The organism is Catenuloplanes sp. NPDC051500, from assembly GCF_044454585.1.
Classification (GTDB): Bacteria; Actinomycetota; Actinomycetes; order Mycobacteriales; family Micromonosporaceae; genus Catenuloplanes.
On record NZ_JBITDX010000001.1, the window covers coordinates 464,749 to 522,138 of the forward strand.

48 protein-coding genes (1 of these 48 only partly in view) are annotated in these 57,390 nt (G+C 71.4%); 29 read left to right on the forward strand and 19 right to left on the reverse strand.

The genetic code is table 11. The features are described from left to right. Positions 1 to 65: 65 nt before the first annotated feature. Together ACIA8K_RS01900 and ACIA8K_RS01905 are read right to left on the reverse strand one after the other, a co-directional pair. The gene (locus tag ACIA8K_RS01900; RefSeq protein WP_396053875.1) at positions 66 to 518 is read right to left on the reverse strand and encodes an SAV_6107 family HEPN domain-containing protein; all 453 of its coding nucleotides are present in this window, start codon (positions 516 to 518) and stop codon (positions 66 to 68) included. Positions 519 to 888: 370 nt separating this feature from the next. Next, positions 889 to 1,236 (reverse strand): ArsR/SmtB family transcription factor, encoded by a 348-nt coding sequence (locus ACIA8K_RS01905; RefSeq protein WP_396053877.1) that lies wholly within the window; start codon positions 1,234 to 1,236, stop codon positions 889 to 891. A 133-nt stretch (positions 1,237 to 1,369) separates the two neighbouring features. Here ACIA8K_RS01905 and ppgK point away from each other — a divergent pair, with 133 nt between their 5' ends. The 11 genes from ppgK to ACIA8K_RS01960 all read left to right on the forward strand — a co-directional run bounded on the left by ppgK (position 1,370) and on the right by ACIA8K_RS01960 (position 12,542). Continuing rightward, positions 1,370 to 2,104, forward strand: a complete 735-nt coding sequence (ppgK, locus tag ACIA8K_RS01910) for a polyphosphate--glucose phosphotransferase (protein WP_396053879.1) — start codon at positions 1,370 to 1,372, stop codon at positions 2,102 to 2,104. 7 nt (positions 2,105 to 2,111) lie between these two features. Then, a complete protein-coding gene (locus ACIA8K_RS01915) occupies positions 2,112 to 3,158 on the forward strand; it encodes a zinc-dependent alcohol dehydrogenase family protein (protein WP_396053881.1) in 1,047 nt (348 codons plus the stop codon). 70 nt (positions 3,159 to 3,228) lie between these two features. Continuing rightward, positions 3,229 to 4,293, forward strand: coding sequence for a S1C family serine protease (locus ACIA8K_RS01920; RefSeq protein ID WP_396053883.1), 1,065 nt, complete (start codon positions 3,229 to 3,231; stop codon positions 4,291 to 4,293). A 77-nt stretch (positions 4,294 to 4,370) separates the two neighbouring features. After that, positions 4,371 to 5,198 (forward strand): FAD:protein FMN transferase, encoded by an 828-nt coding sequence (locus tag ACIA8K_RS01925; RefSeq protein WP_396053885.1) that lies wholly within the window; start codon positions 4,371 to 4,373, stop codon positions 5,196 to 5,198. Between the two features lie 61 nt (positions 5,199 to 5,259). Beyond that, positions 5,260 to 5,883, forward strand: coding sequence for a monooxygenase (locus tag ACIA8K_RS01930; RefSeq protein WP_396054480.1), 624 nt, complete (start codon positions 5,260 to 5,262; stop codon positions 5,881 to 5,883). A gap of 22 nt (positions 5,884 to 5,905) precedes the next feature. After that, on the forward strand, positions 5,906 to 6,460 hold the full coding sequence (locus ACIA8K_RS01935; protein ID WP_396053887.1) for a GNAT family N-acetyltransferase: 555 nt from the start codon (positions 5,906 to 5,908) through the stop codon (positions 6,458 to 6,460). Next, complete coding sequence (locus tag ACIA8K_RS01940; protein WP_396053889.1) at positions 6,460 to 7,314, forward strand: carotenoid biosynthesis protein; 855 nt, start codon at positions 6,460 to 6,462, stop codon at positions 7,312 to 7,314. Before ACIA8K_RS01935 ends, ACIA8K_RS01940 begins: the two co-directional genes overlap by 1 nt. Before the next feature lie 2 nt (positions 7,315 to 7,316). Continuing rightward, complete coding sequence (locus ACIA8K_RS01945; protein WP_396053891.1) at positions 7,317 to 8,450, forward strand: glycosyltransferase; 1,134 nt, start codon at positions 7,317 to 7,319, stop codon at positions 8,448 to 8,450. Positions 8,451 to 8,698: 248 nt separating this feature from the next. Continuing rightward, positions 8,699 to 9,898 (forward strand): hypothetical protein, encoded by a 1,200-nt coding sequence (locus ACIA8K_RS01950; protein WP_396053893.1) that lies wholly within the window; start codon positions 8,699 to 8,701, stop codon positions 9,896 to 9,898. A gap of 83 nt (positions 9,899 to 9,981) precedes the next feature. Further along, positions 9,982 to 11,253, forward strand: a complete 1,272-nt coding sequence (locus ACIA8K_RS01955) for a DUF1800 family protein (RefSeq protein WP_396053895.1) — start codon at positions 9,982 to 9,984, stop codon at positions 11,251 to 11,253. Continuing rightward, on the forward strand, positions 11,253 to 12,542 hold the full coding sequence (locus tag ACIA8K_RS01960; RefSeq protein WP_396053897.1) for a DUF1501 domain-containing protein: 1,290 nt from the start codon (positions 11,253 to 11,255) through the stop codon (positions 12,540 to 12,542). The genes ACIA8K_RS01955 and ACIA8K_RS01960 overlap by 1 nt, the downstream gene beginning before the upstream one ends. A gap of 1 nt (position 12,543) precedes the next feature. Here the strand turns inward: ACIA8K_RS01960 and ACIA8K_RS01965 are convergent, their stop codons facing one another. Then, positions 12,544 to 14,547 carry an FAD-dependent oxidoreductase gene (locus tag ACIA8K_RS01965; protein ID WP_396053899.1) on the reverse strand — a complete coding sequence of 668 codons (2,004 nt, stop codon included), beginning with the start codon at positions 14,545 to 14,547 and terminating at the stop codon, positions 12,544 to 12,546. A 203-nt stretch (positions 14,548 to 14,750) separates the two neighbouring features. On the opposite strand from ACIA8K_RS01965, the gene ACIA8K_RS01970 reads away from it, so the two are divergent. The 3 genes from ACIA8K_RS01970 (at position 14,751) to ACIA8K_RS01980 (ending at position 20,799) form a co-directional block, all read left to right on the forward strand. Next, positions 14,751 to 16,244, forward strand: a complete 1,494-nt coding sequence (locus tag ACIA8K_RS01970) for a phytoene desaturase family protein (RefSeq protein ID WP_396053901.1) — start codon at positions 14,751 to 14,753, stop codon at positions 16,242 to 16,244. 161 nt (positions 16,245 to 16,405) lie between these two features. Further along, positions 16,406 to 18,865: a glycosyltransferase family 2 protein gene (locus ACIA8K_RS01975; protein WP_396053903.1), complete on the forward strand. Its 2,460-nt coding sequence runs from the start codon at positions 16,406 to 16,408 to the stop codon at positions 18,863 to 18,865. Beyond that, entirely contained in the window at positions 18,862 to 20,799 is a 1,938-nt protein-coding gene (locus tag ACIA8K_RS01980; RefSeq protein ID WP_396053905.1) for a galactose oxidase-like domain-containing protein, read from the forward strand. The genes ACIA8K_RS01975 and ACIA8K_RS01980 overlap by 4 nt, the downstream gene beginning before the upstream one ends. Here the strand turns inward: ACIA8K_RS01980 and ACIA8K_RS01985 are convergent. The 4 genes from ACIA8K_RS01985 to ACIA8K_RS02000 are packed head-to-tail and all read right to left on the reverse strand — an operon-like array spanning position 20,796 to position 24,332. After that, on the reverse strand, positions 20,796 to 21,785 hold the full coding sequence (locus ACIA8K_RS01985) for a glycoside hydrolase family 6 protein (protein WP_396053907.1): 990 nt from the start codon (positions 21,783 to 21,785) through the stop codon (positions 20,796 to 20,798). The two genes, ACIA8K_RS01980 and ACIA8K_RS01985, sit on opposite strands and share 4 nt — an antisense overlap. A gap of 26 nt (positions 21,786 to 21,811) precedes the next feature. Beyond that, positions 21,812 to 22,480 (reverse strand): CDP-alcohol phosphatidyltransferase family protein, encoded by a 669-nt coding sequence (locus tag ACIA8K_RS01990; protein ID WP_396053909.1) that lies wholly within the window; start codon positions 22,478 to 22,480, stop codon positions 21,812 to 21,814. Continuing rightward, the gene (gene metF / locus ACIA8K_RS01995) at positions 22,477 to 23,349 is read right to left on the reverse strand and encodes a methylenetetrahydrofolate reductase [NAD(P)H] (protein ID WP_396053911.1); all 873 of its coding nucleotides are present in this window, start codon (positions 23,347 to 23,349) and stop codon (positions 22,477 to 22,479) included. Before metF ends, ACIA8K_RS01990 begins: the two co-directional genes overlap by 4 nt. Positions 23,350 to 23,387: 38 nt before the next feature. Next, a complete protein-coding gene (locus ACIA8K_RS02000) occupies positions 23,388 to 24,332 on the reverse strand; it encodes a DNA adenine methylase (RefSeq protein ID WP_396053913.1) in 945 nt (314 codons plus the stop codon). A gap of 175 nt (positions 24,333 to 24,507) precedes the next feature. Here ACIA8K_RS02000 and ACIA8K_RS02005 point away from each other — a divergent pair, with 175 nt between their 5' ends. Next, positions 24,508 to 25,863 (forward strand): transcriptional regulator, encoded by a 1,356-nt coding sequence (locus ACIA8K_RS02005; protein ID WP_396053915.1) that lies wholly within the window; start codon positions 24,508 to 24,510, stop codon positions 25,861 to 25,863. A gap of 77 nt (positions 25,864 to 25,940) precedes the next feature. After that, positions 25,941 to 27,023 carry a polyprenyl synthetase family protein gene (locus ACIA8K_RS02010; RefSeq protein WP_396053917.1) on the forward strand — a complete coding sequence of 361 codons (1,083 nt, stop codon included), beginning with the start codon at positions 25,941 to 25,943 and terminating at the stop codon, positions 27,021 to 27,023. 465 nt (positions 27,024 to 27,488) lie between these two features. On the opposite strand, the gene ACIA8K_RS02015 is transcribed toward ACIA8K_RS02010, so the two are convergent. After that, positions 27,489 to 27,854, reverse strand: a complete 366-nt coding sequence (locus tag ACIA8K_RS02015) for an Rv2175c family DNA-binding protein (RefSeq protein WP_396053919.1) — start codon at positions 27,852 to 27,854, stop codon at positions 27,489 to 27,491. A gap of 99 nt (positions 27,855 to 27,953) precedes the next feature. Here ACIA8K_RS02015 and ACIA8K_RS02020 point away from each other — a divergent pair, with 99 nt between their 5' ends. From ACIA8K_RS02020 to bfr, 5 genes are all read left to right on the forward strand, one after another. Then, complete coding sequence (locus ACIA8K_RS02020) at positions 27,954 to 28,826, forward strand: hypothetical protein (protein ID WP_396053921.1); 873 nt, start codon at positions 27,954 to 27,956, stop codon at positions 28,824 to 28,826. 112 nt (positions 28,827 to 28,938) lie between these two features. After that, positions 28,939 to 31,098, forward strand: coding sequence for a PASTA domain-containing protein (locus ACIA8K_RS02025; RefSeq protein ID WP_396053923.1), 2,160 nt, complete (start codon positions 28,939 to 28,941; stop codon positions 31,096 to 31,098). Then, a complete protein-coding gene (locus ACIA8K_RS02030) occupies positions 31,089 to 31,958 on the forward strand; it encodes a deoxyribonuclease IV (RefSeq protein ID WP_396053925.1) in 870 nt (289 codons plus the stop codon). The genes ACIA8K_RS02025 and ACIA8K_RS02030 overlap by 10 nt, the downstream gene beginning before the upstream one ends. Before the next feature lie 96 nt (positions 31,959 to 32,054). Then, positions 32,055 to 32,243 carry a bacterioferritin-associated ferredoxin gene (locus ACIA8K_RS02035; RefSeq protein WP_396053927.1) on the forward strand — a complete coding sequence of 63 codons (189 nt, stop codon included), beginning with the start codon at positions 32,055 to 32,057 and terminating at the stop codon, positions 32,241 to 32,243. Positions 32,244 to 32,337: 94 nt separating this feature from the next. Then, positions 32,338 to 32,820: a bacterioferritin gene (gene bfr, locus ACIA8K_RS02040; protein ID WP_396053929.1), complete on the forward strand. Its 483-nt coding sequence runs from the start codon at positions 32,338 to 32,340 to the stop codon at positions 32,818 to 32,820. Between the two features lie 69 nt (positions 32,821 to 32,889). On the opposite strand, the gene ACIA8K_RS02045 is transcribed toward bfr, so the two are convergent. Further along, complete coding sequence (locus ACIA8K_RS02045) at positions 32,890 to 33,750, reverse strand: FKBP-type peptidyl-prolyl cis-trans isomerase (protein WP_396053931.1); 861 nt, start codon at positions 33,748 to 33,750, stop codon at positions 32,890 to 32,892. A 135-nt stretch (positions 33,751 to 33,885) separates the two neighbouring features. Between ACIA8K_RS02045 and ACIA8K_RS02050 the strand changes: the two genes are divergently transcribed. Then, complete coding sequence (locus ACIA8K_RS02050; RefSeq protein WP_396053933.1) at positions 33,886 to 34,473, forward strand: hypothetical protein; 588 nt, start codon at positions 33,886 to 33,888, stop codon at positions 34,471 to 34,473. A gap of 456 nt (positions 34,474 to 34,929) precedes the next feature. Here ACIA8K_RS02050 and ACIA8K_RS02055 read toward each other — a convergent pair whose 3' ends face one another. From ACIA8K_RS02055 to ACIA8K_RS02070, 4 genes are all read right to left on the reverse strand, one after another. Beyond that, on the reverse strand, positions 34,930 to 35,952 hold the full coding sequence (locus ACIA8K_RS02055; protein ID WP_396053935.1) for a threonine aldolase family protein: 1,023 nt from the start codon (positions 35,950 to 35,952) through the stop codon (positions 34,930 to 34,932). Next, the gene (locus tag ACIA8K_RS02060) at positions 35,945 to 37,351 is read right to left on the reverse strand and encodes a class II 3-deoxy-7-phosphoheptulonate synthase (protein WP_396053937.1); all 1,407 of its coding nucleotides are present in this window, start codon (positions 37,349 to 37,351) and stop codon (positions 35,945 to 35,947) included. The genes ACIA8K_RS02055 and ACIA8K_RS02060 overlap by 8 nt, the downstream gene beginning before the upstream one ends. Before the next feature lie 84 nt (positions 37,352 to 37,435). Then, a complete protein-coding gene (gene tuf / locus ACIA8K_RS02065) occupies positions 37,436 to 38,623 on the reverse strand; it encodes an elongation factor Tu (RefSeq protein WP_396053939.1) in 1,188 nt (395 codons plus the stop codon). 381 nt (positions 38,624 to 39,004) lie between these two features. Next, positions 39,005 to 40,642 carry a glycosyl hydrolase family 18 protein gene (locus ACIA8K_RS02070; protein ID WP_396053941.1) on the reverse strand — a complete coding sequence of 546 codons (1,638 nt, stop codon included), beginning with the start codon at positions 40,640 to 40,642 and terminating at the stop codon, positions 39,005 to 39,007. A gap of 140 nt (positions 40,643 to 40,782) precedes the next feature. On the opposite strand from ACIA8K_RS02070, the gene ACIA8K_RS02075 reads away from it, so the two are divergent. Then, positions 40,783 to 41,271: a glutathione peroxidase gene (locus ACIA8K_RS02075; RefSeq protein ID WP_396053943.1), complete on the forward strand. Its 489-nt coding sequence runs from the start codon at positions 40,783 to 40,785 to the stop codon at positions 41,269 to 41,271. Between the two features lie 235 nt (positions 41,272 to 41,506). Here ACIA8K_RS02075 and ACIA8K_RS02080 read toward each other — a convergent pair whose 3' ends face one another. Continuing rightward, positions 41,507 to 41,857 (reverse strand): DUF2203 domain-containing protein, encoded by a 351-nt coding sequence (locus ACIA8K_RS02080; RefSeq protein WP_396053945.1) that lies wholly within the window; start codon positions 41,855 to 41,857, stop codon positions 41,507 to 41,509. A gap of 33 nt (positions 41,858 to 41,890) precedes the next feature. Between ACIA8K_RS02080 and ACIA8K_RS02085 the strand changes: the two genes are divergently transcribed. After that, entirely contained in the window at positions 41,891 to 42,313 is a 423-nt protein-coding gene (locus ACIA8K_RS02085) for a hypothetical protein (RefSeq protein ID WP_396053947.1), read from the forward strand. 80 nt (positions 42,314 to 42,393) lie between these two features. Here the strand turns inward: ACIA8K_RS02085 and ACIA8K_RS02090 are convergent, their stop codons facing one another. From ACIA8K_RS02090 to ACIA8K_RS02105, 4 genes are all read right to left on the reverse strand, one after another. Further along, the gene (locus ACIA8K_RS02090) at positions 42,394 to 42,741 is read right to left on the reverse strand and encodes a hypothetical protein (protein ID WP_396053949.1); all 348 of its coding nucleotides are present in this window, start codon (positions 42,739 to 42,741) and stop codon (positions 42,394 to 42,396) included. 201 nt (positions 42,742 to 42,942) lie between these two features. Further along, a complete protein-coding gene (gene proC, locus ACIA8K_RS02095) occupies positions 42,943 to 43,755 on the reverse strand; it encodes a pyrroline-5-carboxylate reductase (protein WP_396053951.1) in 813 nt (270 codons plus the stop codon). A gap of 74 nt (positions 43,756 to 43,829) precedes the next feature. Continuing rightward, positions 43,830 to 44,858: a 6-phosphofructokinase gene (locus tag ACIA8K_RS02100; RefSeq protein WP_396053953.1), complete on the reverse strand. Its 1,029-nt coding sequence runs from the start codon at positions 44,856 to 44,858 to the stop codon at positions 43,830 to 43,832. Between the two features lie 363 nt (positions 44,859 to 45,221). Further along, positions 45,222 to 45,719 carry a polyadenylate-specific 3'-exoribonuclease AS gene (locus ACIA8K_RS02105; RefSeq protein WP_396053955.1) on the reverse strand — a complete coding sequence of 166 codons (498 nt, stop codon included), beginning with the start codon at positions 45,717 to 45,719 and terminating at the stop codon, positions 45,222 to 45,224. 174 nt (positions 45,720 to 45,893) lie between these two features. Here ACIA8K_RS02105 and ACIA8K_RS02110 point away from each other — a divergent pair, with 174 nt between their 5' ends. From ACIA8K_RS02110 to ACIA8K_RS02125, 4 genes are all read left to right on the forward strand, one after another. Continuing rightward, positions 45,894 to 48,485, forward strand: coding sequence for a glutamate--cysteine ligase (locus ACIA8K_RS02110; protein ID WP_396053957.1), 2,592 nt, complete (start codon positions 45,894 to 45,896; stop codon positions 48,483 to 48,485). 245 nt (positions 48,486 to 48,730) lie between these two features. Next, complete coding sequence (locus ACIA8K_RS02115; RefSeq protein ID WP_396053959.1) at positions 48,731 to 50,503, forward strand: N-acetylglutaminylglutamine amidotransferase; 1,773 nt, start codon at positions 48,731 to 48,733, stop codon at positions 50,501 to 50,503. 156 nt (positions 50,504 to 50,659) lie between these two features. Continuing rightward, positions 50,660 to 52,474: a S9 family peptidase gene (locus ACIA8K_RS02120; protein ID WP_396053961.1), complete on the forward strand. Its 1,815-nt coding sequence runs from the start codon at positions 50,660 to 50,662 to the stop codon at positions 52,472 to 52,474. A gap of 269 nt (positions 52,475 to 52,743) precedes the next feature. Next, positions 52,744 to 53,436, forward strand: a complete 693-nt coding sequence (locus ACIA8K_RS02125) for a Crp/Fnr family transcriptional regulator (RefSeq protein WP_306826808.1) — start codon at positions 52,744 to 52,746, stop codon at positions 53,434 to 53,436. A gap of 48 nt (positions 53,437 to 53,484) precedes the next feature. On the opposite strand, the gene ACIA8K_RS02130 is transcribed toward ACIA8K_RS02125, so the two are convergent. Further along, complete coding sequence (locus ACIA8K_RS02130) at positions 53,485 to 53,778, reverse strand: hypothetical protein (RefSeq protein WP_396053963.1); 294 nt, start codon at positions 53,776 to 53,778, stop codon at positions 53,485 to 53,487. Positions 53,779 to 54,014: 236 nt separating this feature from the next. On the opposite strand from ACIA8K_RS02130, the gene ACIA8K_RS02135 reads away from it, so the two are divergent. Next, positions 54,015 to 57,390, forward strand: partial view of an adenylate/guanylate cyclase domain-containing protein gene (locus ACIA8K_RS02135; RefSeq protein ID WP_396054482.1) — the 5' portion only. 71 nt of this gene lie beyond the right edge of the window; the window shows 3,376 of its 3,447 coding nt (coding positions 1-3,376); the start codon lies at positions 54,015 to 54,017; its stop codon lies beyond the right edge, outside the window.

Genomic DNA, 57,390 nt, shown 5'->3' on the forward strand with positions numbered 1-57,390 from the left:
CCCGCATCCGTCCCGCCGGCCGCATCGCCGTGCGGGAGCCACCCGCACGGCGGAACCGGCTCCGGTCAGGCGGCGGCCAGGCCGTCGAGCGAGGGCTGGTGCGCGACGCCGAGCGCCGTCTCGATCACGGCCACGAACTGCTCGGCCGCGCGCAGCAGGTCGTCGGCCTCCCGTGCGGTGACCACCCGGGGGATGCCGGCCTCGGCCGCGGCCCGCTTGGAGGCACCGAGCGCGAAGTAGGTGGCCCACTCGCCGAGCTCCGGCGCGACAAGCACCAGCAGTTCCCAGACGCTTGTCACCCGGTTGCGCCGGGCGGGCGCGGGGCGGGCCCGGGCCGCCAGCACTGCCGCGGCGGCACGCAGCGCGGCGAGGTGAGCGGCCGCGTACCGCAGGCCGTCGGGACGGGTCTGGGCTGCTTCCTCCAGGCCGCGCCGGGCGATCGCCAGCAGCTGGGCCGGGGTGCGGTGCGGCAGCATGTGCGCCGGGACGGTGGGCACGTGGTCTGCGTTGCTCGCCATGAGTCTGACCTCTCCGCGTGGTAGTGACGCGACCTTTCTCCTGCTCACTGCTCCGGCCGATGCGCCGGCCGGACGCGCTGCTTCCCCACATCACATCCGGCCGGCACCCGCGTCGGCTGGCCCGCCGTCCGCCACCCGGGGGTCGTGGGTGGCGGACGACGGCCCTGCCTGTGTTGCGGACCCGGCTCGCGAGGGCCGGGAACCGCACGGTCTCCGCGGGACCGCGATCGGACCGGCGCCGCGAATCGCCGAACCCGATCAAGTTAGAACGGGTGTTCTAACTGCTTGAGACAGTACACCCCGGGTACGACAAAAGCGCAACGGTGCGAGGCCGAGCTGTTCCGGCCCGTGATCAGCGGGAAGGCGGAGCTCAGGAGGAGGAGTCGTCGTCCAGCCGGCGGGCACGGCGGCCGCGGGCCAGCTCGGTGCCGAGCGCGTCCAGCCGCTGCGTCCAGAACGCGCGGAAGTGCTCCAGCCACGCGTCCACCTCACGCAGCGGCGCCGGCTCGACCGCGTAGAGCCGGCGCGTCCCCTCCGCGCGCACCCGGGCGAACCCGTGCTCACGCAGCACCTTCAGGTGCTGGGAGACGGCCGGCTGACTGATGCCGAACTCGCCCTGCACGACCGCGCCGATCTCGCCGGCGGCCAGTTCACCGTCGGCCAGCAGTTCCAGAATCCGGCGGCGGACCGGGTCACCCAGGATGTCGAACGCGTGCACGCACCGAAAGTTAGCAAGACGTTCTTATATAAGTCCATGCTGAAACTCAGCCACGCCCGCACCGGTCCTCGTCAGGGGTTACTAGGCTGTGCTCGCAGGATCCACCTGACGCATTCGTGGGAGACAAGACATCGTGATCTTGGGTATCGACATCGGCGGCTCCGGCATCAAGGGCGCGCCGGTCGACATCGAGGCCGGCACGCTGCTGGCGGACCGTTTCCGGCTGGAGACGCCGCAGCCCGCGGACGTCGCGCGGGTGGCCGAATCGGTCCGCGAGGTGGCCGCGAAGTTCGGCGCACCGGACCGGGTCGGCGTGACCTTCCCGGGCGTGGTGGTGCGCGGCGTCACCAAGACCGCGGCGAACGTGGACAAGTCCTGGCTCGACGCGGACGCGGCCGGGCTGTTCACCGAGGCCATCGGCCGCCCGGTCACGGTGCTCAACGACGCGGACGCGGCAGGCGTGGCCGAGATGCGCTTCGGCGCCGGCCGCGGCGTGACCGGCACCGTGCTGATGCTCACGTTCGGCACCGGCATCGGCACCGCGCTCTTCGTCGACGGCACGCTTGTGCCGAACACCGAGCTCGGCCACCTGGAGCTGGACGGTGTGGACGCGGAGACGCGCGCCGCCGACCGCGCCCGGGAGACCGAGGATCTGTCCTGGCCGGACTGGGCCGAGCGGGTCGAGCGCTACCTGCGGCACATCGACATGCTGCTGCAGCCCGGCCTGATCATCATCGGTGGCGGCGTGAGCAAGAAGTCGGAGAAGTTCCTGCCGCACATCTCGCTGCGTACCCCCGTGGTCCCGGCCCAGCTGCTCAACAACGCGGGCATCATCGGCGCGGCCGCGCTGGCCGCCGAGGCCGTCTGACCGCGTCGTGCGAGCCGTCGTCTTCGAAGAGTTCGGCACCCGGCCGGAGGTGCGTGAGGTCGAGGACCCCGCACCACCGGCGGCCGGCGTGGTGATCAGGGTCGAGGCCACCGGTCTGTGCCGCAGCGACTGGCACGGCTGGCGCGGGCACGATCCGGACATCCGGCCGCCGCACGTGCCAGGGCACGAGTTCGCGGGCGTGATCTCGCAGGTGGGCACCGGCGTCACCGGCTGGGGACTGGGCGACAGGGTGACGGTGCCGTTCGTCTGCGCGTGCGGGCGGTGCGCCTCCTGCCTCGCCGGTGACCAGCAGGTCTGTGAACGTCAGACGCAGCCCGGATTCACCCACTGGGGCTCGTTCGCGGAGCTGGTCGCGATCGAGAACGCCGAGGTCAACCTGATCAGGCTGCCGGACGCGATCGGCAGCGCCGCGGCCGCGTCGCTTGGCTGCCGGTTCGCCACCGCGTTCCGGGCCGTGATCGCGCAGGGCCGGGTCACGGCCGGCGAGTGGGTAGCGGTGCACGGCTGCGGCGGCGTGGGCCTGTCCGCCGTGATGATCGCGCACGCGGCAGGCGCCCGGGTGGTGGCCGTGGACCCCTCGGCCGGCGCGCGCGAGCTGGCCCGGCGGCACGGTGCGGACGTGGCCCTGGAGGCGATGGCCGGCGAGGACGCGGTGGCCGCCGCGATCCGGGACCTGACAGGTGGTGGCGCGCACGTGTCGATCGACGCGGTGGGAAGCGCCGCGACCTGTGCGAGCTCGGTGCGAAGTCTGCGCCGCCGGGGACGCCACGTGCAGGTGGGGCTGTTGCCCGCGGTGTCCGGCGCCCCGGCCGTACCGATGGATCGGGTCATTGCTCTGGAACTTGAACTGCGGGGTTCGCACGGGATGGCCGCGCACGCGTATCCGCCGTTGCTCGAGCTGGTGACGTCCGGCAGGTTGCGGCCGGATCTGCTGGTGGCGGACACGATGGGGCTTGCGGAGGCGGCGGGCGCGCTCACCACGATGGATCGGCCGGCGGCGCCAGGCATCAGGCTTGTCGATCCGCGCCTCTAGGTCAACTGTCCTCAGATTACTCACAGCTGGGACCAAGGCAGAGCAGATCCTCGGGGCGCACGGTAATGACATGACCGACGCGATGCACAGCAACGAGCCCAGGACCACCACTCAGCGGTACGCCGAGGGCCCCGCCGCCTACCCGGCCAGGGATCTCTACGCGGCGCACCCGGCGACCGCCTACTCCTACGGCCAGGGTCATGTCCCCGCCGCCACGCTGTCGCCGCTCGGACTGCCCGCCGCTCCCCCGGCCCCGCCCGCGCCGCCGGTCCCGCCGTTCTACCCGCCGATTAACGGTGGCCCGGTGGGCGGCAACGGGCGCCCGCGCCGCCGTCGCCACGCGCTTGTCGCGGCCGCGTTCGCGCTCGCCATCGCGGCCGGTACCACCGGCGGCGTGATCGGCAACACGCTCGGCAACGACGGCCCGGCCGCCACCACTGCCGCGTCCGCCACCACCGCCGTCCCCGCCTCCACGATCACCTCGCTGAGCGGCGTGGTCGAGGCGGTCGCGCCGAGCATCGTGACGATCAACATCCAGAACGGGCAGAGCGCCGCGCTCGGCTCCGGCGTGATCCTCAGCGCGGACGGCCTGGTGCTGACGAACAACCACGTGATCGCGGACGGCGGCACCGTCACCGTGGACCTGGCGGACGGGCGCACCGTGTCCGCGACAGTGGTCGGCGCGGACGCGGCCCACGACCTCGCGGTGCTCCAGCTGAAGAACGTGTCCGGCCTGACCGCGGCCACGCTCGGTGACAGCGACGCGCTTACCGCAGGCCAGACCGTGCTCGCGTTCGGCAGCCCGCTCGGGCTGGAGGGCACGGTCACCTCCGGCATCGTGTCCGCGCTGCACCGGGAGACCACCGAGAACACCGGTGAGCAGCAGCCGCAGAGCCCGTTCGACAGGGTGCAGGACCAGCAGGGCAACACGCTCACCGACCTGATCCAGACGGACGCGGCGATCAACTCCGGCAACTCCGGCGGCGCGCTCGTCGACACCGCGGGACGGGTGATCGGCATCAACGTGGCGATCGCCACCACTGGCGATTCCACAGGAAACATCGGCGTGGGGTTCGCGATCCCGGTCAACACCGCGAAGGCCGTGGTCGAGCAGATCACCGGCGCCGCGGTCTGATCCCGGTGGCCCGCTCCGATCCGGCTGGAGGCTTGCCCCCTGTTGTGCCGGCGCCGGAGACGCATATCGTGTGCGGGATGAGCACCAGCACCCCTCCGCGGCGCGCCTGGGTGGAAGAGATCATGGGCATGCCCGTGAGCGTCCACCTGCGCGGCCCGGGAGTGGACTCCGACGAGGTCGCCCAGCACATCGCCGGCGTCTTCGTCGAGCTCCGGGCCGTGGACGCGATGTTCAATCCGGCGCTGGCCGAGAGTCAGATCGCCCGGCTCAACCGCGGTGAGATCGACTTCTCCAACTGCCACCCGGCGATCCGTACCGTGCACGGCCTCTGCGAGGAGGCGCACACGCGTACCGACGGCTTCTTCAACCCCTGGCTGCCGGACCCGGAGGCCAAGGGCGGTTACCGGTACGACCCGTCCGGCCTGGTCAAGGGCTGGGCGGTGCAGCGCATCGCGAAGCGGCTGACCGACCTCGACGGCCACGACCTGTGCCTGAACGCGGGCGGCGACGTGGTGCTGACCACCGTGCCCGGCCACCCGGTCTGGCGGGTCGGCATCGAGGACCCCGCCGAGCCGAACCGGATGCTCCGGGTCTGCGCGATCGCCACCGGCGCGGTCGCCACCGCCGGCCCCGCGCACCGGGGCGGACTGGTGATCAACCCGTACACCGGCAGGGACGCCACCGAGCTTCGGTCAGTGACAGTCGCCGGCCCGTCGCTGCTCTGGGCGGACGTCTTCGCGATCGCGGCCGCGGCCCGGGGCGCGGACGGGCTCGACTGGCTGCGGAGCCTGGACGAGTACGAGGCGCTGGTCGTGGCCGCGGACGGCACTGTGCAGACCACCGGCGGCTGGGACCGGCTGGTGCTCTCCACAAGCGATCCGAACCTCTACTCGCAGACCGCCTGACGTGCCGTCGCTGACCACGCTGCACGTGTGGCGGGTGCCCCGGCGCGCGCTCGGCGGCGCGATGCTCCGGATGGCCGTGGACCGCCGCCGCCTGCGCGCGCTACCAGGCGTGCGCTTCGCGAAGCTGCTCGGCACCGGGAGCGGGACCACGTTCGGGCCCGGCGACGCGGATCTCACCCGCTGGGTCGCGCTGACCGTGTGGGACAGCCCGGCGGATGCGGCCCGTTTCGACGCGTCGCCGACCGGGCGGGCGTGGGCGCGGCTGAGCACCGCCTCGGTCCGGCTTGACCTGCAACCGCTGCACAGCCGGGGCACGTGGTCCGGTCGTACCCCCTTCGTCCCGGAAAATGGTTCTAAAACGGACGGCGAGGTGCTGGCGTTGACCCGGGCCCGGCTCGCCCCCGCCCGCGCGCTCACGTTCTGGCGCGCGATCCCGCCGGTCGTCGCCGGGTTTCACGAGGCGGACGGCGTGCTGAACAGTTTCGGCATCGGAGAGGCACCGATCGGGTGGCAGGGCACCATCAGCGTGTGGCGGAGCACGGCAGATCTGCTGGAATTCGCGTACCGTCACCCGGAGCACCGCGCGGCGATCGCGCGCACGCCCACAGCCCGGTGGTATGCGGAGGAGCTCTTCGCACGCTTCGCGGTCCTGGAGGTGGCGGGCGAGCGAGCGGTGCTCGACTGATGGCGAAGGGATGCGGGGGACGATGAGGCTCGTGCCGTGGACGCCGGACGACCTGCTCCGCCGGATCGACGACGTGATCACCGTGTACGGCGAGGCGATGAACTACCGGGCCGAGCTGCTCGCGGCCCGTCGCGGCTACGTGGCGACGCACGCGCGCCGCCCCGGCTTCCGCGCGGTCGCCACGCTCACCAAGGACGGGCACGTCGCCGGCTTCGGGTACGGCTACACGTCCGCGACCGGCCAGTGGTGGCATGACCAGGTCCGGGGCGCGCTCGCCGAGCAGGATCGCAAGACCTGGCTGAACGACTGCTTCGAGGTGGTGGAGCTGCACGTCAGCCCGCCCGCCCAGGGGCACGGCATCGGCGCCCGCCAACTGCGCGCGCTGCTCACGCTGGCCGAGGGCGGCACCACGCTGCTCTCCACGCCGGAGGCCCCGGAGAAGGAGTCGCGCGCGTGGCGGCTCTACCGCCGGTTCGGCTACGTCGACGTGCTGCGCGACTTCTACTTCCCCGGTGACGAGCGCGCGTTCGCGGTACTGGGCCGGGAGCTGCCGCTTCCCGCCGACCATCCGCTGTGATGCTGCGCTGGATCCCGCTCGGCGTCCTGGTCCTGGCCCAGATCTGCTATCCGCTGACCCGCGGGGACGTCCGCATCGGGCTGACCATCGCCACGGTGGTGCTCGGCTTCGCGATCTCCGTCGCGCACGCGACCATCACCCGGGGCGTGCGCACCGGAGCCGCGCTGGTCGTGGTGGCCGCGGGCGGCGGGCTGCTGGTCGAGGCGACCGGCGTGCACACCGGATTTCCGTTCGGCGGGTACGACTACTCCGGCCAGTTGGGGCCCAAGGTGCTCGGCGTGCCGGTGATCATCCCGTTGGCCTGGGCCTGGATGGCGTGGCCCGCATGGCTCTCGGCCGGCCGAGTGGTGGCGTCTCCCCTGGCACGGGTGCTGCTGGCCGGCGCCGGGCTGGCCGCCTGGGACCTGTTCCTCGACCCGCAGATGGTGGACGCCGGGCACTGGTCCTGGGACTCACCTGAGCCGTCACTGCCGGGTGTACCAGGCATTCCGGTGACCAACTATCTGGGCTGGCTGCTGGTCGCGATCGTCATGGCAGGATTTTTATGGGTTTCTACCGATAAATCGGTAGATAGCGTGGCGGATGCCCCGATGTACGGCCTGTACCTCTGGACCTACGGCTCGTCGATCCTGGCGCATGCGGTGTTCCTCGGGCTTCCGGCGTCCGCGGTGTGGGGTGGAGCCGGGATGGCGGTGCTGGCCGTGCCGTTGGCGGTCACGCTTGTGCGCGCGCACCCGGCTGGAAGCAGCACCACCAGCGGCAGCACCACCGGAAGCGGGATCGGCACCGGGAACGGGGCCGCCGCCGGGGATGATCGTGCGCCCGGCCATGAAGCCGGCAGCCCCGCCCGCTGACCATGCCCGATCCGCTGCTCACCCTCGCCGCCGCCCAGGCCGTCACGTCCGGCGCGCTCACCCTGCACACGCTTGTCAACGCGCGCCTGCTCCCCCGGCCGTCGCCCACCGAGGCCGACGAGGTCGACGACGCCAGGATCGCGGTCCTGCTGCCGCTCCGGAACGAGGCCGATCGCGTCGCCCCCTGCCTGCACGCGCTCCTCGCCCAGCGCGGCCTCTCCGAAATCGTGATCCTTGACGACGGCTCCACCGACGGCACCGCCGACGTGGTCCGCGCGATCACCGGCGACGACCCGCGCGTCAGGTTGCTCAGCGGCGCTCCCCCACCACCCGGCTGGCTCGGCAAGCCGCACGCCTGCCACCGACTGGCCGCCGCCACCGACGCCCCGGTGATCGTCTTCATCGACGCGGACGTGGTCCTGACCGGCCCGCACGCGGTCACCAGCGCGGTCGCACTGCTCCGGGCGCGAAGGACCGACCTGCTCAGCCCGTATCCGCTGATCGAGACCGGCAGCGTGGGCGAGCGTCTCGTACAACCGCTGCTGCAGTGGACCTGGCTCACCTTCCTGCCGTTGCGCGCGATGGAACGCTCGCGCCGCCCCTCCCTCGCCGCCGCCGGCGGTCAGCTGCTGGTCGTGGACGCGGCCGCCTACCACCGGGCCGGCGGGCACGAGGGCGTGCGCACCGAGATCCTTGAGGACATCGCGCTGGCCCGTGCCGTGAAACGCTCCGGCGGCCGGATCGCACTTGCGGACGGCTCGTCGCTGGCCCGCTGCCGGATGTACACGAGCTGGCAGGACCTTGCCGACGGGTACGCGAAGTCGCTCTGGGCCTCGCTCGGCCCGCCACCCGCGGCCGCGCTGGTGCTGACAGTGCTGCTGGCGACCTACACGCTGCCCCCGCTTGTCGTGTTCGCCGCCGCGCTGACCGGGCAGACCACCGCGGCCGGTCTGGCGCTGCTCGCCTGGCTGCTCGGCGTGCTCGGCCGGGTCCGCACCGCGACCGGCACCGGCGGGCGTGCGTGGCCGGACGCGCTCGCCCACCCGGTCTCGATCGCGCTGCTGACCTGGCTCACGCTCCGCTCTCACCACCTGCGCCGCAAGGGGCGGCTCCGCTGGCGCGGCCGCATGGTCTGACCCCGTTCGTCGTCGCCAGGGCACCGCGTCCTCCCGCGAGCAAACCGGGAGCGGCCGGCATGGTCGGGCACGGTCGGCACGGCCGGCGGGGAGCAATAACCGTTGATGGCTGGAACTGCCCGGCAAGCCCGGTTGGCACGCCATCGCGTCCTTTGTCGGTCCCGCCTCCTACCGGCAGGTAGCCGGTCCGGAGGATTGGGTGGTCCCCGCTAGAATCCGCTGGCAACGTGCGAGGGGGAGGCAGGTCAATGCAGCCGGAGATTCCATACCGGGTGATCGGGAAGCTCGGTTCGTGCGACGTCGGCACAGTGTGGTCGGCGGTCGACGAGGCTCGAGGGCTTCCGGTCACCGTGGCGGTGATGGACCCGCGTGCGGCGAGCGATCAGCGGTGGCGGGACGCCTTCGCCGGTCATGCCGGCGCGATCAACGGCGCGGCGCCGACGTGGGTCGGCGCCGACTTCGCCGCTCCCGCGCCCTGGGTCGCGTTCAACGGCACGGAGCAGCCGGGTGCGGAGCGCGTCTTCATCTCGCTCGGCCGCCCCTACACGCCCACCGGCCCGCCCGAGCGTGATGCGGCCACGCAGCCGATGTCCCCGATCTCCGGCCCGCCGAACCAGCCGGTCTCCGGCATGCCCATCTCCGGCATGCCCATCTCCGGCATGCCCGTCTCCGGGGGGCCGGCGTCCCGGCAGCCCGTCTCCGGGATGCCGGCGAACATGGGTCTGGAGAATTCGCCCCGGCGTCCGTACTTCGGGGAGGGGGCCGAAGACCCTTACGGCTCGTCCGTCGGCGGGAACAGGGGCGTCCCCAAGCTCTGGATCGGCGTCGCGGCCGTGGTGGCGGTCCTGCTGATCGGCGCCGGCGTGATCTTCGGCATCACCCGGTCCGGTGGCGACAAGCCCGTTGCCACCGGACCGACCGGGACCGCGCCGGCGTCCCCGTCGCCCTCCGCCGCACCGATCCGGCCGGGCCTGGAGCCGCCGCGCATCGGTGACTGGCCGACATGGCCGTCGTACACCGACAAGGACCCGGTGCGACCGTTCGCTCTGGACGGCCTGCCCTTCGAGGTGACGCTCCCGGTGAACTGGGAGTGCACGTCCAACCCGAATGCGGTCCAGTTCACCTGCGGATACTTCGAGAACGGCGCGATGCAGGCGGGCGGTGACATCATTCTCCGTGAATGCGCCTCGCCGTGTGACGAAAACCGCCGCACCCAGCTACGCGCGACCGAGGACGCGTTCGGTGCCCAGTGGCGCTTCGCGGGCGACAACGTGACGATCGCGGAGCTTGAGGGTGAGGTGTACGGCCTCGCGATGATCGGATACTTCCGCAGCACGGAACTCGGACCGATCGACCGTCAGCTGGTGCTGCACATGAGCGGCCCGTCCCCCTGGGCCAACGAGTTCCGGAAAATCTCCAACAACGTCCACGACACCACCGGACTGTGACGACCGATACGGCGGTGGCCGGCGGCCTGTGATCCTCATGGGCCCGGCTACCGGCCGTCGCACACGTCGCATACATTTGCGTGATGTCCGACGAGGTGGCGCTGGTAATGCAGCGCGCCGGTTTCGGTCCGACCTCCGCGGAACTCACGGTGGCGCGCCAGGCCGGCTACGAGGCGACTGTGGCATCCCTGACCGCACCGGCCGGCGCGGACCAGGGCGCCGCCCGTGCCCAGCCGCCCAATCTGCTTCCGGACCCGTTCACCGGACTGGTCGACCCGAGCACGGAGGAGGAGGCGCGGGCCTCGACCGTCCGTGACCTGCAGACGCTGGACCTGACGCGCTGGTGGCTGGATCGGATGGCGGTCGCCGACCACCAGATCGTGGAGAAACTGCTCTTCTTCTGGCACGGTCACTGGGCGACGTCGATCCGCAAGGTGGTCCGGCCGTCGATGATGCAGGTGCAGTTGGAGACGCTGCGCCGCTCCGGCCGGGATATCCGGGACATGTCGCACCGCATGGTCCGCGACCCGGCCCTGATCTATTGGCTGGACAACCAGTTCAACCTGCCCAGAGCCGCGAACGAAAACCTCGCCCGCGAGCTGATGGAGCTGTTCCTGCTCGGCATCGGGAAGTACTCCGAACGTGACGTCAAGGAGGCCGGGCGCGCGCTGACCGGCTGGGAGATCGACTACGACAACGTCACGTCGTTTCTGATACCGGGGCGGCAGGACCTGGGCAGCAAGACGATCCTCGGGCGCACCGCGATCTTCGACACCGACAGGCTCGTCGATTACCTGCTCGACAACCCCGAGTGCCCGCGATTCATCGCCACCCGCCTGTGGTATCGATACGCGTCCTCGGAGACGCCGATTCCGGCGTCCACCCAGAGCGCGATGGCCGGCTCGTTCCCCGACCCGGTCGCCATGCTGCGCGCGCTCTTCAGCGACGCGGCGTTCCCCGGCACCGTCGGCCAGCAGGCAAAACAGCCGGTCGAGTGGCTGGTCGGCGCGGTCCGGCAGCTCGGGCTCCGGCCGAGCGTCTGGGACGAGGACACGATGTGGTCCGTGGTGTGGTACCTGGAGCGGCTCGGCCAGGTGCCGTTCGCCCCACCGAGCGTCGGCGGCTGGCCGGCCGGCGGTAGCTGGCTCACACCCGGCACCGCCCAGATGCGGCTCGGTTTCGCGAGCAAGCTGGCCGGGATGGCGCAGATCCGCTCGCTCGATCCGGAATCGCTGGCCGCGCTGCTGGCGGTCGGCTCCTGGAGCGACCGCACCTACGCCGGGATGCGCGGCGTCAACGACCCCAACAGGCTGCTGACCCTGGGATTGGTCAGCCCGGAGTACACGGTGACCTGATGGAAAACCTGACCCGACGCCAGTTCCTCATCGCCTCCGGCGTCACCGGTGCGGCCGCGATCGCGGCGGGCGCGGCCGGTCTGAGCATCTACGAGCTACTCGGCCGCGCTGCCGATCCGAGCACGGCGGAGGAGTACCGAAATAAGCCGAAGCTGGTCATCGTCACGCTCTACGGCGGCAATGACGGGCTCAACACGCTCATTCCGTACGCCGATCCGGAGTACTACAAGGTCCGGCCGGAGCTGGCGTACCCGCAGGAGAGGGTGCTGCACCTCGACGACCGGCTCGGGCTCAACCCGGTGATGGACGGGTTCGCCACGCTCTGGGGGGCGCGGCAGTTGGCGATCGTGCGCGGCGTCGGCTACCCCAGGCCCGACCGCAGCCATTTCCGCTCGATGGACATCTGGCAGACCGCCCAGCCGGTCGCCCCGGTCCGCACCGGCTGGGTCGGGCGGTGGCTGGACGGCACCGAGTCACCGGTCGAGGCAGCGGTCAGCTTCGAGTCCGTGCTACCGCCGCTGCTGGTCGGCGAGACCCGGTCCGGCGCCTGCGTCAGCGTCGACGGCCTGGCCCTGCCGGGCGGCATCAGCACCGACATGGTGGCCGCGCTCGGCGCGCACCAGGAGGGCGAGAGCGCGCTGCGAGCCCGTGCCGCCACCTCGTTCAACGATCTGCTCAAGATCGAGAATCTGGTCGCCGAGGCGCAGCGGGCCGCGGGGCCCTCCGCCGCGGCCAACAACCAGGTGTCCGGCACCGGCACCGGCGGCGCCAGCTCGCTCTCCGCTCAACTCGGCCTGGTCGCGCAGTGTGTCGAGGCCGGCGTTCCCACCTCGGTCTACTCGGTCAGCCTCGGCGGCTTCGATACGCACGCCGAGGAGATCGCCGGACACGAGCAGTTGCTCACGGAGCTGGACTCCGCGCTGACCGAGTTCGTCACCCGGCTGGCCCGCACCGAGTCCGGGCAGCTCACGACCGTGCTGGTGTACAGCGAGTTCGGCCGGCGGGTACGGGCCAACGCCTCGGACGGCACCGACCACGGCACGGCCGGCCCGGTCTTCGTGCTGGGGCCGCGGGTCAACGGCGGCTTCTACGGCGAGCAGCCAAGCCTCACCGACCTCGACGACGGCGACCTCAAGGCCACAGTCGATTTCCGGGACGTGCTCGGGACCGCGCTGAGCGACGTGCTGGGCGCGGACCCGAACAAGTACCTCTACGACTACACCCCGGCGGTGTTACCGCTGATCCGGCCGTTCACCGACCCCTCGGCGTCAGCGTCCCCGGCCTCGTGATTTATGCGGGGGCGAATCGCACCGCGTCGGCTATCACGTAACCGTCAGCGCCCTTCGTGCGGATCAGGACGCTGCCCGCATCGCCGGCGGTGAACGCGTAGGTGCCGAGCGGCACCCACTCACCGCCAGAGGTGCGCTGGTCGACCGCGTGGGTGGCGGTCCCGCCGCTGTGCACGATGTCGACCGGCGTGTTGGAGGCCCGGTTAGCCGACGCTGACCAGCGCAGATAGACGGTGTATCGGCCCGCTGCCGCGAGCGTCGGCGTGAAACGGACGGTGGCCTTACCGGCCCCCACTCCGCCGTCGTGCAGCATGTCGGCGGCGAAGTACCCCTTCACGCCGGACGCCACGGTCCAGTTCCCCGTCTTGGTGACACCGACGTAAGCGGCGTTGTCGACGACGATGTCACCGTCGGGCACCGGTGGCCAGGTCAGCACCTGTCCGTCCGTCAGCAGTCGGTCGCGCAGCGCCTGGTAGCGAACCTGTTGCACCGCCTCGTTCGTCTGCATGGCGAGGATCGCGGCGGTCGCGGCGGACTGCCCGAGGATCATGAAGACCGGCTCCATACGGATAGAGCCGTAGGCCGCGTGGGTGGCCGCGAGACAGACCGGCACCAGCAGATTCTCGCACTCGGCCTCGCGCGGCACGATCGATCGGAGACTGATCGGGTACGGGCCGGGCGGCGCCACCATCAGGTCGCCCTCGTTGCGGACCTCGCCGTCGACCACCAACCGCTGCACCCCGTGCGAGTCCATCGAATAGCTGGCCAGCCCCACCGAGTCGGGCGCGGCCCGCTCGCCCTTGGCGTCGTGCTCGGTCATCACGTAGTCGGATCGCAGCCGGCGCGCCTCACGCACGTAGAGCTGCGTCGGCCAGCCGTCGGTGGCGGTGAACTCGTCGGCGGCCAAGCCCCAGGACGCGCTCTCCTTCCTCACCGTGTCCGGCAGCCGTGGATCGTTGGCCAGGAACCACATCAGACCCTGCTGGTACGTGCGGTGCGCGTCCACGATGGACTCCCGCGCCGACCGGGACGCGGTCGGATAGGCATGGTTCTGCCCGACGAAGTCGGACGAGTAGGCGCCGTAGTTGTTGGAGTCCGTCTTCCCGCCGCCGACCGGGAAGTGACCGAAGAACGGGCCGACGTTGCCCTTCTCGATGAAGCGCCACATCAGCTCATAGGTGGCCAGGTCGTACCCCTCCGGCTTCGCGAACGGGATCCGCTTCTCGTCCTGGGTGAGGCACATCCGGAAGTTGTATGCCTGGATCAGTCCGTCGCCGCTGCCCAACGGCGCGAGTGGCGCCGCGGAGACCCCGTGCAGCAGCCCGCTGGATGCTTTACCGGGCACAATGTACGGGTCGATCACGGTCTCCAGCGGGACCTTCGGGCGTAGCTGCAGGCCGTTGATCGTCTCGCCGAACTCCGCGTTCGCCTCCCGGCCGACGAACCAGCTCACCTGCGCGGCGGCCATCAGGTCACCCTCATAGGTGGCGTCGACGAACATCCTGCCCCGGAAGGCCCGCCCGTCCTCGGTGACCAGCGCGGTGATCCGGTTGCCGGTGCGCTCCACCCGGGCCAGCGGCGCGCCGGTGTACACGGTCACGGCGGCCTCGGTGATCATCTCGTCCAGCACCGCGCTCGCGGCCGACGGCGCGAAGGTGAACCGCTTGCTGCCGTCGGTGGAGCCGTAGCGGAGCCCGATGCGGCGGTAGAACTCGGCCGCGATCCCGCCGATCGAGTCGGGCGCGCCGATGTCCGTATAGCCGAGCCCCCCGGTGGTCAGCCCGCCGATGTGCGTGCCGGGCTCGATGACGAGCGTGGAACGCCCCATCCGGCTGGCCTGGATCGCGGCCATCAGCCCACCCACGGTCGCGCCGTAGACGACCAGGTCTGTCGGGGCCTGGACCAGCGGTGCGGAGCCGGCCAGCGTCGCGCCCGCCAGCGCCGTGCCCACTACCGTCGCCCCGCCAAGTCCGAGTAGGTGACGGCGGCTCAGCGCCCGCGACATTACGGCTCCCTTCGGCATGAGTTCCCAGATCTTCCGCCGACGGGATCCACGTACATCGTGGTCACGCATGGCCTCCCACCGGACCCGCGGAAACCGACAGGGACTATATCCGATCCCGCCCAGTAGATCGATTCCGCTCGTGAACTGGAGATTGCGGCGCGCCCGCGAGAGGTGCGAGGTCTGAGATGGCCTATAAAGGGCGGATGACGGCGGTAGCGGTGATTGGGGCCGGGGTCGGGGGCTTGGCGGCCGCGGCCCGTCTGGCGGCGGCGGGCCATACGGTCACCGTGTACGAGCGGGCGGACAGTGTCGGCGGGAAGCTGGGGCGGTACACGCGGCGGACCGCGGCCGGGGACTTCACGTTCGACACCGGGCCCAGCCTGTTCACGTTGCCGCAGGTCTTCGAGGATCTTTTCGCCGAGACCGGGGCGAAGCTCACCGATCACCTCGACCTGGTCCCGCTTGACCCGATCGTCAGGCATCACTTCCCGGACGGTGCCACGCTCGACTCGTGCCAGGACCCGCGGGAGTTCCGGAACCGGATCGACGCCGCATTCGGGCCCCGGGCCGCGGAGGACTGGCGGCGGCTGTGGATCCGGGCCGAGCGCGTCTGGAACGCCTCCTGGCGGGACGTCCTGCGCCGGCCGCTCGACGGCCCCGCCGACCTGGCCCGGCTCGCCTGGCACGTCCGCGATCTGGCCGCCATCGCGCCGGGCCGCACGCTTCGCGATCTGGGCCGCGGCTACCTGCACGACGCGAACATGCGCATGCTTCTCGACCGCTACGCCACCTATGCCGGTGCGGACCCCCGGCGTGCCCCGGCCGCGCTGGTCGCGGTCCCGTACGCGGAGCTGGCGTTCGGCGGCTGGTACGTCCGCGGCGGCCTCGGCAGGCTGGGCGACGCGCTGCTCTCGCACTGCCTGGACCTCGGCGTCGTGGTGGAGACCGGCGCGACAGTCACCCGGATCGAGGCGGTGGGCGGTCAGGTGCAGGCGATCCGGGTACGCGGTACCCGCGGCGTCTCCCACCGGGTGCCGGTCCGGACTGTGGTCGCGAACGTGGACGCGCTCACCCTCTACCGCGACCTGCTGCCGTCCCCGCGCCGCCTGGCCGCGCTCACCGATCGCAGCCTCGCCGGTTTCGTGCTGCTGCTCGGCGTGCGCGGTGACTCCGGGATGGCCCACCACTCGGTCTTCTTCCCGCGCGACTACGACGCCGAGTTCGACGCGGTCTTCGGGGACCCGGGCCGCGGCGTTCCGGCCCGGCCCGCGAAGGATCCGACCGTGTTCGTGACAGTCGCGGACGATCCGGCGGCCCGGCCGGACGGCCATGAGGCGTGGTTCGTGCTTGTGAACGCACCACGGCACGGCACCGCTGCGGGCGCGGTGGACTGGCGGCGGCCGGGGCTTGCGGACGCTTACGCGGACCGGATCCTGGACCTGCTTGCCGAGCGCGGCATGGACGTGCGTGACCGCCTGTTGTTCCGGGAGGTCCGTACCCCCGCCGATCTGCAGGTGTCCGCGCAGGCGCCGGGTGGGGCGATCTACGGCACCGCGAACCACACGTTGCTGCGCCCGGCGAACCGCGGCCCGGTGCACGGCCTGCACCTGGTCGGCGGCTCCGCGCACCCGGGTGGTGGGCTGCCGATGGTGGCGCTGTCCGCCGAGATCGCCGCGAGTCAGATCATCCGCGGCTGACGACGAGCATCCCCCGTTCGGTTACTTAACGTAATACTACCGGGCCGGAGATCTCCGTTATAAGCGAATAAATCCACCAAGGTATTTCCTCATGCCGGTCCAGCGTGACACCTTCAGGGACACAAAACAGCAGGTCAGGCGCCCCTGGAGGTCCAGTTACTTTGAGTGACAAGCTGGATTCGACAATGGACCTCGCCCGGCTCCACCTGCACCCGGACACCCGGCCCGGCTACGAGTACGCCGCGTTCAGCACGCTTGCCGGTGCACCCGAGACTCCGCCGGAGACCGGCTACACGGTGCGGTACCGGCCGCTCCCCGAGCGCCGCCCGTTCGCGACAGCCGTGCTCGCGGTCTTCGCGTTCGTCTTCGAGGCGAGCTTCCTGGCCTGGCTGATCACGTCGATCGAGATCACCGGCGGCTTCAGCACGGTCATGATCGGCGCGACCGTGCTGATCGAGCTGTTCCGCCTGCTCAACGTGGTCACGCTCTGCCTTGCCACGCTCGCCGCCCGGGACCCGATCCCGGTCGAGCCGGACGCCTCGCTCCGGGTCGCGTTCCTGACCACGATCGTCCCGGGCCGGGAGCCGGTCGCCATGGTGGAGCGCACGCTCGCGGCCATGCGCCGGGTCCGGCACCGCGGCACGCTTGACGTCTGGCTGCTCGACGAGGGCGACGACGATCTGGTCAAGGCGATCTGCAAGCACCTGGGCGTACGTCACTTCAGCCGCAAGGACGTGGAGCGCTGGAACGCGCCGGCCGGCCGGTTCACGGCGCGGACCAAACACGGCAACTACAACGCCTGGGTGGACGCGCACGGCGCGGACTACGACGTGTTCGTCTCCGTCGACCCGGACCACGCGCCGCTTCCGAACTACTGCGAGCGGATGCTCGGCTGGTTCCGCGACCCGGACGTGGCGTTCGTGGTCGGCCCGCAGATCTACGGCAACTACGACAACGTGATCACGCGGTGGGCGGAGTCGCAGCAGTACCTGTTCCACTCGCTCCTGCAACGCGCCGGGAACCGGCACGGCGCGCCGATGCTCGTCGGCACGAACAACGCGGTCCGGATCGCGGCGCTCGACTCGGTCGGCGGGCTGCAGGACTCGATCACCGAGGACATGGCGACAAGCCTGCGCCTGCACGCCGGCCGGAACCCGGTCACCGGGCGCCGCTGGAAGTCCGTCTACACGCCGGACGTGCTTGCCGTCGGCGAGGGCCCGTCGTCCTGGACCGACTACCTCACCCAGCAGCACCGCTGGTCACGCGGCACCGACGACGTGCTGGTCCGGCATCTCCCGTCGACCGCGCTGCGGCTCGGCCCGCGCCGGCTGACGCACTACGGCCTGCTGATGTCGTACTACCCGCTCACCGCGATCGCCTGGCTGCTCGGCGCCGTGAACGCGGTCGGCCACCTGGCGCTCGGCGCGCAGGGCATCCAGGTCCCGCAGCAGGTCTGGCTGATGCTCTACGCGGACGCCGCGGTCTTCCAGGTCGGCCTCTACCTCTGGAACCGGCGGCACAACGTCAGCCCGCACGAGGCCGCCGGCTCGTCCGGCCTCTCCGGCATGATCATCTCGACGCTCTGCACACCTGTCTACGTCTCCTCGTTCCTCGGCGCGCTGCTGCGCCGCCGCGGCGGTTTCGTGGTCACGCCGAAGGGCGCGTCTCGCAGCCGCGACGGCCTGCGCACGTTCGCCGGCCACCTCCGCTGGGCCGCGTTCTACGCGATCCTGCTGGTCTGGGCCGCGTTCTCCGGCCACGTACACGGCGCGGTCTGGCTCTGGTCCTGCCTCAACCTGGCCATCTGCCTGGCCCCGCCCGCGATCTGGCTGGAGCAGTCCCGCCGCCTCCGCGCGCGGGCCGCTTCCGCGCCGGTCACCACGATCACCCGCCTGCCGGTCCCGCCTTCCATTTCACGGCAGCGGGGGTACGCCACCGGGCCCTTCCTCTTCGTTCCCACGAGGGAGGACGGCCCGGGCGTGGACCTGGTCGCGCTCCAGCCGGGCGACGGCGCGGCACTGACACCCGGCGTCGCGTCCGCACCCCCCGGCGGCCGGCCCTCCGGCGGCGGCACTGTGGCACTCCGCCCGCCCGCCGCAGCGGTGAAGCCCCGGCAGCCCGTCAAGCCCCGGCACCCTGCGGTGTCCCCGGACTCCGCGTTGTCGCTGGAATGGCGAGTCGACGCACTGCCTGCCGGGCCGACAACGCCGGACCGCCGGCACGCGGGCGACCCGGTGGCCGGACATCACCCCGCTGACGGCCGTCGTTTCACGATCCGGCCCGGCGCTGAACGCCGCTCCGCCGACCGTCGCGCCGCAGGACGGCGCCGCGCCATCGACGTGCCCGTCGCGGGACGCCGGCCCGCGGACGTGCCGGGCGTGGGGCGTGACCCGATGCCTGTGGCCGGGGAGCAGCTGACCACGGCGGGCGGCATGCCGATCGGAGTGCACGGGCCGGACGGCCGGGCGGTGGGCGTGCCGGAGGTGAGGACGGGCGAGGGTGACCGTGGGCCCGGGATTGTGTTCGGGCCGGGTACGGAGGCGGCGGCCGTACCGGAGAAGGCGGTTGATCTGGGGTTGTGGGCTGGAAAGCGCGTGCGGCGGAACGGGGTGGGCGGGTGAGCGGGCGTCGGGAGGCGTTGTCGCGCGGGAGTCTGGTGCGCCGGGCGCTTGTGGCGACGGCGGTGCTGGCCGGGTTGCTTGTGGTGAATCAGCCGATCGTGGCGTTCGGTGCGGAGCGGCTGCGGCAGTACGAGATCGGGAAGATCGAGTACAAGCGGCGGTACGGGCAGTGGGAGACGCTGCCGGTGCCGCGCGATTTCCGGGTGAACGCGATCCACGCCGCGCTGCTGCGGACCGGGAAGGTGCTGATCATCGCGGGGTCGGGGAACGACCGGGAGCGGTTCGACGCGGGGACGTTCCGGACGATCCTGTGGGACCCGGCGACCGGCGGGTTCTCGGACGTGCCGACGCCGACCGACGTGTTCTGCGCCGGGCACACGTTCCTCGCGAACGGGAATCTGCTGGTGGCGGGCGGTACGAAGTCCTATGAAGTGCTGGACGCCACGCACGCGGCAGGCGTCATGATGATCAAAAATGAGTCGCCTGATGGCGGCGCGCGGGTTTTCCGTAAAGGGACGATATTTCGTGCTTCATCGGGTCAGCGCTACGTGCTCCGCGCGGACGTGACAGTGCCCGCGGCCAGGACGATGACGCACGACGGGCAGGTCGTGACGCACGCCGGCCAGGGCGAGGGCTGGGTGGACGCGGCGTCCGAGGGTCCGGAGCCGGTCGTGGACCACCCGGCGAACTACACGATCGACGGCGTCACCGGCACCGACCTCTACGGTGTCGCCGACAAGATCACGCTGGAGAAGCAGGAGTACGGCGGCGACCGCACGTCCTACGAGTTCGACCCGGTGTCCGAGACCTACGTGCGGGTCGGCGATCTGCACCGGGCGCGCTGGTATCCGACGCTTGCCGCGCTTCCGTCCGGCGATGTGCTTGCGGTGTCCGGGTTGGACGAGTTCGGCCGGATCCTGCACGGCCAGAACGAGATCTACCGCGCGTCGACCCGGCGTTGGGTGGAGACTCCCGAATTATCCCGATATTTCCCGACCTATCCCGCGCTGTTCGGGACCGCCGACGAGCGGCTGTTCTTCTCCGGCTCCACCTCGGGATACGGGTCGGACACCGAGGGGCGCACCCCTGGCCTCTGGGACCTGGACGACAACACGTTCACGCCGGTCCCGGGCCTGCGCGACGCCGACCTCACCGAGACAAGCGCAAGCGTCCTGCTGCCGCCCGCGCAGGACCAGAAGGTGATGATCCTCGGCGGTGGCGGCGTCGGCGACCGCCCCACCGCCACCCGCCGCACCGACATCGTGGACCTCTCCGCCCCGCACCCGATCTACCGGCCCGGCCCGGACCTGCCGCACCCGGTGCGCTACCTGAGCACAGTGCTGCTGCCTGACGACTCCGTACTCACCTCCGGCGGCTCGTCCGGGTACCGCGGCGGTCCGTACCGGGGCGACCCGCGCAGCGACGTGCTTGCCGCACAGATCTTCGACCCGCGGGCCGGTACGTTCCGGGAGGCCGCCGCGCCGGCCGTGGGCCGCAACTACCACTCCGAGGCGCTGCTGCTGCCGGACGGCCGGGTGATCACGCTTGGCAGCGACCCACTGTACGGCGAGGACGGCACCTCGGCCGGCACGTTCGAGCAGCGGATCGAGATCTACAGCCCGCCCTACCTGTTCAAGGGCGCACGCCCGACGATCACCGGCGGCCCGGAGACGATCGTGCGCGGGAAGTCAGCGCGGTTCCTGACGCCGCGGCCTGGCGAGATCACGTCCGCGCGGCTGGTCCGGCCCAGCGCGGTGACCCACGTGACAGACGTCGACCAGCGGTCGGTGGCACTGCCGCTCACCCCGGAGTCCGGCGCGGTCTCGGTGGCCGTGCCGGAGCAGGCCGGGCTGGTACCACCGGGCTGGTACCTGCTCTTCGTGACCACCGCGGACGGCGTCCCGTCGCAGGGGCGGTGGGTGGAGGTCCGCTAGCGGCCCGCCAGGGACAGCGCGTGCTCCTCGAACCAGGCACCGGCCTCCGGGTCGCCGCGGTCGCACTCGCCGTCGGACTCGCCCGGCCGCTTCACCCAGAGCAGCGCGTCGAGCAGCGGCACGCCGGTGTCGGTGGTCGGGTCCGCGCCGATCCCCCGGCCGGGCGGGTTGCACCAGCGGGCCTCGCCGGACGCCGAGTTCGGGCCGTTGCCGTTGCGGCTGGTGTCCACCACGAAGTGGGCGCCGCCGAGCACATCTGACAGCCTCGTCCCGTACGCGGCGGACGCGGCGGTGGTCTCGAAGTTGGAGACGTTCAGCGCGAACCCGTCCGCGGACGCGATCCCTGCCGCACGCAGGCCGTCCGCGAGCCGTTCCAGGTCCGTGATCCAGGCGGAGTTGCCCGCGTCCAGGTAGATGCGGGCCTGCTCGTTCGCGGCGAACGCGCGGACCGCGTGGTCGAGCAGCGCGTACCGCTCGGCCGGCGGCCCGGCACAGCCGTCGACGGTCTGGGCGACCGCGTCCGGCTCCAGCACGATCAGCACCGGCGCGCCGGCCAGCGCGTCCGCGAGCGAGTCGGTCCAGGCGCGGTACTCGTCCGCGTCCTGGGCGCCACCTGCCGAGTAGGAGCCGCAGTCCCGGCCGGGGATGTTGTAGACCGTGATCACCGGCATGCGCCCGGCCTTCCCGGCGTCCGCGACAAGCGTGCGGGCCCGCGCCGCCGCGTCCGGGTCCGCGCCGGTGAACCAGACCGCTGTGGGTTGCTCGCCGATGTGCCGGATCGCGGCCGCGTCCTCGTCCCGGCCCTCGTCCGCGTAGTCGTCGGCCTGGCGGGTGGCCACGTTCGGAACGGAGGCGTAGAACCCGACGCCGGCCAGCGGGTTCCGCTCCTCCGGGGTCGGAGTCGGGGTGGGCGTGGGCGCCGGCGCCGGTGAGCTGCACGCCGCCAGCAGGGCGACAGTCAGCAGGCAGGCTCCGATGCGGCGCATCCGCGCCCTCCGTCCCATGATGAGGTTCAGACCAGCGCCCGGCGCACGGCCGCGATCAGCTGGCACAGGCCGTACCCGGCGAACAGCACCCAGACGACTGTGACGAGCGTGGCGGTTCCGGCCGCCAACTCCGGGGCGAGCAGCGCGCCCGCGCCGGTGAGCAGCAGCCCGACCAGCGCGATCGACACCCGGCTCGGCCGCTCGCCGATGGTGACCACGCCGATGTCCCGCATGCCGCCGGCCGTGGCGCGGGCCCGGACGTACTCGTGCAGCCAGGAGAGCGCGCCGGCGATCACGACAAGCCAGCCGAACGCGCCGGCCGCCCAGAACGCGGCGAGCCAGGCCGCCTCGCCGAGCCGGTCCGCGACCGAGTCGTAGAGGTGGCCGAGCCGGGTGGCCCGCCCGGAGGTGACCGCGACCGCGCCGTCCACGCTGTCCGCCACGCCTGCGACGAGCACCAGCGCGGCCCCGGCGAGCGGACCGGCGGTCCGGTCGGCGAGCACCACAAGCGGCACGCAGGCGCAGATCAACAGGCCGGTGACGGTAACCGCGGTGGGTGGCACGCCGAGCCGGCCGAGCGGGCGGCCGATCAGGTAGGCGAGGCGCAGCCAGCCGCGGACGAACAGCGAGGCACGCCGCGGGTCAAAGCCGCCGTGCAACGCGGACCAGGCCACCGCGTATTCATCCCAGGTCATCGGGCGCCGAGCCGCTGCCACACCTCACGCGTCGCGGTCGACCGGTTCAGCGTGATGAAGTGGATGCCGGGCACGCCCTCGGCGAGCAGCCGCTCGCACAGCTCCGTGCACTGCTCGATGCCGAGCTTGCGGACCGACTCCTCGTCGTCCGCCACCGCGTCGAAGCGCGCGGCAAGCGCGGGCGGGAACGGCGCGCCGGACAGCTGCACCGCGCGGGCGATTGTGGCGTACCTGACGACAGGCATGACGCCCGGCACGATCGGGGTGTCGCAGCCGGCCGCCGCGACCCGGTCCCGCAGCCGCAGGTAGTCGTCCGCGTCGAAGAACATCTGGGTGATCGCGAAGTCCGCGCCGGCCCGGCACTTGCTGATCAGGTGGCGGGTGTCAGTCTCGATGTCCGGCGAGCGCGGGTGCTTGTAGGGGAACGCGGCCACGCCGACCGAGAAGTCACCGGACTCCTTGATCAGCCGGACCAGGTCCTCCGCGTAGAGCACCCCCTCCGGGTGCCTGACCCACTCGCCCATCGGGTCGCCGGGCGGGTCGCCGCGGACCGCGAGAATGTCCCGGACGCCTGCTGCGGCCAGCCGCCCGATGACGTTGCGCAGCTCCGCGACCGAGTGGTTGACGGCCGTGAGGTGCGCCATCGGCAGCAGCGTGGTCTCGGTCGCGACCCGCTCGGTCACATCGACTGTGGTGTCCCGGGTGGTGCCGCCGGCGCCGTAGGTGATCGAGACGAACGACGGGCGCAGCGACTCCAGCTCGCGGATGGTCCGCCACAGCGTCCGCTCGCCCTCCGGCGTCTTCGGTGGGAAGAACTCGAAGGAGAACGTGGGGCCGGGCCCCTGCACCAGCCTGCCGATGTCACCCACGCCTGTACTTTAGCCGCTGCCCGGCCCGCCCCCACCGCTCACACCGACGGTAGCGGCGGTCGGCCACCCGACAGCCGGTCCAGCACCCGCGCCTCGCCGCCGAGCCGGTCACGGAGCGCCGGCGAAAGGTAGAGCGACTCCACCGTGGGCAGCCGGTGGCCGTTAAGCGTGGCCTGCGCCGACGGCCCGGCCTGCAGAGCCAGAGCAAGAAGACCCAGCTCCGGGGGTACGCCCGGGCCGTAGCGTTTCCGGCCGGTGCTCCCGTCGTAGGAGAGCAGGAACGACACGCCCGCGCCGACCGCCTCCCGGAGCGCCGCGTAGAACTCCTCCCGGTCCAGCCCGCGCAGGTAGCGCTGATCCCGGCTGGCGGAGACGCCCTGGTAGGGCGGGTCGAGGTAGACCACGTCCGCCGGCCCGGCCCCGGTCAGCGGCGCCCGGTAGTCGCCGGCCGCGACGTCCGCACCGGCCAGTGCGCGGGAGGCGCCGCGGATCCGGTCGCGCATCGCGCCCGGCCGGGCACCGAGCCGCCGCCGGTCGGCCGCCTGGTTGAACTCGCCCAGCCGGTTGTACCGCACCGACGCCTTCACACACCGGGCCAGCAGGTAGAGCAGCAGGTGCGGGTCGTGCCCGGCGTTGAACTCGTCGCGCACCCGGCGGTAGAACCCGTCCGGGTCCGGCCGCTGCGCCTCCCACAGCGCGGCGTAGTCGTCGGCGAGCGCGTCCGGCGCGTCAAGGATCCGCCGCCAGAGCCCGATCAGCGGGCCGTTCACGTCCCGCAGCCGGACGCCGCGGGGGATGCCGAGGTGGCTGGCCGCGATCGAGACCGCGGCGGACCCGGCGAACGGCTCGATCAGGTCCGCCGTCCCGTCCGGCAGCAGCCGCACGATCGCGTGCGCCAGGACCCGCTTGCTCCCCTGGTACGGAATCGCGTGCGGAACACCACGCAGAGCGGCCAACCGGGGAGCAACCGGTAACGGGATCATCCACGCAGTGTCCCCCACGCCGCCACCCCCGCAGAACCGTCGTACCCCCAGCGTAAAAACGAGCCCGGACGCACCCCGCCACCACGTGCGTCCCGCACCGGTCCCGGCCCACCCCGACGGGCCGCCGGCGCGGTGGGTCGGCTTCGTCGGTTTCTCGCGCGGCAAGGGAGTGCACATGCCCACCTTCGATTCCCCGCCGGGCGCCCGCCCGCTGGGCCCGCTGCTGCTCGCGCTGCGCCAGGGCAAGGGCTGGAGCCAGCAGTCCCTCGCCGACCGGCTCTGCGACGCCTCCGGCGCCCCCACTGTCACCCGGCACGAGGTCAGCCGCTGGGAGCGGCAGGAGCGCGTTCCCGGCGGCTTCTGGCTCGGCTGGCTGGCCACCGTGCTCGACGCCGACCCGGCCGTGCTCGCCCGGGCCGCCGGCGCGGTCCGCCGCGCGCTCCCGGGCGCGGCCACCCGTCCCGCGGTCCCGGGCGCCGCCGCGGAGACGGCCGCGCTGCGCCGCGCCGCGCACGCCTGGCTGGCGGACCCGTCCGGCGCCGGTGCTGCGGACGCGCGCGCCGCACCCGCGCTGTCCCGGCGACTGGCCCGGCTGACCGCGACGCTCACCCCCACCCCGTCCCCGGGCTCCCCGCCGTCCCGATCCGGCCCGCCCGCGCCGCTGCCCGGTCTCCGCAGGCTTGACGATCTGATGGGCGGCGTCGACCTGGCCGCCACGATGGCCGGCCGGCTGGGCCCCGCGCCCGCCGAGCCCGGCCCGGCCGCGGACGCGCTGACCTCGCTGGCCGAGCGCGCACAGCTGCTCGGCTGGGTCGCCGCTGATGCCGGCCGGTGGCGGACCGCGGTGGCCGCGCACCGGGTCGCGGTGCAGGCCGCACACGCCGCCGGGGCCCGCGCCCTTGCCGGCTACGCGCTCTCCTCCGCCAGCCACCTGCTCACCGAGGCCGGTGATCCGGCCACCGGCCTGCTGCTGGCCCACACCGCGCGGTCCGGGGCGGCCGCCTCGACCACCGCGACCGGGCGGGCACTGCTGCTGCACCGCGCGGCACTGGCCAGCGCGCTCTCCGGCAGCGAGCGGGCCGCCGAGACCGCGCTCGACGCGGCGCGCCGTGCGGCCGAGGCCTCCGACCCGAGCCGCGACCCGGCCTGGCTGTACTGGCTGACCGGCGACGAGCTGGACGGCATGACCGGCCGCTGCCTGGCCGCGCTCGGCCGCCCGATGCAGGCCGCGGAGCCGCTGCGCCGGGCCATGCTCACCGCGGCCGGGCCGCGTACCGCAGCGCTGCACGGCACCTGGCTGGCCAGGGCCTATGCGGACGGCGGCGACGTGGAGCGGGCCTGCGCCACCGGGTCGGCCGCGCTTCACGACGCGGTCCGGGCCGGCTCGGTGCGCGCCGCGACCCAGGTGCGCCGCTTCCAGTCCCGGCTTGCCGCGCACGCCGGCCATCCCGCGGCGCGGCGGCACCGGGAGGAGTTCGCGGCCGGCCAGGCCTACCTGGCGGACGCCCTGACCGGCGCGGCAGCTGCGTAACGCGGCCACGCGGTCACGGTGTGCGGTCCGGCGGTCCAGGCCGGGCCGCCCGCCGGACCTGCCGCTAGCCTCAGGTGGTGACCAGCAGCAGCACCGTTCACCCGGTCGACCGCGGTGGCCTCCGCGCCCGCGTCGACAAGGCCCTCGCCGCGTTCCTCGCGCACCAGCGCGCCCACCTGCTCGACATCGACGACGCGCTCGCCGACGTGGCGGAGGCGCTGGAGGCGTTCGTGCTGCGCGGTGGCAAGCGGCTGCGCCCGGCATTCGGCTACTGGGGTTACCGGGCCGCCGGCGGCATCGACTCGGACGCGGTGGTCACCGGCCTGTCCGCGCTTGAGTTGGTGCAGGCCAGCGCGCTGATCCACGACGACCTGATCGACCGGTCCGACACCCGCCGCGGCGAGCCCTCGGTGCATCGGCGGTTCGCGGCCCGGCACCGTGCCGCCGACTGGAACGGCGACCCGGACTACTTCGGCGCGTCCGCCGCGATCCTGCTCGGCGACCTGTGCCTGGCCTGGTCGGACGAGATGCTGCACGGCGCCGGCCTGGACCCGGAGGTGCTGACCCGCGCCCGCCGTGCGTTCGACGAGATGCGCACCGAGGTGATGGCCGGCCAGTACCTCGACGTGCTGGCCCAGAACGACGGCGACACCTCGGTCGACCGGGCCGCGAAGATCGCCATATACAAGTCCGCGAAATACACTGTCGAGCGACCGCTGCTGCTCGGCGCCGCGCTCGCCGGTGCGCCCGCCGCCGTGCTGGCCGCGTACTCCCGCTACGGCCTGCCGCTCGGCGAGGCGTTCCAGCTGCGCGACGACGTGCTGGGCGTGTTCGGCGACCCGGCCCAGACCGGCAAGCCGGCCGGCGACGACCTGCGCGAGGGCAAGCGCACCTTCCTGATCGCTGTCGCGCTCCGCGAGGCCGGGGACGCGGACCGGGCCGCGCTGCTGGCCGCGCTCGGCGACCCCGCGCTCGATGCCGCAGGCGTGGACCGGCTGCGCGCCATCATCACCGGCACCGGCGCGCTGGCCCGCACCGAGGAGCGGATCACCACGCTGACCGGCACCGCGCTGGCCGCGCTCGACACGGTCGACCTGGACCCCGAGGGCCGCGACACGCTCGCGGACCTCGCCGAGGCCGCCACCCGCCGCACAATCTGACTCCGGGCCCGGCCGATCCGGGCTGCGAGACGCTCGCGGACCCGCCACCCGCCGCACGATCTGACTCCGGCGCGGCCGACCCGGCTTTCGAGGGCTGCGGCACGCTCGCGGACCCGCCGAGCCGCCACCCGCCGCACGATCTGAAACCCGACCCGGTCGACACGGTCTTCGAGAGCGGCGGCACGCTGCGGACCCGCCGAGGCGCCGCCTGCGCACGTTCCGTGTGCGGCGGGCCTCGCCACAGGCCCGGCGGGCCTCGCCACAGGTCCTCGGGCTCCACCTAACACGCCCTGGGCGGCGCGGGTCTCCCCGGCCGTGGACGGCCTGGTTCTTCCCGGCCACGGCGGGTCGCGCAGGGAGGAGCCCCGGCGACGACCGGTGCCCGCGGGAGCGTGCGGGCCGCGACCGCCCACAGAGTGGGTAAATGATCTTCAGCTTTGTGCTTCCGCCTGCGGCAGGAAGCGGTCAGTAGCCGACCGCCTGGGCGCGCCGCTTCACCTCGCGGGCCAGATCCCCACCCAGCGCCACAGCAGGCAAACCGGGCAAAGTGTCATCTTCGGTATAGAGCCACTCCAGCGCCTCTTCGTCGTTGTACCCAGCGTCGTGGAGCAACGTGAGGACGCCGGGGAGGTGCTTGAGCACGGTGCTGTTGGCCACCAGCTCAGCGGGCACCCGCACGATGCCGTCACGGCGGACCGCCAGCAGCGCGCGATCGCGGATCATCTGATGCACCTTGGTGATGCGCAGATCGAGGCGCTCGGCGACGTCCGGCAGGTTCAGCCACTCGGCGGGGCCGGGGGTTTTCACATCACGGGAAGCGGGTTCGGTCACCGCAACACCCTCGCATGCCGCGTTCGAGGCGGGCCAGCGGATCCCCCACCGGATCGACCGCACGGGCCGCCCGGGGCCGGCGGAAGGAAAGCACAACACGTGAGCATTTTGCGGATCGTCCGCGACGAGGCGGCGGGCGCCTGGCGATCGCTGCAGTACGACCTGGACCGCCGCGGCACGGAGGCGCCGCGGTACCGGGGCTACGAATGGTACGAACCCGCCACCCAGGATCTCTCCGGCGTGGTGCGCCCGCCGCGCCGGTTGCTTGCCGCGGGCGCGTTCGGCGTGCTTGCGCTGGTCGGCGCGGCCGGCACCTACGTCACGGTCGCGAACAGCCTCGACTCGGTGCTGAACGCGGACGCGTCCGCGCCCCGGAGCGCGCCGGAGATCCCCGGCATCCCGTCCCCGGAGCCGGAGCCCGCGCCGAGCATCCTGGCTCAGGCGCCGGCCTCACCGGACGGCACCCGGCCGTGGACCACGTCGGCGCGGCGGCCGCTCGCGGCGGAGGAGCCCGCCGGGGCGACGCCTGCCGCCCGGGGCGTGGCACCTGTCCACACCCGGCAGCGGCACACGGTCGAGGCCGCGCCGACGCCGGTTGGCCCGTCGGCGGCGGGCAGTCCGTCCGTGGCGGGCAGTCCGTCGCAGGCCGGCACGCCGGGCGTGGTCTCCGGGAGCCCGGCGCTGCCGGTGCCGACGCCCACCTCGCCGCCGCGGTGGACCGGCTCGCACGGTCCCGGCTGGCACTCGCCGGGCGATGAGCCGGATCAGATCCCGGACTGGCCCGACTGGCCGGACGACGATCCGGATTTTCCGCAGGCGCCCCCGGAGATCACCGAGTCGATGACGCCGACACCGGGCGTGGACGGCACCGGGCCGGGGAGCGCGGGCGGAACCGCGGGTGGACCGAACACGCCGAAGGCCGGCACCGCCGGGACAACTCGGGCGAATGCCGCGACGAACAGCGGTTACTAGGACGCCACAGCCGATAGCCGAGCGGGCACTCTCCGTACGGAGGGTGCCCGTGACCGATTTGCTATGGCATCCTGATCTGCCGGTTGTACAACGACACCTAGACTTCAGGCCGATGGATACTCAGGTCGCCGACGAACTACTTGGCTCGCTTGTCGACGGGCGCTACCGCATTCGCGGTCGGGTCGCCCGTGGTGGCATGGCGACCGTGTACACCGCTACCGATGAACGCCTTGAGCGCACGGTGGCCCTAAAGATCATCCATCCGTCCCAGAGTCGAGATCCGCGGTTCCTGGAGCGGTTCACCGACGAGGCGAAGACGATAGCGAGGCTGACCCACCCCAACGTAGTCGCCGTGTACGACCAGGGCGTCTTCCGCGGCCTGCCGTACCTGGTGATGGAGTACGTCCGGGGCCGCACGCTGCGCGACATACTGGCCCAGCGCCGGCGTCTGGAGCCGGGTGAGGCGTTGACGATCCTGGACCAGATGCTGGCCGCGGTCGCCGCAGCGCACCGCGCCGGCCTGGTCCACCGCGACGTCAAGCCGGAGAACGTGCTCGTTGCGGAGCCGCCGAGCGGCGGGCTGATGGACTCGGTGGTCAAGGTCGCCGACTTCGGCCTGGCCCGCGCGGTCGAGGCGAGCGCGGAGGACGAGTCCGGCGGCGGCCAGCTGATGGCGACGGTGGCCTATGTCGCGCCCGAGCTGGTCTCCGAGGGCAAGGCGGACACCCGCACCGACGTGTACGCATCAGGCATCGTGCTGTTCGAGATGCTCACCGGCCGTGTGCCGTACGACGGCGACCAGCCCATCGAGATCGCCTGGGCGCACGTCGACAACGACGTCCCGGCACCGTCCTCGCTTGTCCCCGGCCTGCCCGCGTCCGTGGACGCGCTGGTCCGGTCCGCCACCCGGCGTGACCCCTCGGCCCGCCCGTCGGACGCCGGGCAGCTGCTCACGGCCGTGCAGGCGGTGCGCGACGAGCTGGGCAGCGCGCCGCAGCCGGCCCGCCCCGGTGACGTTGCGACCTCGATGATGCGCCCGGTCACCGAGCCGACCCAGATGGTCGCGCAGGTGCAGCAGCCACCCGTGGACGACCGGCCGTCCTGGTCCCGCCTGCCCGGCCAGCAGCCGGAGCGGGCGCGCCCGCAGACCTATCCCGGCAGCACCTACCCGGCGCCCGGCGGCTATCAGCAGCAGCCGGTAAGCGGCGCCGGTTACCAGCAGCCGGTCAGCGGCGCGGGCTACCAGCCGGTGAGCGGCGCGGGTTACCAGCCGGTCAGCGGCGCCGGCTATCAGCAGCCGGTGAGCGGCGCCGGCTACCAGCCGGTCAGCGGTGCCGGGACCTACTCGTCCGGCGGCGGCGCGTACGGCACACCGCGCCGGCAGGGCCCGATGGAGGACCCGAAGACCCGCACCGCGATCCTGGCCGCCGGCGTGGTGGTCCTGCTTGTCGTGCTGATCGGCGGCTGGTACGCCGCGTTCGGCCGCTACACGTCCGCGCCCACGCTCACCGCGCTCACCCAGGCGGACGCGCAGAGCGCCGCCACCCGCGCGGGTTTCCAGGTGAAGCTCGGCGACGGCCGGTACGACGATTCCGTGCCGAGGGACACCGTGCTGGCCCAGGACCCACCGAGCGGCGGCCGGCTGCCCAAGGGTTCCACAATCACGCTGATCCTCTCCCTCGGCCCGGAGCGGATCGTCGTGCCCGACGTGGTCGGCAAGGACTTCGACGTGGCCAAGGTCGCGCTGGAAGGCCTGCGGCTGGTGGTCGAGCGCGGGCCGGACAAGCACGACAACGCGATCCCCCAGGGCTTCGTGCTCGCGGTCGACCCGAAGGTGGACGCGCAGATCAAGCCGGGCGACAAGGTGACGGTCACGGTAAGCAAGGGCCGCGCGCCGATCACCGTCCCGAGCGTCATCGGCAAGAACGTCAACCAGGCCCGCGCCGAACTCGCCGCGCTCGGGCTGAATGTGCTTGAGGAGCGGAAGGACGACCCGAACCGGGCGCGCGACGAGGTCATCTCGCAGACCCCGGCGGACGGCACCGGCGCGGAGGAGGGCGCGGACATCCGGCTCACCGTCAGCAACGGGCCGCCGCAGGTCACCCTGCCCCGGGTGGTCGACCAGCCCTGCCCGGCCGCGAAGGCGCAGCTGGAGGCGCTGGGCCTGCGGGTCCGCACCGACGTCAACCCGAACGCGACAGTGCGCTTCCAGAACCCTCCGGAGAACTCGCCTGTCGATCCGAACACCGAGGTCGTACTCACATGCTTCTGACCGGCACACGTCCCGTCGGCGCACACTCGCCGACGGCCGGCGGCCTGGGCAAGACCACGCTTCCGCACCTCGACACGATCGAGGCGGAGGCGGTCCAGGTCTACGTGTCCAACTCGCGGGGGTGGGCGCTTCCCGCCGGCAACCCGGTCCAGGACGATCTGTTCCGGGCCGGGTGCGCCGAGCGTGGCGTGCCGGTCTACATCCACGCGGCGCTGCTGGTCAACCTCGGCTCCCCGACGGCCGCGACAGTGGAGAAGTCGGCCGCGACGCTTGAGCACGCGCTGCTGCGGGGCCGGGCGATCGGCGCGGCCGGCGTGGTGTTCCACGCGGGAAGCGCGGTCGACCCGGAGTACTCGGACACCGCGCTCAAGCAGGTCCGCGAGTCGCTGCTGCCGTTGCTCGACGCGGCCTCGGCGGACGGCGGACCCCGGCTGCTCGTCGAGCCGAGCGCGGGCGGCGGGCGCTCGCTCGCGGCCCGGGTGGAGGACCTCGGGCCGTACCTGGAGGCCGTCGACAACCACCCCTGGCTGGGCGTCTGCTTCGACACCTGCCACGCCTGGGCGGCCGGGCACGACCTGGCCGTGCCGGGTGGGATGACCGCGACGCTTGACACGCTCGTCGCCACTGTGGGCCCGGACCGGCTGCGGCTGGTGCACGCGAACGACTCGAAGGACCCGTGCGGTTCGACACGTGACCGGCACGAGTCGATCGGCAAGGGCACGATCGGCGAGCAGCCGTTCGCGGAGCTGCTTGCCCACCCGGCGACCGCGGGCGTGCCGGTGATCGTGGAGACGCCGTCCGAGGGCACGGCCGGGCACGCGTCGGACATCGCGCTGCTCAAGCGACTCCGTACCGGCTGAGGTTTTCGCCACTCCGGCTTCCGGGTGATCGGTCTTGCCTGACCAGGGTGTTTAGGGCACCCTTACCAAGGCAAGGCTTACCAGACCGGAGGGCGCATGTTCGCGTGCATTTGTAAGCGGGTTCGCGAGTGCGAGATTCGGTCCCTGATCCAGGACGGCGCGCGGACCAAGCGGCACGTGGCCCAGGCGTGCGGCGCCGGCACCAGTTGCGGCATGTGCGTGCGCCGGATCGGCGATCTGATCGACGAGGAGACGGACGCGCAGGCGCTCAGCCAGGCCGCGTAAGCCTCGGCTTCGTTACCCGATCCTAACAAAAGCCCCGAATCGGGCATATTGCTACGCTCCCCTCCACGGAAGCAATCGTGGGGGGTATAGAGCCATGCAAGGCGACGCACGCGTCATCGAATTCCTGAACGAGCAGCTCACGGCCGAGCTGACCGCGATCAACCAGTACTTCCTGCACGCCAAGATGCAGGAGAACTGGGGCTACACGGTGCTGGCCAAGCACACCAAGGCCGAGTCGATCGACGAGATGCGGCACGCGGAGGTCCTGACCGACCGCATCCTCTTCCTCGAAGGCCTGCCGAACTACCAGAAGCTCTTCGCGCTCCGGGTCGGCGAAACCATCAAGGAGCAGTTCGACTGCGGCATGAAAATCGAGCGTGAGGCAGTCACCCGGCTGCGCGAGGGTGCGGCGTACATGCGCTCGATCGGCGACATCACGTCCGCGAAGATCTTCGAGGAGATCCTCGCGGACGAGGAGCACCACATCGACTACCTGGAAACGCAGCTGCACCTGATCGAGAAGTTCGGCGAGGCGCTCTACCTGCAGAACGTCACGGAGCACCCCGAGGCCGGATAAAGGCCCGGCAATGACATGCGGGCGGGGGCCACCACCGGCCCCCGCCCGCATGTCATTGTCCGAGCTGTCCTACTGGCCCTGCGCGCCAAGCACGTCCACGACGAAGCGCAGGTCGCCGGTCGGCCGGCCACTGCCGTCGTCCTGATCGCCGTAGGCCAGGTCCGGCGGCAGATCCAGGATGACCCGGCTGCCCACCGGCACGTCCATCAGGCCCTTCTCCCAGCCGTCGATCAGCTGGCCCATGCCGATGGTGAACGTGATCGGCTGCTGCCGGCTCCACGACGAGTCGAACTCCTCGCCGGTGCCGTAGAGCACGCCCACGTAGTTGGCCGTGATCAGATCGCCCGTCTTGGTGGCCGGGCCGTTGCCCTTGATCACGTAGGTGATCTTCGGCTTGCCCGCCTCGAGCTTGCCCTCGCCCTTCGTCACCGACGGCGCCGTCTTCAGCGCCGGGTCCGCGCCCTCCGGCACCGGCGGGAACGGCACCGCGGGCGGCAGCGACGGCTCCTCGGCAGGTGCCGTCGGCGTCGCCGCCGGTGCCTCGGCGGCCGGATCGGCCTGCCGGCTGTCCGCGAAGTAGAGCACGCCGATGATCACCGCGACGACCGCGAGACCGGCCGTGGCCAGGCCGAACGCCTGCAGACCGGCCTTCCGGGCGCGCGCACGCTGGGTCTCTATGCGCAGCAGCTCGCGCTTCTCCGCCTTGGACAGCGGACGCGCTTCCTCGGCCGTACCCTCGGCGCTGTCCGGATCTTCGCTCTTGATCGTGTCCGCGGGCTCGGCGGTGCTCGCGTCCTCGGGCTCGGCGGTGATCGTGACCTTGTCCGCCGTCTCGTCGGGGACGACCTCGGGATCGACGTCCGTCACCTTCGACGACGCCTTCTCCTCGGTCGCCGCCTTGGACTTCTCGGTTCCGACCGGATCGCTCATAGGTCTGTCGACTCCCGATGGACAAGGGCCCGGATCCGGCCCGCACGGCGAATACCTTGAATTTCTCGGTACACCGTAATGCCTGAAGCTGGACGCAACCCACCCGGGAGCATGACGATCGGTACCGTGGGATCCATGAGCGACCAGACCATGGTCGGATTCGGTGCGAAACAGGCCTGGCTGGCCGTCCGCGACACCGATCCCGGCGACATCATCAATGCGATGGAACTTCGTGATCTGGGCACCGTCCCCTGGCGTGACGGCATCGACCTCGCCTACCTGACCGACGACCGGCTGGTCCTGACGCCGCCGATCCCCGGCGCCGACGCGGCCTCCTGGACCCTTGTCACCGGCCGCTGGCTGCTCACCCCCGCGGCCCGCGCCGAGCTCAACATCGCCGACCTCTCCGAGTCGCTCGGCACCGAGGTCCAGTCGTTCGCCACCCACCGGGTCGGTGAGCTGCACTCCTGGCGCCGCGCGGTCAAGGGGACGCTCGTGCGCGCGTTCGGCTACATCGGCGAGAGCGGCGACGTCACCGCCTGGCACGGCACCCCCGACGAGGCCGAGCGCGAGGCCGGCCTCCCCGCCGAACTCGACGACGACACCACTGTCCTGATCTCCGAGCGGGACGTGCTTCGCGTCGCGGCCGTCTGGAGCCTCGACCCGACCCGCCTCGACGGCCGGCACGCCTCCGGCCCTCTCCACGCCGCCGCAGCCCCCTGAGCAGCTCTTTCACGCCGCGGGCGGACTTCCCGACCGAACTCTCCAGGCTGGCGTTTTAGGGCCGACGTTCTGGGGCTGGCCTTCTGGGGCTGGGCTTTCCGGGACCTCGCCACCGCCCGACATCTCGAAACGCGAAATTCGGCGCGAAGGGTCTTGCCGCAACGCACCGTTGCGGCAAGACCCTTCGCGCCGAAAAACCCGAAAAGCAAACCCTCAGACCTCCAGAAGCGGATCTTCCCACTCCGTGGGTGGTCGCGGCCCGCACGCTCCCGCGGGCACCGGTGCCGCGCGGCACCGGCCTAGAGCTAAACCCCACCCGGGCGTGAGCGGCCGCTGCTTCTCCACCTCGGGCATCCAGCGCTGGCCATCCTCGCCCTACGGGCACGGCGTGGCACTGAGCGCTAGAGCACTTATTGCGCCCACAGGCACCGTGAGATGCCGGCCGGCCGCAGCGGATCAGGTCAGCAGGTCGTGGAGGACCTCGGCGGCGTGGTCGATGCCGGCGGAGTCCACGTCCATATGGGTGACCAGGCGGACCCGGCGCGCGCTCACGACGGAGATCAGGACGCCCCGGTCGCGGGCCGCCCCGGCCAGGGCCGCCGCGTCGAGCGCGACCTTGGTGAGGTCGAGCGACACGATGTTGGTCCGGACCGCGTCCGCGTCGACGACGCCGGCCGGGGCCAGCGCGGCCGCCAGCTGGGCCGCGTGCGCGTGGTCCTCGGCGAGCCGCGGGATGTGGTTGCGGACCGCGTACAGGCCGCCGGCCGCGATGATGCCTGCCTGGCGCATGCCGCCGCCGAGCCGCTTGCGGATCACCCGGCCCCGGGCGATCGCGGCCCGGGTCGAGACGAGCACGGAGCCGACCGGGGCACCGAGGCCCTTTGACAGGCAGACCGAGACCGAGTCGAAGAGCCGGCCGTAGGTGGACAGCGGCACGCCGGTGGCGACGTGCGCGTTCCACAACCGGGCGCCGTCGCAGTGCAGGCCCAGTCCGTGGTGGTCGCACAACGCCCGGAGCTGCTGCAACGTCTCCAGCGGGAGGACCGTACCCCCGCTGCGGTTGTGGGTCTGTTCCACAGCGATCGCCCGGGTCGCGTTCGTGTCGTAGCCGCCCGGCACCCTGATCAGGCTCTCCACCTGCGCCGGGTCGAGCGCGGCGCCCACCGCCGGCCAGGTGCGGGAGGAGATCCCGCCGTAGGCGGCCGCCGCGCCCATCTCGTAGATGAGCACGTGCGCGTCCGCGTCGGCGAGCAGCTCCTCGCCCGGCGGCACGAGCAGCTGAAGGCCGATCTGGTTGGCCATCGAGCCGGTCGGCGTGAACAGCCCGGCCTCGTGCCCGAGCAGCGCGGCGACCTCGTCCTGCAGCGTGTTTACCGTCGGGTCCTCGCCGTAGACGTCGTCACCGACCTCGGCCGCGGCCATTGCGGCCCGCATCTGCGGCGTGGGCTTGGTGAACGTGTCCGAGCGAAGATCAACCACGAAGCATCTCCGCGACGAGGAACGCCAGCTCAAGCGACTGCTGGGTGTTCAGCCGTGGGTCGCAGGCGGTCTCGTAGCGGCTGGGGAGGTCGAGGTCCGCGATGCCCTGGGCGCCGCCGAGGCACTCGGTGACGTCCTCGCCGGTCAGCTCCACGTGGATGCCGCCCGGGTGGGTGCCGAGCTGACGGTGCACCTCGAAGTAGCCGAGCACCTCGTCGACGATCCGGTCGAACTGTCGGGTCTTGTAGCCGTTCGACGACTCGATCGTGTTGCCGTGCATCGGGTCGCACTGCCAGACGACTGTGGCCCCGGACGCGGTGACCTTGTCCACGATGGCCGGGAGCGCGTCCCGGACCTTGTGGTTGCCCATCCGGCTGATCAGCGTGAGGCGGCCCGGGATGTTGTCCGGGTTGAGCTTCTCGCACAGCTCGATCGCGGTCTCCGGCGTGGTGGACGGCCCGAGCTTGACGCCGATCGGGTTCGCGATGCGGGAGATGAAGTCGATGTGCGCGTGGTCGAGCTGGCGGGTGCGTTCGCCGACCCAGAGGAAGTGGCCGGAGAGGCAGTACGCCTTGCCGTCCGAGACGCGGGTGAGCGCCCGGTCGTACTCAAGCGCCAGCGCCTCGTGCGAGCAGGCCAGGTTGACAGTGCGCAGCGCCTCGTCGTCGCGCAGGCCGCAGGCGCGGATAAACGACATGGCCCGGTCGATCTCCCGGGCGATGGCCTCGTAGCGCTCGCCGGCCGCGGACGACTTGACGAAGTCCTTGTTCCAGTCGTGCACCGCGTGCAGGTCGGCCAGGCCGCCGCTCAGGTACGCCCGCAGCATGTTCATCGCCGCGGCCGAGTTCGCGTACGCCCGGATCATGCGCTGCGGGTCCGCGACGCGCGCCTCCGGCGTCGGCTCCAGCGAGTTGATCATGTCGCCGCGGTAGGCGGGCAGGCCCAGCGAGTCAAGCGCGGCGGACCGCGGCTTGGTGTACTGACCCGCGACCCGGGACACCTTGATCACCGGCAACGACGCGCCGTAGGTGAGCACGACCGCCATCTGCAGAAGCGTCCGCGCGTTCGCCAGCAGGTGCGCCTCGGTGTTGTCGGTGAACGTCTCCGCGCAGTCACCGCCCTGGAGCAGGAACGCCTTGCCCTCGGCGACCATCGCGAGGCGGGCCCGCAGGTCGTCCACCTCGTACGGCGCGACGATCGGCGGCACGGTGTCGAGGACCTTGCAGACCTCGGCCACCTCGTCCATGTCCTGCCACGGGGGCATCTGCACACGCGGGAGCGTGCGCCAGCGGTCGAGGCCCAGCGCCTCCGTCTCCTCCGGGTCGCTTGTGGGACGGCTGGTCTGCAGGGCGACCGAACCGACGGCGGGATGACTCAGTTGATGCCACTCCTGGCGCATGACGACAAGGTTACGGGCCGCCCCTGACCGGCCACGGCAGAGGCCCGCGCTTCCTGTTTCGTGGGAAGCGCGGACCTCGCACAGTCAATCCAGCACGTCGGTGACGGTGCCCGCGGCCACCGTCCGGTTGCCCTCGCGCACCGCGAAGCCCAGCCCGGCGTCCATCGGCACCGCCCGGTCAAGCGACACCGTGAGCGACACGGTGTCCCCCGGCATGACCATCTGCGTCTCACCGAGGTCCATCGCGCCGGCCACGTCCGCGGTCCGGAAGTAGAACTGCGGCCGGTAGTTGGCGAGGAACGGCGTGTGCCGCCCGCCTTCCGCCGCGGTCAGCGCGTACAGCTCCGCCCGGAAGTGCCGGTGCGCCCGCACCGAGCCGGGCAGCGCCACCACCTGGCCGCGCGAGACCTGGTCCCGCTTGACCCCGCGCAGCAGCACCGCCGCGTTGTCCCCGGCCTCGGCCGCGAGCAGGCTCTTGCCGAACGTCTCCATCCCGGTCGCGACCGTCAGGATCGACTCGCCGAGCCCGACCACCTCGACCTGCTCGCCGAGCCGCAGCGTGCCGCGCTCGACCGCACCTGTGACCACTGTCCCGCGGCCGGAGATGGTGAGCACGTTCTCGATCGGCATCAGGAACGGCTCGGCAAGCGACCGCGGCGGCTCCGGCACGTAGCTGTCGACCGCGTCGAGCAGATCCGCGACGGACTGCGTCCACAGCGGGTCGCCCTCGAGCGCGCGCAGCGCGGACACCCTGACGACAGGCACCTCGTCGCCCGGGAAGCCGTACTCGGACAGCAGCTCGCGCACCTCCAGCTCGACCAGGTCAAGCAGCTCCGCGTCCGCCACCGCGTCCGCCTTGTTCATGGCGACCACCAGGTGCGGGACGCCGACCCGCCGGGCCAGCAGCACGTGCTCGCGCGTCTGCGGCATCGCGCCGTCGAGCGCGGACACGACCAGGATCGCGCCGTCGACCTGCGCCGCCCCCGTGATCATGTTCTTCACGTAGTCGGCGTGGCCCGGCATGTCCACGTGCGCGTAGTGCCGCGCGGCCGTCTCGTACTCCACGTGCGCGATGTTGATCGTGATCCCCCGCTGCACCTCCTCCGGCGCCCGGTCGATCCCGTCGAACGCGACAAAGCTGTTGACCTGGGGGTACCGCTCCGCAAGCACCTTCGTGATCGCCGCCGTAAGCGTGGTCTTCCCGTGGTCGACGTGCCCCATCGTGCCTATGTTGAGGTGCGGCTTCGCCCGCACGAACTGGCTCTTCGCCATGACTGTTTCCCAATTACTCGAACACATTGAAAGGCAGGCAGAAAAACGCGAGCGGACGCCACTCCGCCACCATTGAAAGACATGGTGAATCGCGCCAAGACCGCGCGTGAAACCCCCACAGATCACATGCATGCGGGGGTACGACGAGAGCACCCTCCTCCTCCGGTCCTGCTGGAGCGGGAGAAGGGTCAGCTATCCAGTCGTCCGGGCATGGCGGCGAGCGCGCCGAACCGGCCACCGCCGGTGCGCACCTCAAGCCCACTCATGCCGAACATGGGCACCACATTAATGCGGGAAAAGCGAAACCGCCACCCCATAAAGGGACCTGCCCTCACCGTCGGGTGGACGACGGTGAGGGCAGGCGCTTTTCGGAAGGGAATGCTAGTTGAGGCCGTTCTTCACGGCGGTGATGAGTTCGCCGTTTGTGGTGTCGCCGGAGAGTTCCCAGAAGAACGCGCCGCCGAGACCCTGGTTCTTCGCGTAGGTCATCTTGCTGGTCATGGTGGCCGGGGTGTCGTAGCTCCACCAGTTGTTGCCGCAGAAGGCGTAGGCCGTGCCGCCGACCGTGCCGGTCGCCGGGCAGGTGGTCTTCAGCACCTTGTAGTCGTCGATGCCCGGCTCGTACTTGCCGGGTGCCGGGCCGGTGGCGGTGCCGCCGGGGGCGGACTGGGTGACGCCGGTCCAGCCGCGTCCGTAGAAGCCGACGCCGAGCAGCAGCTTGTCGGCGGGGACGCCCTTGGCCTTGAGCTTCTGGATCGCGGCGTCGGAGTTGAAGCCCGCGGTCGGGATGCCGTTGTACGCGGTCAGCGGCGAGTGCGGGGCGGTCGGGCCCTGTGCGGCGAACGCGCCGAAGTAGTCGTACGTCATCGGCATGAGCCAGTTGAGGTTGTTGATCGCACCGGCGTAGTCGGTGGCGTCGATCTTGCCACCGTTGCTGCCGTCCGCCGTGATCGCCGAGGTGATCAGCGCGCTCGGGCCGAACTTGGTGCGCAGCGCCGAGATCACGTTCTTGTAGGCGTTGGGCCCGCTCGTGTCACAGCTGAGGCCGCACGCGTTCGGGTACTCCCAGTCGATGTCGATGCCGTCGAACACGTCCGCCCAGCGCGGGTCCTCGACCACGTTGTAGCAGGACTCGGCGAACGCGGTGGGGTTCGCCGCGGCCTGGGTGAAGCCGCCGGACCAGGTCCAGCCGCCGAACGAGTAGATCACCTTGAGGTGCGGGTACTTCGCCTTGAGCTGCCGCAGCTGGTTGAAGCTGCCGCGCAGCGGCTGGTCCCAGGTGTCCGCCTGACCGTTGACGCTCTGGTCGGCCGTGTAGGACTTCTCGTACGCCGGGAACGTCTCGCCGACCGAGCAACGGCCGCCGGTGGTGTTGCCGAACGCGTAGAGGATGTGCGTCATCTTCGCGGCGGAACCACTGGTGTCGATGTTCTTGACGTGGTACTGCCGGTCGTAGACACCCCACTCCGCGAAGTAGCCGACGACCTTCTTACCGCCGGTGTTCGGCGGCGGGGTGGTGACCGGCGGCGTGGTGGGCGGCGGGGTCGTGGGCGGCGGCGTGGTGGCCGGCGGCGTGGTCGGCGGCTTCGGCGTGGACGGCGTGGTCGGCGTCGTGCCGCCCGCGCAGGTCACACCGTTGATCGTGCAGCTGCTCGGCGCCGCGTACGCGCCGGTGGCGATGTAGCCCCAGGTCGTCGACGCGCCGGGGGCCAGGCTGCCCTGCCAGCTCTTCTTGACCGCGGTGTAGGTGTTGCCGCTCTTCGTGACGTCGGCGTCCCAGGAGCTGCTGATCGACGCGCTCGCCGGCAGCGTGAACGTGATGCTCCAGGTGGCGACCGCGGCGTCGGAGCCGTTTGTCACCTTGACGGCGACCTCGTGGCCGGTCCCCCAGTCGGAGCTGGCGGTGAAGGTGGCGGCGATGCTGCCCGCGGCCATCGCGTTGACGGCCGGGACTGCGGTGGCGGCGAGTGCCGCGACGACCGCACCCGCCAGCAGTCCGCGGCGGACGGATTTTCTCATGTCGTCTCCACATCGATTAGGAAACTTTCCTAAGAGTGAAGGGCCACGTCACGACTTCGTCAAGATGGTCATACATGGATTTATCAATTTCTTAGGGCAACGGACGATCCGGACGGCAACCGAGCGTAATGTCGGGTTCCATGACCGTCTTCGACGTGGAGATCAACTCGCTCACCGGCGAGCCCGCTGATCTCGCTAAATACCGTGGCAAGGCCCTGCTCATCGTCAACGTGGCGTCCAAGTGCGGCTCGACGCCGCAGTACACCGCGCTCGAGAAGCTCGCGGAGGAGTACGCCGACCGCGGCCTGATCGTGCTCGGCGCGCCCTGCAACCAGTTTGGCGGTCAGGAGCCCGGCACCGCCGAGGAGATCGCCGAGTTCTGCGCGACCACCTACGGCGTCACGTTCCCGATGACCGAGAAGGTCGACGTGAACGGCCCGGACCGCCACCCGCTCTTCACCGCCCTGACTGAGGCCCCCGACCCGGACGGCGACGCCGGCGACGTCCGCTGGAACTTCGAAAAGTTCCTGGTCGCCCCCGACGGCACAGTCGCCGCCCGCTTCCGCACCCCCGTGCAGCCGGACGAGCCCACAGTCCTCGACGCCATCGAAAAGATTCTGCCGAGCTAGCACCACAACCGAGTCGCAGGCGGCCAAGGCCCAAAGGCATGCCCCGACGAGCGCCCACCGCGCTCTTAGTCTGCAGTTTCTCCGGACCCGTCGCTTGCGTGACCACGTCGTGAGGCGCGGACGACCGAGGAACGTCGGTGTCAGTCAGACACGCTCTTCGTCTGCCTGACACCGCCGTCCGCAGGCCGTGGCGTCGAGCCCGGAGGAGCGAAGCGACGACCATAAGCAGAGCCAGCTAGCAGGGCCGACGGCCGGGGAAGCCACATTCCAGGCGGTGGTACCAGTCGATGCTGCTGTCGCCCTCGAGCCAGCACCAGAGCACCGGGCGGCCGTCCTGTTCGCCGGGGAAGTCGAGGAGCACGGGCGCCAGATTCTTGATCTGGATGCCGTTCTGCTCGAGCAGTTCGACGGTGGCGTAGATCCGCGCGTCAAGCGCCTTGATCTCCGCGACACCGCCGAACGGGCTTTCGAGGCCGTCCGCCAGGTCGGCCTTCAGTTCCGCAAGGTCGGCGCGGAGCGTGATCAGCTCATCGATGCGGGGACGCAGCGTGGCGATCAACTGTCGGGCCTCGGCCAGTGTGAACACGACCCTCAGTATGGTGCATTCGTTGATCAGGTCATGTACCTGCCCGATCTGTCGGCGTTCTCACCCCATCGTGTCGTGGCGGACGCGGACCTCGACGGCGTCGTGGTGCCCGGTCTGCACGCCGTCTTCCACCGCCGCCAGGGCGTGTCGGGCACCGAGTCCGTCGGCGTCTACAGCTACGCGGGCGAGGAGATCTTCATGGCCTGGGGGTACGTCGGCGAGGAGCACTGCCGCTGGACCGCGCTCCGCGACGTGGGCGGCCGGTGGGGCGCGCCGGCCCCTGGCTGCCCGCCGGTCGGGACGCGACGGGACGGCGGGCGGGTCACTGCCCTCACGGTCGGGGATCACGTGCTCCCCATCGACCTCAGTGACCCACCCGCCGCCGACCCGTTCGGCTCCGGTCCGGACGTGCCGCCGCCGGCCACAGAGGATTGCCAGCCGATACCCAGGGGCTGACCTGCCTCCGCAGCCGGCAGCGGGGTCCACTCCGGGGCTCTCGCCCCGGAAGTCGCAGGCTCGTGATCAGTGGCAGCCGATCACGAGCCAACGGGCAGCTCCGGCACGGCCGCGGGGGAAGTCGCGGACCGCCGCACGAAGCTGATGGAACCGATGGTGAGGCCCAGCGCGACGCCGAACAGCAGCAGGTGCACGGCCGGCGGGACGACGGGCACGAACGCGATGACCGCGACCGGTGCCTGAACCAGCCCGGTCAGGGCCAGGAGAAGACCCCGGCGCTCCGAGCCCCACAGGTACGCGGACACGATCGGTGAGATGACGACGGCCAGGCTCAGCATGTCCAGAAGTGCGTGGAGGTAGGGGTTGGCCACCTTGTCGTGTGCGAACGCGGAAGCCGGGGCCGCCACCCACAGGATCGCGGCCGTCATGCCCACGGTTGTCCCACAGATGACCAGAGACCGTCGGGTTGCTCGCATGGTGCACCTCCCCAGTTCAGCGGGCAACTACTCGCTGTCATCTGACCGTAACGGGGAGAAGTGGGAGCCGGGAAGCCCCATGAGGATGAATGAATACACGGCCCGCCGAATGGGCGTGCATCTTCCCTCTATAGAGCTTCCACACGGCTCTGATCAGGGGTTTTGTGCCGCCAAGGCGATCGCCCGGTCGCGCGCCGCCTCAAGAGCATCGAGCACCGCAGCCCGCATTCCATGCCGTTCCAGCTCGTGCAGCGCGGCCGCGGTGGTGCCGGCCGGCGAGGTGACCGCCGCGCGCAGCACGGCCGGATGCTCACCGGAGTCGCGAAGCATGGTCGCGGAGCCGAGCGCGGTCTGCACGGCCAGCTCGTGCGCGGTCTGCCGGGGCAGCCCGAGCAGCACGCCGGCCTCGATCATCGCCTCGACGAACAGGTAGATGTAGGCGGGCCCGGAGCCGGAGACCGCGGTGACCGCGTCCTGCTGCTTCTCCGGAACCCGGATCACGGCGCCGAGCGGCCGGAACAGGTCCTCCGCCTGCGCCACGTGCGCGTCAGTCGCGTGCGCGCCCGGGGAGATCGCCGAGATCGCGCCGCCGACAAGCGCTGGCGTGTTGGTCATGACGCGCACCACAGGGGTGCCCTCGGGCAGCCGGCGGGCGAAGAAGTCAGTGGTCAGGCCCGCGCAGAGCGACACGACAAGCGCGCCGCGCCGCAGGTAGGGGGCCACCTCGCGGATCAGCGCGTCCGCGTCCTGCGGTTTGACGCCGATCACAAGCACGTCGGCCTGACCGGCGGCGGTGGCGTTGTTCAGCACGCGGACGCCGTGCGTGGCGCGCAGCTGCTCCGCGCGCTCCGGACGGCGCGCGGTGGCCAGCGTGTGGGTGACCGGGTGCCCGCCGCGCAACAGCCCGGCCAGCACCAGCTCGCCCATGGTGCCCGCGCCCAGGACCGCGACGATGCGCTCGCTCACACCCGTACCCCCGAATGATTGTGATCTGGAAAGGGCGCGTCCCACGGATGGAACGCGCCCCGACAAACAGTGGATCAGCTGCCGAAGAAGACCTCGGCCTCGTTGTAACGCTCGATCGGGACGGTCTTGAGCTCGCCGGTGCCCTCGATCAGCGGGATGCGCACGATGTCGGTGCCGCGCAGCGCTACCATCTTGCCGAAGTCGCCCTCGTGCACCGCGTCGATCGCGGACAGGCCGAAGCGGGTGGAGAGCACCCGGTCGAACGCGGTGGGCGTGCCACCGCGCTGGATGTGGCCGAGCACGACCGTGCGGGCCTCCTTGCCGGTCTTCGCCTCAAGCTGCTCGGCGAGCCACTGGCCGATGCCGCCGAGGCGGACGTGGCCGAAGCTGTCGAGCTGCTGGTTCTGCGTGACCATCTGGCCCTCGAGCGGCTGCGCGCCCTCGGCGACGACTACGATCGGCGCGTACTCGTGCTGGAAGCGCTTCTCGACGTAGGTCGCGACCTGGTCGACGTCGAAGTTGCGCTCCGGCAGCAGGATGACGTTGGCGCCACCGGCGAGGCCGGCGTGCAGCGCGATCCAGCCGGCGTGGCGGCCCATGACCTCGACGATAAGCGTGCGGTGGTGGCTCTCGGCGGTGGTGTGCAGCCGGTCGATCGCCTCCATCGCGATGTTCACCGCGGTGTCGAAGCCGAACGTGTAGTCAGTGCCGTTCAGGTCGTTGTCGATCGTCTTCGGCACGCCGACGACGTTCACACCCAGGTCGGCGAGCTTGGTGGCGACACCGAGCGTGTCCTCGCCGCCGATCGCGATCAGCGCGTCGACGCCGAGGTCGCTCAGGTTCTGCTTGACCCGCTCGACGCCGCCGTCGATCTTGAACAGGTTCGTCCGGGAGGAGCCGAGGATGGTGCCGCCGCGCGGCAGGATGCCACGGACCTCCTGGATGCCGAGCGGCTTCGTCAGACCCTCGAGCGGGCCCTTCCAGCCGTCGCGGAAGCCCACGAACTCGTGGCCGTAGACCGTGATGCCCTTACGGACCACGCCGCGGATGACCGCGTTCAGACCAGGACAGTCTCCGCCGCCGGTGAGCACGCCGATACGCATATTGGCTCGTCCCTCCACACACTTGCAAGTCTCTTCGGCACAGGCGCCCCGGGAGCAACGTTGCCGGCCCGGGGCGGGCCGTCATTGCGCACTGTAGTCGGCGTCACTAAACCCATTCGCAGCAGACCCCGGCTACACCCGGATGTCATTCGCACTACAACTGTGGTTCAGCAACCTGCCGAATCCCGGACGCCGCAGGGCAGGCGATACCGGGAACGCGTAGGCCGGGTCGCAGGCGAGGACGCCCCAGGTGCATCAGGCACCAGGCTCCAACACCACCCTCCGGCCGCGATGCCAAAACCGGGCATCACGACGACCCAAGACACCAACACCACCCTCGGACCGCGATGCCAAAACCGGGCATCACGTTCCTCGCATCGCATTCCAGCGCGCCAGATTGTGCCGCGCGTCGACAAGTGCGTCATGCCGGTCGGCCTCCGCGTTCGGCAGCGGCGGGCGGCCGCGGTCGTCCCAGAGTTGGCGCAGGTCCTTGGTGAAGCGCGGGATGGCCCGGGGCAGCGCCGGCATGGCGCCCCAGAGCTGCGCGAGCACCACGTGGTCGTAGGCGGCGAACCAGGCCCAGAGGTCGAGCTGCTCGCCGGTACGCCCGCGGATCGGCTCGACAAGGAACTCGTAGAGCTCCTCGCGGATCCGCTCGCGGGACTTCCAGGCGGGGTCACCGGGGGAGGGAAGCCGGTCGAGCACGTTGCGGCGTACCCACGGCGTGGCGCGTGATCCGTCGAATTCCGTGGAGATCGCGTAGAACTCGCGCCCGTTCTCGTCCACCACGCCGATCGAGACCAGGTCAATCGTTCGACCATCCTCGATGAATTCACAGTCATAGAAGTAGCGGTATGTCATCGCGCTCCATCCTCACTCATCCTGATGGTGGCCCCTGCGTCAGGGGTGCGTGGAGCGACCCAAGATCGGGTAAGGAGAAGAGCGGGTCGCGCACCTTAACCGACCCGAAACATAGCTGGCATGCGCCGTGGGAACGCTCTGGCGGACAGTCGGCTCCACAAGGTGGGAAAGAGAATGGTCGATACCCCGAAGGACGCGACGACGCTTGCCCCGCCGGACCCGAAGGCGGGTTCCGGGGCCCTCACCCTGGGGGTGGAGGAGGAGTTCCACGTCATCGACCTGGACACCCGGGAGCTGGTGCCCCGCGCCGGCGAGCTGCTCGACCGGTTGCCCGCGGACTCGTTCACCGCCGAGTTGCAGCGCTCGGTGGTGGAGACGAACACCGCGGTCAGCCGCACCCTCGACGACCTGCGCGAGGACATCGTCCGGCTCCGGCGGCTGGCGGTCGGCGTGGCGGACGCTGCCGGGCTCGGCATCGCGGCGGCCGGCACCATGCCGCTGCTCAACGGCGACGACCTGGACATCACGCCCACCACGCGCTTCCGGCACATGCTCGACGAGTACCAGATGCTCGCGCGTGAGCAGCTGATCTGTGGCGCGCAGGTGCACGTCGGCATCGACGACCGCGACCTGGCCGTGGCAGTCGCCCAGCGCGTCCAGCCGCTGCTGCCGTCGCTGCTCGCCCTCTCCGCCAGCTCCCCCTACTGGATGGGGCAGGACAGCGGGTACGCGAGCGTCCGCTCGCTGGTCTGGCAGCGCTGGCCCACGGCCGGCGACCCCGGGCTGGTGAGCAGCGCGGCCGACCACGACGCGCTGGTCCGCGAGCTGATTGAGACCGAGACGATCAGCGACCCCGCGATGATCTACTTCGACGTCCGGCCGTCCGCCCACGTGCCCACGGTCGAACTGCGGATCACGGACGCCAGCGCGGACGTGGAGACCGTGGTGCTGCTGGCCGGCCTGTTCCGGGCGCTGGTCCGGCGCGAGATGGAGCGGGTTCGGGCCGGTGAGCCGTACACGCCGGCCCGGCCTCCGGTGCTGCGCGCCGCGCTCTGGCGGGCCGCACGGTCCGGCCTCGAGGGCGACCTGATCGACCTGTCGCACGGCCCGAAGCCGGTGCGCGCCGCCGAGGCGCTGCGCCGGCTCACCGCCGACCTGCGGCCGTTCCTGGAGGAGGCAGGCGACTGGGAGCACGTCTCCGAGCTGCTGGAACGCGCGCTGCGGCGAGGCAGCGCGGCGGCCCGCCAGCGCCGCGCGTTCACCCGGCGGGGCCGGCTGGCCGACGTGGTCGACCTGATCCTGGAGGAGACCCGCGGTGGCGAGCCCGCCCGGCAGACGGCCGGGCCGGCTCTGACGCCGCTGACCGGTTACGCAAGCGCCGGCGACGAGATGTTCCCGGACACCGGGCCGCCGGAGTCGTACCGCGAGCTCGTCGGCGCACTGGAGCGGCTCAGCGCGGTCGAGCTGCGGCAGCGCGAGCACCTGCGGGACGAGGAGCAGCGTGCCCGCGGTGTGACGTTCAGCGTGGCAGGCGAGGCCAGCACCCGGCTCTTCCCGTTCGACCTGCTGCCCCGGCTTGTCGAGGCGAACGAGTGGGCCATGCTGCGGGCCGGGCTGACCCAGCGCGCACGTGCGCTCGACGCGTTCCTGCGCGACGTCTACGACGAGCGCTGGGTGGTCAAGGACGGCGTGATCCCGGGCTGGGTGGTGGACGCCTCCCCCGGCCTCAAGCCCACAGGTGCCCTGATGCGCCGGCAGGCCGCGCGGGTCCAGGTGGCCGGCATGGACCTGGTCAAGGACCGGCAGACCGGCTGGCACGTGCTTGAGGACAACCTGCGGGTGCCGTCCGGAATCGGTTACGCGATGCAGAACCGGCGGCTGACGCTGTCCGTGCTGCCGGAGTTGCCGCTGCCGGAGAACCTGCTGCCGGTCGAGGACACGCCTGCGATGCTGCGCCGGGCGCTGCTCGCGGCCGCACCGCCGGCCGCCGGCGACGAGCCCGCGATCGTGGTGCTGAGCAAGGGCAACGACGACTCCGCCTGGTTCGAGCACCGGATGCTCGCTCAGGAGATGGGCGTGCCGGCCGCGGTCAGCACGGACCTGCAGGTCATGGACGGTACGGTCTTCCTGGTCCAGCAGGGGCGGCGGCAGCGGGTGGACGTGATCTACCTGCGGATGGACGAGGACGAGCTGCTTCACGCACCGGGCGCGGACGGTATGCCGCTGGGCTGGCCGATCCTGTCCGCGGTGCACACCGGGCGGGTCGCGGTGGCGAACGCGCTTGGCAACGGTGTCGGTGACGACAAGGCGATCTACGCGTACGTGCCTCAGTTCATCGAGTACTACCTGAGCGAGAAACCGCTGCTCAATGACGTGCCGACCTATCTTGGCGGCGTGCCGGAGCAGCGGGACGAGATCCTGCGCCGCCTCGGCGAGCTGGTGGTCAAGCCGGTCGACGGGTACGGCGGCGACCGCGTGGTGATCGGCCCCTACGCGACCGAGGACGAGCTGGCCGCGCTGCGGCACCAGGTCGAGGCCGCGCCGCACCGGTGGATCGCGCAGGAGGTGGTCTCGCTCTCCACCCACCCGGTCTTCGACGGAGAGCGGCTCACGCCACGCCACGTGGACCTGCGCGCCTTCGTCTTCCTCGGCGACGGCGCCGAGGTGGGGACGGCCGCGCTGACCCGGGTCGCACCGCCGGGCAGCATGATCGTCAACTCGTCCCGCGGTGGCGGGTCGAAGGACACCTGGCTGCTCGGTTCGTAGGCTGCCCGGTTCTCAGGCCTGCCCGGTTCTTAGGAGGAACGGCTCACAGTCTGGACTGCCGGAGTCCGGCCGCGGGTACTGCTCACGACTCTGAGCTGCCGCGACGCTGCGGCGCGCCTCGGATGGCGAATGCGCAGCGTGTTCGACCATTTACGGCACCGTCACATTCCGGTAACGCGGTCTACGCAATCTAGTCAGGTCGGCCGCATGGTGGCGGTGCCCATCGCCAGTATGGGAGGTCTGTCATGTGCGGAATAGGTGGCGAATTCAGGTACGACGGCACCGCGCCCGACCCGGGCGCGGTGCGGCGGATGCTGCCGTGCCTGGAGTCCCGCGGCCCGGACGGTGAGGGTCTGTGGGCCGAGGGCCCGGTCGCGCTTGGCCACCGCCGGCTGGCGATCATCGACCTGTCCGACGACGGCGCGCAGCCGATGGTCGACGACGAGCTCGGCCTGGCCATGGTCTTCAACGGCTGCGTCTACAACTACAAGCAGCTGCGCACGGAGCTTCAGGAGGCCGGCTACCGGTTCCGGTCCACCTCCGACACCGAAGTGATCATGAAGGCGTACCACAGGTGGGGCGTGCGCTGCGTCGAGCGCTTCTACGGCATGTTCGCGTTCGCGATCGTGGAGCGCGAGTCCGGCACGCTCGTGCTCGGCCGGGACCGGCTCGGCATCAAGCCGCTCTACTACGCGGAGACCGCCCAGGGCCTGCGGTTCGCCTCCACGCTGCCCGCGCTGCTCGCGGCCGGTGGCGTGGACACCGAGCTGGACCCGGTGGCCCTGCACCACTACATGACGTTCCACTCAGTGGTCCCGGCGCCGATGACCATCCTGCGCGGCGTGCGGAAACTCCCCCCGGCCACGGTACGGGTGATCTCCCCGGACGGCCGGGGCGCCGACACGGTCTACTGGCAGCCGTCCCACTCGCGGAGCGCGATCATGACGCCCGAGGAGTGGCAGGGCGCGCTGATGGACAAGCTGCGCGCCGCGGTCGCGCGCCGGATGGTGGCGGACGTGCCGGTCGGCGTGCTGCTGTCCGGCGGGCTCGACTCCAGCCTGATCGTGGCGCTGCTGGCCGAGCAGGGCCAGACCGGGCTGACCACGTTCAGCATCGGCTTCGAGTCGGCGGGCGGCGAGAGCGGCGACGAGTTCTACTACTCCGACCTGATGGCCAAGCGGTTCGGCACCCGCCATCACAAGATCAAGATCGGGGCGGAGCGGTTCCTGCCCGCGGTGCACGACTCGATCGGCGCGATGAGCGAGCCGATGGTCAGCCACGACTGTGTCGCGTTCTTCCTGCTCAGCCAGGAGGTTGCGAAGCACATCAAGGTGGTCCAGTCCGGGCAGGGCGCGGACGAGATCCTGGCCGGGTACGACTGGTACCCGCCGCTGGCCGGCGTGGACCGCGCCGACGCGGCCGAGGCCTACGCCCGGGTGTTCTTCGACCGCCGCCACGACGCGCTGCGGGACCAGCTGTCCCCCGAGTGGACGCTTGACCGGGACGCCTCGTTCGAGTTCGTCGCCGCCCACTTCGGCGCGCCCGGCGCCGAGACCGCGCTCGACGCGGCGCTTCGCCAGGACAGCACGGTCATGCTCGTCGACGACCCGGTCAAACGAGTCGACAACATGACTATGGCGTGGGGTCTTGAGGCGCGCGTACCCTTCCTGGATCACGAGGTGGTCGAGCTGGCGGCGGCCATGCCACCGGAGCTCAAGCTCGCTTCCGGGGGCAAGGGCATCCTGAAGGCGGCCAGCCGGGGAGTGGTCCCGGACGAGGTGATCGACAGGCCGAAGGGATACTTCCCGGTGCCGGCGATCCGCCACCTCTCGGGTCCCCTGCTCGACGACGTGCGGGACGCCCTGTCGGCGCCCGCCGCACGGCAGCGCGGACTCTTCCGCAAGGAGTACGTGACAGACCTCCTGGACGCGCCCAACGAGTCCCGGACCACGCTCGGCTCCAACGCACTGTGGCAACTGGGATTGCTGGAGCTGTGGCTCCAGCGGATCGGGGTGTAAATGCACGCTGAGATCGGGGGCACCGTGACCACGCTGCCCGGATTCGCCGTTCCCGCAATGAGCAATTTTCAACCTGGCGAGCGGGTAGACGCCAAGGAAGAGTCGACGGGACGGGCGCACGCGGGTTGGGACCACGTTGAAAAAGGCTCATTGGCCGTGCCGCCGCCCGGTGGCCCCGCGCCGATGCCGCCCGGCTGGTCCCCGACGACCTGTGACAGCTGGTCACCGAGCCTGGCGCCGGACGGCGGCCGGGTGGTGTTCGTCTCCGATCTCAGCGGCGCGCCGCGCGCGTGGGTGCAGGACGCCCACACTGTCGGCGCGCGCCCAGTGGCGCTGCCCACGGGCGAGGAACCGGTCGGCCGGGTCACCTGGTCGCCGGACGGGTCCTGGATCGCCTACACGGTGACGCCTGGTGGCGCGCCGCGCGCCGAGGCCTGGGCGATCCGCCCGGACGGGACTGACAACCACCAGATCGCGGGCTTCGAGGGTACGACCGTGGTGCTCGGCGACTGGGTACCGGGCACGTCCCGGATGGCCGTCACCGAGGTCGGCGCGACCGCCCGCGCGCTGCTGCTGGACCTGGCCGCCGGCGAGCGCCACACCATCACCGAGGGCGACCTGCTCTGCCTGCTTGACGTGACCGAGGACGGCTCGCGGGCGCTGCTGCGCCGGGGCCCGCGCGGGGCCCGGTGGCTTGAGGTGCTGGACACCGCGACCGGCGCACACGTGCCGCTGCCGCTGGCCGGCGGGAACACCGACCGCGGATGGTTCACTGACGGCGGGGCCACGGTGCTCGCCCGTACCGACGCCGGGTCTGATCTTGCGACGCTGGTCGCGGTGACGGGGGCGGACGTGGTCGAGCTGGCCCGCCGCCCGGACGCGGAGCTTGAGGATTTCGCGGTCACCCAGGACCGGCGCACTGTCGCGCTGCTCTGGAACCGGTACGGCGGCATCAGCGAGCTGGCCCTGCTTGACCTGGAGACGCGCGAGCAGCGCACGCTGCCATCACCGGCCGGCGAGGTCTTCGAGGGCTGCGCGTTCGCCGGCGACGGCGGGCTGCTGACACTTGTCGCGCAGAGCCCGGTCCAGCCGCGGTCTGTCTGGCTGATCGACCCGGCGCTTGGCGAGTGCCGCACGCTCGGTGACGACCCGACCGGGCCTGCCACGCCGCCGCCGGGCGAGCCGAGCTGGCCCGTGGTGATCGCGCCGCAGCTCTGTGACCTGCGGTCCGGTGACGGCTTGGCGCTCTCCGGGTGGCTCTACCGCCCGGACATGGATCATGAAGGGCCGTGGCCCACAGTGATCAGCCTGCACGGCGGGCCGGAGGCGCAGGAGCGGCCGGGCCACAACCCGCTGTTCCAGGCGCTGCTCGCACGCGGCCTGGCGGTCTTCGCACCGAACGTGCGCGGTTCGTCCGGTTTCGGGCGCCAGTTCGTGGACGCGGACAACCGGGCCGGCCGGTACGGCGCCATCGCGGACGTCGCCGCCTGCGTGAACTACCTGGTCGGCATGGGCATCGCGGACCCGGCTCGGATCGGGTGCATCGGACGCTCGTACGGGGGATACCTCACGCTTGCGTCGCTGACCACGTTCCCCGAGCTGTTCGCGGTCGGCGTGAGCGAGTGCGGCATGTCCGACCTGGAGACGTTCTACCAGCGCACCGAGCCGTGGATCGCGGCCGCTGCGGTAAGCAAGTACGGCGACCCGGACCACGATCGTGAGCTGCTGCGCGACCTGTCCCCGCTGCACCGGATGGATCGGCTGAGCGCGCCGCTGCTGCTTGTGCACGGTGCGAACGACACGAACGTGCCGGTCTACGAGTCCGAGCAGGTGCTTGAGGCGCTGCGCGGGCGGGACGTCCCGCACGAGTACCTGCTGCTGCCCGGTGAGGGCCACGACTTCCTGGCCAGGAGCTCCCGCCGGACCGCGATCACCGCTACGGCCCAGTGGCTCGCCGTACACCTGAGTTGAATCGCCCGGTTTTCCTATGCCGTCCGCGTGTTGCGGTTTTCGCGAGAGAATGGGACCCGTTACACACCGCGACGGAGGGGGCGTATACCATCCGGCGTCGACTGTGACAGCACAGTCACGAACACGGGCACAGGGGTGTACAGAGCGCGACACACAGGCCATGATCTGGGTGGCAGCGCAGCGGAAGCGTTGACCAGTTGATGTCACGTCGGTCCGGCCGAGCGCGGGGTGGGCGCGACGTCGGGTCCCGACCGGGGAGGGGTTGGACCGTGGAGGTTCGCCTGCCGGATCCCGGCGATGCGCTTACGGGCGTCGAGATGTTCGCCGGCCTGGAGCAGGAGGTACGACAGCGAGTGATCGCCGCGGCGGTCCCCCGTACGTACCGCAAGGGTCAGATTCTATTCGTGGAGAACGACCCCGGAGAGTCACTCATAGTGCTCAAGCGGGGCGCAGTCGCGGTCTTCCGGACCGCGCCGACCGGCGAGCGTGCCGTACTCACAGTGGTACGACCGCCCGACGTGCTCGGGGAGTTGTCTCTGCTGGACGGCTCCGGGCGCTCCGCCTCCGCGGAGGCGATCGAGGACTGCACCGCGCTGGCGCTGTCCCGGGCCGCCTTCATGGAGCTCGTGCATTCCAATCCACGGATTCTTGACGCGGTGATGCGGGCGCTGGGGGCGTTGATTCGCCGGCTCACCGAACAGAACGCGGATCATGTCTTCCTCGACCTGCCCGGGCGGGTGGCGAAGACGCTGGTCCGGCTCGCCGGCGAGAGTCAGGCGCCGATGATCACTATCGAGCTCAACCAGAGCCAGCTGGCCGAGATGGCCGGCGGGTCGCGGCAGAGCGTCAACCAGGCGATCGGGTCCTTCGCCAGCCGGGGGTGGCTGCGCACCGAGGGGCGCCGGATCGTGGTGACCGACGTGGCGGCGCTGCGCCGTCGCGCCGGGATGGTCGACAAGTAACGTCGTGGCCCCCTCATCCCACGGGGTGAGGGGGCCACGGACCTGCGTTCACTCGGCGGTCTCGGCCGTCTCGACCTTGCCGGGGCCGATGTAACCGTCAGCGACCGCTACCTCGTCGTCCTTCTCCACCTTGCCCGGGCCGATGTAACCGTCAGCGACCTTTCCCGGGCCGATGTAGCCGTCCTCGCGCGTTGCGCCCTTACCGTCCGTCGACTGTTCCGGATCCACCATGTGGCGCTCCTCCAGCTCGGCGAGCGTGATCGGGTCGACGTCGACGACCTCGCCGGCACTGTGCCGTCTCCCCGCTCGATCGACCCACGCGACCGCCAGCTTCACATCCACCGTCGGTCCTCCTGCTCGCATCCGTGTGACTGGCGCCGACTCTAACGCGCGGCCAAGTCCTGTCAGGACAGTTGTCGCCATCTGTACAGGCCGGACAAACCGCAGGTGACGGCGCCGGGTGACGGCCGCCCGGGGGTCACGTGAGCCACGGCATCCGCCACGCCCTTGCACGCCCGGACGACCGTCCGTGACGATGGGTTGCGTCAATTGCCGCACGCCGTTGCCGGGAGAATCACATCGGACCCGTATGCCTCGCCTGTGGACGATCCGCGGCCCCCGAAGATCGTTTCTGCGGCGGCTGCGGGGCGAGCCTGCAGACCTCCTGCGTCAATTGCGGGCGCGCCCACCAGGCCGGCGTGCAGTACTGCACCGGCTGCGGACGGCCGCTCACCGACGCGCTGCCCGTGGTGCAGGAGGAGCGCCGGCGGATCAGCGTGCTCTTCATCGACGTGGTCGGCTTCACGCCGTACACCGAGCGGATCGACCCCGAGCAGGTCCGCATCATGCAGAACGACTACTTCGGCTCGGTCCGGCGCATCGTCCGGCAGTACGGCGGCGTCGTGGAGAAGTACATCGGCGACGCGGTCATGGTCCTGTTCGGCGCGCCGGTCGCCACCGAGGCGGACGCGTTGCGAAGCGTGCGAGCCGGGCTTGAGCTGCAACGCGTGCTGCCACAGCACGGCCGCGCCCAGGAGGCCGGGCTGCGCTTCCGGGTCGGCATAGCCACCGGCGAGGCGCTTGTGAACCTCACCGCCGCGCACGACGGCGGCCAGGCCATCGTCGCCGGTGACCTGGTCAACACCGCGTCCCGGCTGCAGTCCGTGGCGCCCACGGACGGCGTGCTCACCGACGAGGACACGTACCTCAGCACCAAGAACGAGATCGAGTACGTCGCACAGCCGGTCACCACGCTCAAGGGCCGCTCACAGCCAAGCAACGTGTGGCTGGCCGTGGCACCGCGCCCACCCCGCCCGGCCGGCGCGGAGAGCGAGCAGACCCCGATGGTCGACCGCGAACACGAACTCGCGCTGCTCGTCAACGCGCTGCGCCGGACGGTGACCAGCCGTACCCCGCAGCTGGTCACGATCTTCGGCACGGCCGGCATCGGCAAGTCCCGGCTGCTGCGCGAGCTGGCCCGGCACGCCGGGCGGATCACCGGCGAGGACGTGTGCTGGCGGGTCGGCCAGTGCCGGCCGTTCGGCGAGAACGTCACGTACGCCGCGCTCGCCGACATCGTCAAGTCGCAGGCCGGCATCCTCGACACGGACGACGAGGAGACCACCCGCCAGCGGCTTACCGACGCGCTGCACGGCCTGACCACCGCGGAGGACGCACAACGGCTCGGCGACGCACTCGGCCCGCTGGTCGGGCTTACCGGCGCCCGGATCACTCCAGGCGAGGCCGAGGCCGCGTGGCGGCGGTTCATCGTCAGGTTCAGCTCCGGGCAGGCCACAGTGCTGGTCTTCGAGGACCTGCACTGGGCGGACGAGACGATGCTGCGGTTCATCGAGTCGCTCGGCGCGGCCACCCGCCGCATCCCGCTGCTGATCGTCTGCACCGCCCGCCCCGAACTACGCGAGCGGTACCCGCAGTGGACGAGCGCGATGACCGGCACCACCTCGATCTCACTGCCGCCGATGCGGGAGAGCGACATCAGCACCATGTACTCGCTGATGTTCGGCAAGGCCGCGTTCGCACCTGACATGCTCGCCCCGCTTGTCGAGCTGGCCGACGGCAACCCGCTCTACGCCCACGAGTACGTACGGATGCTCATCGACCGCGGCAGCCTGCGCCCGACCGGCCTCGGCTGGTGGCTCGACGACGAGCACGAGGCACCGCCGATGCCCGACAACGTGCGCGCCGTCATCGCGAACCGGCTCGACCTGCTCGACCCCGCCGACCGGGCCGTGCTCCAGGCCGCGGCAGTGGTCGGCATGCAGTTCTGGCCCGGCGCGGTCGCCACAGCTGTCGGCCGCCCGGTCGAGGAGGTCGAGCGCACACTGCTCCGCCTGGAACAGCGCGACCTGGTCGAGGAACGCGGCAACTCGAGCATGGCCGGCCAGCTCGAGTACGCGTTCCGCCACGTGCTGGTCCGCGACGTCTGCTACCAGCGGCTCCCCCGCGCAGAACGGGTCGCCCGGCACGAGCGCACCGCGGACTGGCTCGAGCGCGTCTCGGCCGGCCGGCAGACCGACCTGGCCGAGGTGCTGGCCAACCACAGGTGGGCCGCCCACGAGATCGCCCGGACGCTCGGACTCGACCCGGCGGCGTACGCGTCCCCGGCGCGGGAGGCGCTGCTGCGGGCCGCCCGCCGGGCGTACTCGCTTCACGCGCTGGACGCCGCGCAGGAACTCGTCCGCCGGGCCGGCACGCTGATGGCCGCGCCCGACCCGTCCGTCGACCTCTTCGCGTCCGAGCTGGCGTTCTTCCGCGACGCGGACGCGTTCCTGGAGAGCGGCGGCGAGGAACGACTCACCGGCCTGGCCCACCTGCTGCAGGACACCGGCAGGCTGGACGGCGCCGGGCGCGCGTGGACGCTGCTCGGCAGCGCCGCGCTGTCCCGCGCCGACCGGCCCGCCTGCCTCGCCTACCTGGCCCGGGCCATCACGCTCTACGAGAAGCTGCCGCCGAGCGAGGAGGCCGCGCTCGCGCTTCTCGAGTACGCGCGCGTCCACATGATCGACTACGAGACCGCGACCGCGATCGCCGCCGCCGAGACCGCCGCCGAGGCCGCGAACCGGCTCGGCCTGGCCGAGGTCCGCGCGAACGCGCTGATCACCTCCGCCGTCGCGCAGTACCTGCAGGGCGAGGAAGAAGGCCTGAACCGGCTGCACGAGGTCACGCTGCACTGCCGGGAGCAGCAGCTCACAAGCCTGCGGCGGGCCATCCACAACCTGGGCTTCGCCATGCAGGAGGAAGGCGACATCACCGGCTCGCAGAAGCTCATCGACGAGTTCACACCACTTGAGGCGGCCAGCGGGCTCACACTCGCCACCAACTTCGCTGACGCGGCCGCCCGCGCCTACTTCGCCGGGGACTGGCCGGTGGCGCTGCGCGCGGCCGCGGACTCGATGCGCGCGCCCACGATCGAGTGGGACCTGCACATGGTCGCCCAGGCCGGCTGGATCCGGGTACTCCGCGCCGCGCCGGCCACCACGGAGGACCCGGTCGAGGCGGCGGTCCAGACCGCGCGCCGCAGCGGCTTCCACAAGGTCATCCGCTCGACGCTTGCGCACGCCGCACTCTGCCGCGCACTCCAGCGCCGCCACGACGAGGCGGGCGCGCTGCTGGACGAGCTGGCAGCCGACTACGGCGACTCCCGCACGTTCGGCTTCGCGGAGTGGGTCGTCGCGGCGTCCTACGCGGCCTGGCTCCTCGGCCCCGAACGCGCGGCCCAGGTCCGCACCCTGCTGGAACGCTCGCCACGGCGTACCCCCTGGGTGGAGGCGGCCATCCTGACCTGCGCCGCCACCGTCGACGGCACCCCGGACGGGCACCGGGCCGCGCTGGCCATCTTCGACCGCATCGGCGCGGTAAGCGATCAGGCGCTGGCCCAGGCCGCGCTGGTCCGCGCGCTGCGCTCCTCCGGCCGGCCCGCCGAGGCCGACGAGG

What these genes read in the sequence shown, in the direction of transcription:
- ACIA8K_RS01920 (WP_396053883.1), top strand. Translation starts at nt 3,229, where the DNA reads ATGACCGACGCGATGCACAGCAACGAGCCCAGGACCACCACTCAGCGG.
- ACIA8K_RS01990 (WP_396053909.1), bottom strand. Translation starts at nt 22,480, where the DNA reads ATGACCTGGGATGAATACGCGGTGGCCTGGTCCGCGTTGCACGGCGGC.
- ACIA8K_RS01970 (WP_396053901.1), top strand. Translation starts at nt 14,751, where the DNA reads ATGACGGCGGTAGCGGTGATTGGGGCCGGGGTCGGGGGCTTGGCGGCC.
- ACIA8K_RS02105 (WP_396053955.1), bottom strand. Translation starts at nt 45,719, where the DNA reads ATGACATACCGCTACTTCTATGACTGTGAATTCATCGAGGATGGTCGA.
- tuf (WP_396053939.1), bottom strand. Translation starts at nt 38,623, where the DNA reads ATGGCGAAGAGCCAGTTCGTGCGGGCGAAGCCGCACCTCAACATAGGC.
- ACIA8K_RS01960 (WP_396053897.1), top strand. Translation starts at nt 11,253, where the DNA reads ATGGAAAACCTGACCCGACGCCAGTTCCTCATCGCCTCCGGCGTCACC.
- ACIA8K_RS02070 (WP_396053941.1), bottom strand. Translation starts at nt 40,642, where the DNA reads ATGAGAAAATCCGTCCGCCGCGGACTGCTGGCGGGTGCGGTCGTCGCG.
- ACIA8K_RS02030 (WP_396053925.1), top strand. Translation starts at nt 31,089, where the DNA reads ATGCTTCTGACCGGCACACGTCCCGTCGGCGCACACTCGCCGACGGCC.
- ACIA8K_RS02060 (WP_396053937.1), bottom strand. Translation starts at nt 37,351, where the DNA reads ATGCGCCAGGAGTGGCATCAACTGAGTCATCCCGCCGTCGGTTCGGTC.
- ACIA8K_RS01930 (WP_396054480.1), top strand. Translation starts at nt 5,260, where the DNA reads ATGCTCCGGATGGCCGTGGACCGCCGCCGCCTGCGCGCGCTACCAGGC.
- ACIA8K_RS02075 (WP_396053943.1), top strand. Translation starts at nt 40,783, where the DNA reads ATGACCGTCTTCGACGTGGAGATCAACTCGCTCACCGGCGAGCCCGCT.
- ACIA8K_RS01985 (WP_396053907.1), bottom strand. Translation starts at nt 21,785, where the DNA reads ATGCGCCGCATCGGAGCCTGCCTGCTGACTGTCGCCCTGCTGGCGGCG.
- ACIA8K_RS01940 (WP_396053889.1), top strand. Translation starts at nt 6,460, where the DNA reads ATGCTGCGCTGGATCCCGCTCGGCGTCCTGGTCCTGGCCCAGATCTGC.
- ACIA8K_RS02005 (WP_396053915.1), top strand. Translation starts at nt 24,508, where the DNA reads ATGCCCACCTTCGATTCCCCGCCGGGCGCCCGCCCGCTGGGCCCGCTG.
- ACIA8K_RS01945 (WP_396053891.1), top strand. Translation starts at nt 7,317, where the DNA reads ATGCCCGATCCGCTGCTCACCCTCGCCGCCGCCCAGGCCGTCACGTCC.
- ACIA8K_RS02100 (WP_396053953.1), bottom strand. Translation starts at nt 44,858, where the DNA reads ATGCGTATCGGCGTGCTCACCGGCGGCGGAGACTGTCCTGGTCTGAAC.
- ACIA8K_RS01900 (WP_396053875.1), bottom strand. Translation starts at nt 518, where the DNA reads ATGGCGAGCAACGCAGACCACGTGCCCACCGTCCCGGCGCACATGCTG.
- ACIA8K_RS01955 (WP_396053895.1), top strand. Translation starts at nt 9,982, where the DNA reads ATGTCCGACGAGGTGGCGCTGGTAATGCAGCGCGCCGGTTTCGGTCCG.
- ACIA8K_RS02110 (WP_396053957.1), top strand. Translation starts at nt 45,894, where the DNA reads ATGGTCGATACCCCGAAGGACGCGACGACGCTTGCCCCGCCGGACCCG.
- bfr (WP_396053929.1), top strand. Translation starts at nt 32,338, where the DNA reads ATGCAAGGCGACGCACGCGTCATCGAATTCCTGAACGAGCAGCTCACG.
- ACIA8K_RS02050 (WP_396053933.1), top strand. Translation starts at nt 33,886, where the DNA reads ATGAGCGACCAGACCATGGTCGGATTCGGTGCGAAACAGGCCTGGCTG.
- ACIA8K_RS02085 (WP_396053947.1), top strand. Translation starts at nt 41,891, where the DNA reads ATGTACCTGCCCGATCTGTCGGCGTTCTCACCCCATCGTGTCGTGGCG.
- ACIA8K_RS02000 (WP_396053913.1), bottom strand. Translation starts at nt 24,332, where the DNA reads ATGATCCCGTTACCGGTTGCTCCCCGGTTGGCCGCTCTGCGTGGTGTT.
- ACIA8K_RS01965 (WP_396053899.1), bottom strand. Translation starts at nt 14,547, where the DNA reads ATGTCGCGGGCGCTGAGCCGCCGTCACCTACTCGGACTTGGCGGGGCG.
- ACIA8K_RS01925 (WP_396053885.1), top strand. Translation starts at nt 4,371, where the DNA reads ATGAGCACCAGCACCCCTCCGCGGCGCGCCTGGGTGGAAGAGATCATG.
- ACIA8K_RS02025 (WP_396053923.1), top strand. Translation starts at nt 28,939, where the DNA reads ATGGATACTCAGGTCGCCGACGAACTACTTGGCTCGCTTGTCGACGGG.
- ACIA8K_RS02035 (WP_396053927.1), top strand. Translation starts at nt 32,055, where the DNA reads ATGTTCGCGTGCATTTGTAAGCGGGTTCGCGAGTGCGAGATTCGGTCC.
- ACIA8K_RS01950 (WP_396053893.1), top strand. Translation starts at nt 8,699, where the DNA reads ATGCAGCCGGAGATTCCATACCGGGTGATCGGGAAGCTCGGTTCGTGC.
- ACIA8K_RS02115 (WP_396053959.1), top strand. Translation starts at nt 48,731, where the DNA reads ATGTGCGGAATAGGTGGCGAATTCAGGTACGACGGCACCGCGCCCGAC.
- ACIA8K_RS02090 (WP_396053949.1), bottom strand. Translation starts at nt 42,741, where the DNA reads ATGACGGCCGCGATCCTGTGGGTGGCGGCCCCGGCTTCCGCGTTCGCA.
- ACIA8K_RS02045 (WP_396053931.1), bottom strand. Translation starts at nt 33,750, where the DNA reads ATGAGCGATCCGGTCGGAACCGAGAAGTCCAAGGCGGCGACCGAGGAG.
- ACIA8K_RS01935 (WP_396053887.1), top strand. Translation starts at nt 5,906, where the DNA reads ATGAGGCTCGTGCCGTGGACGCCGGACGACCTGCTCCGCCGGATCGAC.